The 57031-nt window shown below is 36.2% G+C and carries 57 protein-coding genes and 1 other annotated feature (1 of these 58 running past the window's edge); of the genes, 42 read left to right on the top strand and 15 right to left on the bottom strand.

What is annotated here, in order from left to right; genetic code table 11:
* The 5 genes from JZO69_RS13030 to JZO69_RS13010 all read left to right on the top strand — a co-directional run.
* Window positions 1-678, top strand: a 678-nt coding sequence (locus tag JZO69_RS13030) for a bacterial Ig-like domain-containing protein (RefSeq protein ID WP_207113300.1), incomplete at its 5' end; no start/stop codon positions are given.
* A gap of 1 nt (window position 679) precedes the next feature.
* Window positions 680-1033, top strand: a complete 354-nt coding sequence (locus JZO69_RS13025) for an EF2685/EF0750 family sortase-dependent surface protein (protein ID WP_207113299.1) — start codon at window positions 680-682, stop codon at window positions 1031-1033.
* Window positions 1005-1442 (top strand): hypothetical protein, encoded by a 438-nt coding sequence (locus JZO69_RS13020; protein ID WP_207113298.1) that lies wholly within the window; start codon window positions 1005-1007, stop codon window positions 1440-1442. Before JZO69_RS13025 ends, JZO69_RS13020 begins: the two co-directional genes overlap by 29 nt.
* Window positions 1443-1482: 40 nt before the next feature.
* Window positions 1483-2331: a WxLIP family cell surface protein gene (locus JZO69_RS13015; RefSeq protein WP_347401596.1), complete on the top strand. Its 849-nt coding sequence runs from the start codon at window positions 1483-1485 to the stop codon at window positions 2329-2331.
* 43 nt (window positions 2332-2374) lie between these two features.
* Window positions 2375-4030, top strand: coding sequence for a lectin-like domain-containing protein (locus JZO69_RS13010; protein WP_207113296.1), 1656 nt, complete (start codon window positions 2375-2377; stop codon window positions 4028-4030).
* 597 nt (window positions 4031-4627) lie between these two features.
* On the opposite strand, the gene JZO69_RS16675 is transcribed toward JZO69_RS13010, so the two are convergent.
* Window positions 4628-5095 carry a hypothetical protein gene (locus JZO69_RS16675; protein WP_242586819.1) on the bottom strand — a complete coding sequence of 156 codons (468 nt, stop codon included), beginning with the start codon at window positions 5093-5095 and terminating at the stop codon, window positions 4628-4630.
* A 257-nt stretch (window positions 5096-5352) separates the two neighbouring features.
* Between JZO69_RS16675 and JZO69_RS13000 the strand changes: the two genes are divergently transcribed.
* From JZO69_RS13000 to dhaS, 5 genes are all read left to right on the top strand, one after another.
* Window positions 5353-5952, top strand: a complete 600-nt coding sequence (locus JZO69_RS13000) for a site-specific integrase (RefSeq protein ID WP_207113295.1) — start codon at window positions 5353-5355, stop codon at window positions 5950-5952.
* Between the two features lie 163 nt (window positions 5953-6115).
* Window positions 6116-6718: a protein adenylyltransferase Fic gene (gene fic / locus JZO69_RS12995; RefSeq protein ID WP_207113294.1), complete on the top strand. Its 603-nt coding sequence runs from the start codon at window positions 6116-6118 to the stop codon at window positions 6716-6718.
* A 511-nt stretch (window positions 6719-7229) separates the two neighbouring features.
* The gene (locus JZO69_RS12990) at window positions 7230-8096 is read left to right on the top strand and encodes an ABC transporter ATP-binding protein (RefSeq protein WP_207113293.1); all 867 of its coding nucleotides are present in this window, start codon (window positions 7230-7232) and stop codon (window positions 8094-8096) included.
* An 11-nt stretch (window positions 8097-8107) separates the two neighbouring features.
* On the top strand, window positions 8108-8869 hold the full coding sequence (locus JZO69_RS12985) for a hypothetical protein (RefSeq protein ID WP_207113292.1): 762 nt from the start codon (window positions 8108-8110) through the stop codon (window positions 8867-8869).
* Window positions 8870-9003: 134 nt separating this feature from the next.
* Window positions 9004-9546 carry a dihydroxyacetone kinase transcriptional activator DhaS gene (gene dhaS / locus JZO69_RS12980; RefSeq protein ID WP_207113291.1) on the top strand — a complete coding sequence of 181 codons (543 nt, stop codon included), beginning with the start codon at window positions 9004-9006 and terminating at the stop codon, window positions 9544-9546.
* A gap of 66 nt (window positions 9547-9612) precedes the next feature.
* Here the strand turns inward: dhaS and JZO69_RS12975 are convergent, their stop codons facing one another.
* Window positions 9613-10605: a dihydroxyacetone kinase subunit DhaK gene (locus tag JZO69_RS12975; protein ID WP_207113290.1), complete on the bottom strand. Its 993-nt coding sequence runs from the start codon at window positions 10603-10605 to the stop codon at window positions 9613-9615.
* A 211-nt stretch (window positions 10606-10816) separates the two neighbouring features.
* On the opposite strand from JZO69_RS12975, the gene dhaK reads away from it, so the two are divergent.
* The 8 genes from dhaK (at window position 10817) to JZO69_RS12935 (ending at window position 18789) form a co-directional block, all read left to right on the top strand.
* Window positions 10817-11800 carry a dihydroxyacetone kinase subunit DhaK gene (dhaK, locus tag JZO69_RS12970; protein ID WP_207113289.1) on the top strand — a complete coding sequence of 328 codons (984 nt, stop codon included), beginning with the start codon at window positions 10817-10819 and terminating at the stop codon, window positions 11798-11800.
* Between the two features lie 35 nt (window positions 11801-11835).
* Window positions 11836-12423, top strand: a complete 588-nt coding sequence (gene dhaL / locus JZO69_RS12965) for a dihydroxyacetone kinase subunit DhaL (RefSeq protein WP_207113288.1) — start codon at window positions 11836-11838, stop codon at window positions 12421-12423.
* Window positions 12416-12784 (top strand): dihydroxyacetone kinase phosphoryl donor subunit DhaM, encoded by a 369-nt coding sequence (gene dhaM / locus JZO69_RS12960; RefSeq protein WP_207113287.1) that lies wholly within the window; start codon window positions 12416-12418, stop codon window positions 12782-12784. Before dhaL ends, dhaM begins: the two co-directional genes overlap by 8 nt.
* Before the next feature lie 18 nt (window positions 12785-12802).
* Window positions 12803-13933, top strand: a complete 1131-nt coding sequence (locus tag JZO69_RS12955) for a glycerol dehydrogenase (protein ID WP_207113286.1) — start codon at window positions 12803-12805, stop codon at window positions 13931-13933.
* Between the two features lie 335 nt (window positions 13934-14268).
* Complete coding sequence (gene mprF, locus JZO69_RS12950) at window positions 14269-16860, top strand: bifunctional lysylphosphatidylglycerol flippase/synthetase MprF (protein WP_207113285.1); 2592 nt, start codon at window positions 14269-14271, stop codon at window positions 16858-16860.
* Window positions 16861-16976: 116 nt separating this feature from the next.
* On the top strand, window positions 16977-17309 hold the full coding sequence (locus tag JZO69_RS12945) for a hypothetical protein (RefSeq protein ID WP_207113284.1): 333 nt from the start codon (window positions 16977-16979) through the stop codon (window positions 17307-17309).
* 142 nt (window positions 17310-17451) lie between these two features.
* Window positions 17452-18375, top strand: coding sequence for a ribonucleoside hydrolase RihC (gene rihC, locus JZO69_RS12940; protein ID WP_207113283.1), 924 nt, complete (start codon window positions 17452-17454; stop codon window positions 18373-18375).
* A gap of 27 nt (window positions 18376-18402) precedes the next feature.
* On the top strand, window positions 18403-18789 hold the full coding sequence (locus tag JZO69_RS12935; RefSeq protein ID WP_207113282.1) for a hypothetical protein: 387 nt from the start codon (window positions 18403-18405) through the stop codon (window positions 18787-18789).
* Between the two features lie 178 nt (window positions 18790-18967).
* On the opposite strand, the gene JZO69_RS12930 is transcribed toward JZO69_RS12935, so the two are convergent.
* From JZO69_RS12930 to JZO69_RS12910, 5 genes are all read right to left on the bottom strand, one after another.
* The gene (locus JZO69_RS12930) at window positions 18968-20056 is read right to left on the bottom strand and encodes a hypothetical protein (RefSeq protein ID WP_207113281.1); all 1089 of its coding nucleotides are present in this window, start codon (window positions 20054-20056) and stop codon (window positions 18968-18970) included.
* Entirely contained in the window at window positions 20049-20567 is a 519-nt protein-coding gene (locus tag JZO69_RS12925) for an RNA polymerase sigma factor (protein ID WP_207113280.1), read from the bottom strand. Before JZO69_RS12925 ends, JZO69_RS12930 begins: the two co-directional genes overlap by 8 nt.
* A 280-nt stretch (window positions 20568-20847) precedes the next feature.
* Entirely contained in the window at window positions 20848-21870 is a 1023-nt protein-coding gene (locus tag JZO69_RS12920; protein ID WP_207113279.1) for an amidase domain-containing protein, read from the bottom strand.
* A 61-nt stretch (window positions 21871-21931) separates the two neighbouring features.
* Window positions 21932-22357 carry a hypothetical protein gene (locus JZO69_RS12915; RefSeq protein WP_207113278.1) on the bottom strand — a complete coding sequence of 142 codons (426 nt, stop codon included), beginning with the start codon at window positions 22355-22357 and terminating at the stop codon, window positions 21932-21934.
* Between the two features lie 920 nt (window positions 22358-23277).
* Entirely contained in the window at window positions 23278-25914 is a 2637-nt protein-coding gene (locus tag JZO69_RS12910; protein ID WP_207113277.1) for a YfhO family protein, read from the bottom strand.
* 201 nt (window positions 25915-26115) lie between these two features.
* Here JZO69_RS12910 and JZO69_RS12905 point away from each other — a divergent pair, with 201 nt between their 5' ends.
* A complete protein-coding gene (locus JZO69_RS12905; protein ID WP_207113276.1) occupies window positions 26116-27126 on the top strand; it encodes a linear amide C-N hydrolase in 1011 nt (336 codons plus the stop codon).
* Window positions 27127-27176: 50 nt separating this feature from the next.
* Here the strand turns inward: JZO69_RS12905 and hisJ are convergent, their stop codons facing one another.
* Complete coding sequence (hisJ, locus tag JZO69_RS12900) at window positions 27177-28004, bottom strand: histidinol-phosphatase HisJ (protein ID WP_207113275.1); 828 nt, start codon at window positions 28002-28004, stop codon at window positions 27177-27179.
* Window positions 28005-28338: 334 nt separating this feature from the next.
* Between hisJ and JZO69_RS16765 the strand changes: the two genes are divergently transcribed.
* The gene (locus JZO69_RS16765) at window positions 28339-28461 is read left to right on the top strand and encodes a hypothetical protein (RefSeq protein WP_277989632.1); all 123 of its coding nucleotides are present in this window, start codon (window positions 28339-28341) and stop codon (window positions 28459-28461) included.
* 191 nt (window positions 28462-28652) lie between these two features.
* Here JZO69_RS16765 and JZO69_RS12890 read toward each other — a convergent pair whose 3' ends face one another.
* From JZO69_RS12890 to JZO69_RS12865, 6 genes are all read right to left on the bottom strand, one after another.
* Window positions 28653-29900 carry a glutamate-5-semialdehyde dehydrogenase gene (locus tag JZO69_RS12890; protein WP_207113274.1) on the bottom strand — a complete coding sequence of 416 codons (1248 nt, stop codon included), beginning with the start codon at window positions 29898-29900 and terminating at the stop codon, window positions 28653-28655.
* 22 nt (window positions 29901-29922) lie between these two features.
* Window positions 29923-30717, bottom strand: coding sequence for a glutamate 5-kinase (proB, locus tag JZO69_RS12885; RefSeq protein WP_207113273.1), 795 nt, complete (start codon window positions 30715-30717; stop codon window positions 29923-29925).
* 142 nt (window positions 30718-30859) lie between these two features.
* Window positions 30860-32104 carry a DUF1015 domain-containing protein gene (locus tag JZO69_RS12880; protein ID WP_207113272.1) on the bottom strand — a complete coding sequence of 415 codons (1245 nt, stop codon included), beginning with the start codon at window positions 32102-32104 and terminating at the stop codon, window positions 30860-30862.
* The gene (locus JZO69_RS12875; protein WP_207113271.1) at window positions 32104-33291 is read right to left on the bottom strand and encodes a phosphoglycerate dehydrogenase; all 1188 of its coding nucleotides are present in this window, start codon (window positions 33289-33291) and stop codon (window positions 32104-32106) included. The genes JZO69_RS12880 and JZO69_RS12875 overlap by 1 nt, the downstream gene beginning before the upstream one ends.
* Window positions 33292-34383: a 3-phosphoserine/phosphohydroxythreonine transaminase gene (serC, locus tag JZO69_RS12870; protein ID WP_207113270.1), complete on the bottom strand. Its 1092-nt coding sequence runs from the start codon at window positions 34381-34383 to the stop codon at window positions 33292-33294.
* 254 nt (window positions 34384-34637) lie between these two features.
* A complete protein-coding gene (locus JZO69_RS12865; protein WP_207113269.1) occupies window positions 34638-35333 on the bottom strand; it encodes an SIS domain-containing protein in 696 nt (231 codons plus the stop codon).
* A gap of 42 nt (window positions 35334-35375) precedes the next feature.
* On the opposite strand from JZO69_RS12865, the gene JZO69_RS12860 reads away from it, so the two are divergent.
* The 16 genes from JZO69_RS12860 to JZO69_RS12785 all read left to right on the top strand — a co-directional run bounded on the left by JZO69_RS12860 (window position 35376) and on the right by JZO69_RS12785 (window position 50001).
* Window positions 35376-35993, top strand: coding sequence for an AAA family ATPase (locus JZO69_RS12860; protein WP_207113268.1), 618 nt, complete (start codon window positions 35376-35378; stop codon window positions 35991-35993).
* Between the two features lie 13 nt (window positions 35994-36006).
* A complete protein-coding gene (locus JZO69_RS12855; RefSeq protein ID WP_207113267.1) occupies window positions 36007-37323 on the top strand; it encodes a PTS sugar transporter subunit IIC in 1317 nt (438 codons plus the stop codon).
* 151 nt (window positions 37324-37474) lie between these two features.
* On the top strand, window positions 37475-38842 hold the full coding sequence (locus tag JZO69_RS12850; protein WP_207113266.1) for a hypothetical protein: 1368 nt from the start codon (window positions 37475-37477) through the stop codon (window positions 38840-38842).
* 111 nt (window positions 38843-38953) lie between these two features.
* On the top strand, window positions 38954-39433 hold the full coding sequence (locus JZO69_RS12845) for a dCTP deaminase/dUTPase family protein (RefSeq protein ID WP_207113265.1): 480 nt from the start codon (window positions 38954-38956) through the stop codon (window positions 39431-39433).
* A 103-nt stretch (window positions 39434-39536) separates the two neighbouring features.
* Entirely contained in the window at window positions 39537-40907 is a 1371-nt protein-coding gene (radA, locus tag JZO69_RS12840) for a DNA repair protein RadA (protein ID WP_025870418.1), read from the top strand.
* 100 nt (window positions 40908-41007) lie between these two features.
* Entirely contained in the window at window positions 41008-42150 is a 1143-nt protein-coding gene (locus tag JZO69_RS12835; protein WP_207113264.1) for a PIN/TRAM domain-containing protein, read from the top strand.
* Window positions 42110-42862 carry a 2-C-methyl-D-erythritol 4-phosphate cytidylyltransferase gene (gene ispD / locus JZO69_RS12830; RefSeq protein WP_347401595.1) on the top strand — a complete coding sequence of 251 codons (753 nt, stop codon included), beginning with the start codon at window positions 42110-42112 and terminating at the stop codon, window positions 42860-42862. Before JZO69_RS12835 ends, ispD begins: the two co-directional genes overlap by 41 nt.
* A 10-nt stretch (window positions 42863-42872) precedes the next feature.
* Window positions 42873-43346, top strand: coding sequence for a 2-C-methyl-D-erythritol 2,4-cyclodiphosphate synthase (gene ispF / locus JZO69_RS12825; RefSeq protein ID WP_207113263.1), 474 nt, complete (start codon window positions 42873-42875; stop codon window positions 43344-43346).
* Between the two features lie 15 nt (window positions 43347-43361).
* Window positions 43362-44819, top strand: a complete 1458-nt coding sequence (gene gltX, locus JZO69_RS12820) for a glutamate--tRNA ligase (protein ID WP_207113262.1) — start codon at window positions 43362-43364, stop codon at window positions 44817-44819.
* Window positions 44820-44821: 2 nt separating this feature from the next.
* Window positions 44822-45022: a binding site (T-box leader), on the top strand.
* A 148-nt stretch (window positions 45023-45170) separates the two neighbouring features.
* Window positions 45171-45719 (top strand): serine O-acetyltransferase EpsC, encoded by a 549-nt coding sequence (gene epsC, locus JZO69_RS12815; protein WP_207113261.1) that lies wholly within the window; start codon window positions 45171-45173, stop codon window positions 45717-45719.
* Window positions 45703-47115 carry a cysteine--tRNA ligase gene (gene cysS, locus JZO69_RS12810; RefSeq protein ID WP_207113260.1) on the top strand — a complete coding sequence of 471 codons (1413 nt, stop codon included), beginning with the start codon at window positions 45703-45705 and terminating at the stop codon, window positions 47113-47115. The genes epsC and cysS overlap by 17 nt, the downstream gene beginning before the upstream one ends.
* Window positions 47112-47510, top strand: coding sequence for a Mini-ribonuclease 3 (locus tag JZO69_RS12805; RefSeq protein ID WP_207113259.1), 399 nt, complete (start codon window positions 47112-47114; stop codon window positions 47508-47510). The genes cysS and JZO69_RS12805 overlap by 4 nt, the downstream gene beginning before the upstream one ends.
* Window positions 47491-48354, top strand: a complete 864-nt coding sequence (rlmB, locus tag JZO69_RS12800; RefSeq protein ID WP_430733259.1) for a 23S rRNA (guanosine(2251)-2'-O)-methyltransferase RlmB — start codon at window positions 47491-47493, stop codon at window positions 48352-48354. Before JZO69_RS12805 ends, rlmB begins: the two co-directional genes overlap by 20 nt.
* Window positions 48355-48435: 81 nt before the next feature.
* The gene (locus JZO69_RS12795) at window positions 48436-48966 is read left to right on the top strand and encodes an NYN domain-containing protein (protein WP_207113257.1); all 531 of its coding nucleotides are present in this window, start codon (window positions 48436-48438) and stop codon (window positions 48964-48966) included.
* A gap of 95 nt (window positions 48967-49061) precedes the next feature.
* Window positions 49062-49622: a sigma-70 family RNA polymerase sigma factor gene (locus JZO69_RS12790; RefSeq protein WP_207113256.1), complete on the top strand. Its 561-nt coding sequence runs from the start codon at window positions 49062-49064 to the stop codon at window positions 49620-49622.
* A gap of 133 nt (window positions 49623-49755) precedes the next feature.
* A complete protein-coding gene (locus JZO69_RS12785) occupies window positions 49756-50001 on the top strand; it encodes a Veg family protein (RefSeq protein WP_069663217.1) in 246 nt (81 codons plus the stop codon).
* A 67-nt stretch (window positions 50002-50068) separates the two neighbouring features.
* Here the strand turns inward: JZO69_RS12785 and JZO69_RS12780 are convergent, their stop codons facing one another.
* Window positions 50069-51589, bottom strand: coding sequence for a lytic polysaccharide monooxygenase (locus JZO69_RS12780; protein ID WP_207113255.1), 1521 nt, complete (start codon window positions 51587-51589; stop codon window positions 50069-50071).
* A gap of 397 nt (window positions 51590-51986) precedes the next feature.
* On the opposite strand from JZO69_RS12780, the gene ispE reads away from it, so the two are divergent.
* The 6 genes from ispE to JZO69_RS12750 form a co-directional block, all read left to right on the top strand.
* Window positions 51987-52838, top strand: a complete 852-nt coding sequence (gene ispE / locus JZO69_RS12775; protein ID WP_207113254.1) for a 4-(cytidine 5'-diphospho)-2-C-methyl-D-erythritol kinase — start codon at window positions 51987-51989, stop codon at window positions 52836-52838.
* A gap of 251 nt (window positions 52839-53089) precedes the next feature.
* Window positions 53090-54064, top strand: coding sequence for a metal ABC transporter substrate-binding protein (locus JZO69_RS12770; protein ID WP_207113253.1), 975 nt, complete (start codon window positions 53090-53092; stop codon window positions 54062-54064).
* A 76-nt stretch (window positions 54065-54140) separates the two neighbouring features.
* Window positions 54141-54821, top strand: coding sequence for a metal ABC transporter ATP-binding protein (locus JZO69_RS12765; RefSeq protein ID WP_207113252.1), 681 nt, complete (start codon window positions 54141-54143; stop codon window positions 54819-54821).
* Window positions 54794-55630 carry a metal ABC transporter permease gene (locus JZO69_RS12760; protein ID WP_010761979.1) on the top strand — a complete coding sequence of 279 codons (837 nt, stop codon included), beginning with the start codon at window positions 54794-54796 and terminating at the stop codon, window positions 55628-55630. Before JZO69_RS12765 ends, JZO69_RS12760 begins: the two co-directional genes overlap by 28 nt.
* 266 nt (window positions 55631-55896) lie before the next feature.
* Complete coding sequence (gene purR / locus JZO69_RS12755) at window positions 55897-56724, top strand: pur operon repressor (protein WP_010770370.1); 828 nt, start codon at window positions 55897-55899, stop codon at window positions 56722-56724.
* A 196-nt stretch (window positions 56725-56920) separates the two neighbouring features.
* Window positions 56921-57031: the 5' end (the start) of an ArgE/DapE family deacylase gene (locus JZO69_RS12750; protein ID WP_207113251.1), read on the top strand. 1035 nt of this gene lie beyond the right edge of the window; the window shows 111 of its 1146 coding nt (coding positions 1-111); the start codon lies at window positions 56921-56923; its stop codon lies off the right edge, out of view.

Here is a 57031-nt window from a genome sequence, read left to right as displayed (position 1 = left end):
TCTGAGTTTACAGTAACGGTAAAAGAAGACAAAACCAATATTAAAACAAAAGATAGTACACTATACGTCGGAGAAAAATGGAATCCAGAAGATAACTTTGTCAGTGCAACGGATGAAGATGGAAAGGAAATACCGTGGGAAGACTCACGTATTACAAAAAATGGAGGAAGTATTGATACGAGCAAGTCTGGAGTTCACAAGATCAAGTACACGAATAAAGGAAAAGTGAAGGATGTAGATTCTGAGTTTACAGTAACGGTAAAAGATAAATTAACTTTGACTGTATCAGAAAAATTAAATTTTAATGAAGTGAAGAAATCAAATAAAGAACAGGTAGTGAGACGTGAAGAAGTAGATAAGCTAAAAGTTACGGTTAATGATGGGAGCAGAAAGGGAGGTTGGCGATTAACTGCGCAAATTAATAGTTCGAAAGACAAGTTGTCACCATATGTAATTTTTAGAGATAAAAATGAAAATGATTATCATTTAGATGGATCGGTTACAAATATCTATGTACAACCGAGACAAGAACATCCCTTAGAGTCAAGCAAAATAGATATTGCTGAGAAATGGAAAAAAGATACAGGAATTTTATTGAAAATCCCTTCGAAAAATCCATTAGCAATTAATTGCACCTACAAAACGACAATTACTTGGAATCTTGTGGAGGGACCGTAGTATGAAAAAAAGTTTTATAAATTTATTTTTAGTACTAGGTATCACGGTATCCTTATGTAGTTCTTATCTATATGTCTTTGCAGATGAAATAGAGACTAATGTGACGGTTAGAATTTTACGTGATGACACTACACAATCAGAAATCTCGAAAGAACAGAATAGTAACAAAGAGTCAGAGAAACAAAAAATATCAGAAGAGACAGTACAGTCAAGGTTTAACAAAAAATTTCCAAAAACAAACGAGTTAATTACCCCACTAATTTCAATAATAGGAATACTACTTATTTTATTGTGTTTAAGTGGAATATATATAAATAAAAAAAGAAATGGAGAGAATAATAATAAAAAAAATTAGTTTAACAGTAGCAGGTATTGCAGTAGTCGGGATTTTAGGATTAGGGCAATCGGCATATGCTGATGAAACAAGTGCATCAGTAAACGTTAACTCAGGCGGAATTAAGATTTCTCAAGCTACAGATATTACTTTTAACGATGTAACTATATCAAAAGAAGCAGCAACAGTGACTGAAAAAGAGAAATCAAGTATTTCAATTGAAGATTTACGTGGAGAGAGTAGCAAAGGTTGGAGATTGACTGCTAAATTAAAAGATGAAAATTTTAAAGGAATGGCGTTAAACATTTCTCCTGAGGTTATATCAAATACTGCCGTTGAAAAAGCTGGAATAACAGCTAACTTAAATTCACATGAACAACCTATTGCATACGTTGCAGATACTGACATCAAATACACCAATTTTACCTGAGAATCAGAATACAAATATACCTAGTTATTTCGATTTAAATGTGAAACCAGATCAAAAGCAAAATCTCATGATTAATATTAAGAATAATTCTGAAGAGAACGTCAAATATAATATCTACGTAAACACGGCTGTTACTAATCAAAATGGCATTATAGATTATTCTATATCAGATTTTGAGAAAGATAAATCGATGAAAGTGTCCTTGAAAGATTGTATAGTCATAGAAGAACCACAAGTAGAAATTCCTGCTAACAGCGAAAAAATAGTTTCTTTAGCATTAAGTGTCCCAGAAATACCTTTTGAAGGAATAGTTTTAGGCGGAATAACAGTTGAACCGACAGCTAGTGAAGGTAAAGAAGGGGTAAACAATGTGTTTACCCGTACTTTAGCTGTTCAGCTCTCAGAGTCACGTGAGACAATCATTCCTAAATTAGAAAGCGGAGCCGTAAAGATTTCACAAGAAAATTTAAGAAATAATATCAAATTTGAATTAAGAAATACTTCGCCGACAATTATTTCAAAAATCAAAGCAAAAATATCAATAATAAATCAAAGAGATAAAAAAACTGTTATTGAGCAAACGAAAGAACCGTTAAGTTTTGCTCCGAATTCGATATTTTTCCTTATGACTGAGTGGAATGAACAATTCAAGCCTGGAAAATATACGTACACTATAAATTTAAGTGATGAAGAAAAAAATAAATGGAAGTTTACAAAGAACTTTGAAATTAAAGAAGAAGTAGTAAAAAAATTAAATAAAACTTCCGTGGATCAGCAAAATAGTTCCAGTAATGACCCTTTTCTGTCTATAACAATTCTTATTCTAATAGGAACATTGTTATGGCTAGTATTAAAAATTGTAAAAAAGAATAGTCTTAAAAAAAATTGAGATCATTCTTTGATGAGTAAAATAGTAATGAGGAGATGTTATAATGAAACGTAATTTATTAGGAAAGCTCTTTTTAGTAGGTGCTATGATTTTATCTTCTGGGATTTTCCCAGTAATGGCAAGAGCTAACAACTCAGAAGATTCAAATGATATAGACAACTTATTTAGATTTAATGGAACTGCTGTACAATTAAATTCTAATACGGCCCGGTTAACTGCTGATAAAACGACACAGGCAGGAGCTTTAACTGGAAAAGCGGGCCTAAATATGAAAAATGATTTTTCTTTGGATATGGATGTTAATTTAGGATCAAATGAATTCGGGGCTGACGGAATTGGAATTGCATTTCATCAGGATACTATAGGTGCGATAGGTGCGTATGGTGGAGGTCTAGGAATAAGAGGATTGAAACAGGGAATTGGATTTGAGTTAGATACATTTTGGGAAGCACCAGATGATCAAGATCCATCATTTGGACATGACCAAATGAAGGGAGCTCATGCAGGTTTCGTTTCTACTGATTCTTCTAAGGAGGTTTTAACTGCGTTATCACCAATGCAATATATTGCTCGACCAAACGGAACTTTCAAAAATATAAACATCAAATGGCAGGCAAACAAAAATCTATTAACAGCAGATTATGACGGCAAACACTTTGAGTTAAAAAATCCAGATATAAATAAAAGTGTAAAATATACCTTTACTATTGCAGCAGCAACAGGTCGAAGCCACAATGCCCATACTGTACGAATTAATAAGTTTGATGCATCCTTTACAAAACCAAAATTGACAGCCAATGATATATCCGTTCTTAAAAATTCGTTGTTTGATCCTTTTGATCCAAAAATAGGTCTAAAAGCTACAGATGAAAAAGATGGAGATATTACTAATAAGATTCGTGTGACAAAAAATGATGTGAATACAGCAAAAGCAGGTTTGTATCATGTTACCTATGAAGTAACAAATAGTCAAGGCGAGACAGATTCTAAAATTATTTCAGTTACAGTTAACGAGCCAACTTCAAAACCAAAATTGACAGCCAATGATATATCCGTTCTTAAAGATTCGTTGTTTGATCCTTTTGATCCAAAAATAGGTCTAAAAGCTACAGATGAAAAAGATGGAGATATTACTAATAAGATTCGTGTAATAAAAAATGATGTGAATACAGCAAGAAAAGGTTTGTATCATGTTACCTATGAAGTAACAAATAGTCAAGGCGCGACAAATTCTAAAATTATTTCAGTTACAGTTAACGAGCCAACATGGCCAGAAGGTGCTCCTAACGGTTGGAAAAATTTTGCTGGTAAGAATCTAAAATTATTAAAAGATCCAAAAAATTCATTATTTGGAGATTATGTGTTCTATTCCAAACAACAAGCAGCCATTTACAAACAATTTAAAGGGTTAGATTCGTTTAAACCAGGAAAGTATCGTGTTAGCGTATATGCGAAAGGCGTATCAGATAGTATACCAACTTTACCATTGAAAGTTAGCTTAAAGAAAAAGCCCTCTTCAGGTGAAAGTAGAACGCTACTATTAGCTAATCCATTAAGTTCTGGTGAAAAAGTTGAAAAAGGTTATTACAAAGCATCAGCTGACGTTATTATTTCTGCTGATGAAGTAAGTCCTTTGATAACAGTAGAAAATTATCAAGGTGGGTATATCGCGGGAATATTTATTGAACCCATAAAATAGAAATCTTTGGTCTGATTCCTAGAGGAATTTTCCTCTAGGTTTTTTTATTTTCTTAAAAAAAACGGATCAAAAATAGAATGTACTTACTTTTAAAATACCTTAATCAACGCTGCCTGATAGACATCTACTTTATTAGAGGATAAAATATAAGGGGCACTTCTCCAGACTTTTGCAGCTTCTCTGTTCCCTATCTCGATTATGCCATAGTCTTCAGAAACCTTTGAATTGATTTCTTCTATTATATTAAAAGGAATCGCAATCCATAAATAATTCATATACTGTTGGTATTATCTACTATTGAAAGACCGATGAATATCTTCTTCAGATAAAATCACTTCAATAGAATGTAGGTTTAATTGATGAGGCTGGCTAGTATAGTTTTCAATAACTAAAAAGTCTATAGTATGTGATCGATCAGTAATTGAAGAGTAAAACGAAAAATTAGGCAACAGGTTATAAACTTTCTTCTGAGCGTGAACCGTTAAATTATTTATACCAGCGTCAAAGAAGTTATTTAACCAAGAGCTATAGGTCAATGAGATCGCAATATCTGATACAGATATTGCGATCTCTTTTTCTCCTTTAGAGCAGCCAACTTCAGAGTGGCTGTTTTTTGATTATGCTGCCTGGTTCATTCTGCCGGATTGTTTTTACTGATTTCCAAGCACTCAGTAAATCAGATCGTTTTAGCTCTCGATGCAATACTTTATCCATTAAATCGTCTTTAATGTCTTTGTTACCCTGACTGATCTTTTCGACCAATTCAAAGTTATCTGGACTGACTTCGACGTCTTCGATTCTTGGGACAGATAGTCCTTTCTTTTTTGCTCTCGTTTGATAATCGAAATAAATCTCGCCAGCTTTTTTTCGTTTCCATATTAAGGACTCGGTTACGCCAGACTCGTAAGCCAAGTGTCTGATCCAGCGAGTAAAAGATAAATGTTCTGGTTTCCATAAAGCATCCAATTCGACTTCTCGGATTAATTCAAATAATCGTACCCAGGAGCGTTTATCTTTAATGAGTATTTTTTCAATTTCTTCTTCAATCATTTTGATGTTCTTCATAAAAAACTCCTTTCTCAATAGTTACTATAACGTGTTATAGTAACTATTACAAATAAATATAATTCAGTTAAAATAGATGATTTTTATGAATAAGACACAACTATGTTGTGTCTTATTCGTGAAAATGGGCTAAAGATAGATGGCTCTAAGGGTTATCCATTATATGAGTAGCCCTTTAGATTTATAGATTGTTTGAATAAGACTAAATCTATAGTATAATAAGATTAAGTCATATTACTTAAATGAGGGATATTTACATGAAAATTGTCCAACCAATCAGAGAAAAAAAGCAAATTGATGCAATGAAAGCCATTTTGTCTTCTGGAAAAATGGGACCAAGAAATATGTTACTATTTTCGATTGGAATAAATACCGCTTATCGCATTTCAGATTTACGTCGATTAAAATTATCAGACGTGTTAATTATTTCTCGTGGTCGGGTGATCGCGAAAGAACGATTAGAAATGAAAGAGCAAAAGACCGGAAAACACAATTCCATTATTATTTCGAATAAATTGAGAAAACAGATTTTAGAGTATGCGAATGACTCCTTTCCAATCTACGTAGCAAATCATGAATTTGATCATTTTTTATTCCCAAGCCGAAAAGGAAAGGATCAGCCATTAAGCCGGCAAGCTCTTTGGGATGTATTGAGTAAAGCGGCCAAAAGTATGGGAATGAAGAATATTGGCAGCCACTCGATGAGAAAAACGTTTGGGTATTTTCTTTATAAGAACGGTACACACATTGAGATCATACAAGAACTGTTAAATCATTCGTCGCAGCGTGAGACATTACGTTATATTGGAATCACACAAGAGGATAAAGATACTGCAGTCATGAGCTTAGATTTATGACGCGAGTTTATTTACTATATAATAGAAGAAACACGTCATTTTTTTAACAAATAAGAGAGGATAACCCTTTTTTGGTGGGATACAAGAGTCATTCATTTGAAAGAGTAACTGTGATTTGTTTGTTACTATTCTGATATTAAAAGAGAAGAGCAGGAGGGAAAAAATGTTAACGAATAAATTAGATATTACAAATCAAGTTGAATTAGCAAGAGTAGAAGAAAAGATCAGTAAATTGAATGCAAAGAAATTATATGATAGTGGGGACATTGATAAGCTAGAAATAGGAACATTCAAAGGGCTTGCAGATATTCATCGATACCTTTTTTCAGATATTTATGATTTCGCAGGCGAAATTAGAACAGTAAATATTGCAAAAGGAAACTTTAGATTTGCGCCGGTGATGTATTTGAACGTTTCTTTAGATCACATTGATCAAATGCCACAATCTACTATTGATGAAATTGTAGCAAAATATGTTGAGATGAACATTGCACACCCGTTTCGTGAGGGAAATGGTCGTAGTACAAGAATATGGCTAGATCTCATTCTTAAACAAGAACTTAACAAAGTAATCGATTGGAACTTGATTAACAAAGAAGATTATCTTTCTGCAATGGAGCGTAGCCCGGTTAATGATTTGGAAATATCCCATTTAATTAAGCAAGCACTAACCTCTTTAATAAATGATCGTGAAACATACATGAAAGGTATTGATGTTAGCTATTACTATGAAGGATACACTGAATATAATACGGAAGACTTGTAGTCAACAAAAAGGTCAAAATAACACCAAAACTTATAGCTAAATCTATATGCCGTAAATCTACGTTATTGGTAGAGCGATTCTAAGGTCGTTTCAACTTTTGAACTGAGGTATTATCTTGAGTGAGCGCTCTGAGGATTCTCAAAAACGTCGTTTTTGGTATAAAAACTTGTGCCTTTATATTTAATGTTAAATGAATGTAGGAGTATTGTCAATTTCAAAAAGGATCATTTTTAGTAAATAAAACATAACTCTCGATTATCTGCTAATCTACTATCTATCGTTCCCTTTCTAGAATCTATGCTCAAATTAATGTACCAATAAACGACAATAAAACGTTAAATCCTCTTGTAGATACAAAAAGTTACCCACAGAACAATACCAGAAAAACTGTTAATTTCTAATCTATCCCCATATATAATAAAAAACATGATAAACTATTATTGTTAGTCTTTTTATGCTTAGGGTGATAAATCAAAAGAAAAAGACAGCAAAAAAATTAAAGGAGTTTACTATGGAAATTAAAGTAAGGGATCTAGTTATGCGCTATGGTCGTGCAGAAGTTTTGAACATTCGTTCATTGGACTTTGAAAAAGGCACGTCATATGGATTAGTTGGTCACAATGGTGCTGGTAAAACAACGTTATTTAAATGTATGACAAATATCATTGCCAATTACCAAGGAGAAATTTTGATTGATGATACTTCTGTGAAACTGCACAATGAAGTGTTATTAAATGTGGGCATTGTTTTAGATGGTATGTCTGTCTATTCGAATCGTACAGGTTGGTTCAATATCCAGTATTTTTCTGGATTACGTGGTAATTTTGACGAAGAAAAAGCGAAAGAATTGGCAAGAGAGTTAGATTTATTTACTGTGTTGGACCAAAAAGTAAAAAGTTATTCTTATGGGATGCAGAAAAAATTGATTTTATTGATTGCGTTGATGCATACACCGGAAGTTTTAATTTTAGATGAGCCGTTTCGTGGGTTAGATATTGATACCGTAAAATGGTTTAAGAAGTATTTAAAGCAGTTGACAGAAAAAGGATTAACATTAGTGATTTCCAGCCATGTCCAAAATGATTTAGAGGCATTATGTGATATCGTGTATGTGATCGACCGCGGCCGAATTTCAGAAACGATCGATATCAATGCTGAAAAAGAAAAACAAATTCGCCGGATTGATACGACCAATAATACTCGTCTAATAGAAATTTTAGATGAAGCCAATTATTATTATCAAACAGATGATGAAGGCGGCGTCAAATTGGATATCTCCGATGAACGTTGGGCACTTATAAAACAACGTTTAACAGAGGAAACAATTGAAATTTCAGAGTTATCTAAAGTGAAAATTTTAGATGAGAAATTGAATTAGGAGGGGCGAAAATGACTGGAAAACTGATTTTTAAAATGGAGTTATTTAAATTTTTACGAGATAAAAGCTTTTTGATCACCGCTGGAGTGATTGGTGTTTTGAATATTGTTGTAACATTGCTTTCATTAAATTTAACATCAATGTTTTCGGATTCGTACTATGAATCAACTGCTACAGCATCAATGATAGGGACAATCGTAATTGTTGGCGTGATCGTCTTTATTGGGAATATTATATTTGCTTACGTTTATCCATTCCACATGATTTCTATGGATTATAAGAATAATGTTATGGCTATGATGGTTGCTTCTGGTGTGAATCGACGAAAATTATTTTTTGCCAAGATTGGTGCGATTTTTATTTGTACGATTGCATTGATGCTAATGATCGCATTGATTCCTACGATTTTATTCTTGATAAAATTAGTACAATTAGATGCTTGGGACGGTTTTGCGGAGGGGTTTAATTCAGTATTTTATTATACAGATTTAAGCTTTGTGAAATTTATTTTTTCAGGATTACTTAGTTATTTAAATATGTTGATGGTGATTGCAACGGCTTGTATCATCATGAAAGGCAAAAACCTATCGTTTTTATTGTTTATGGGATTTAATATTCTTAGCAGTCTAGTCACTGGACTGTTGCAAACTTTGGCGTATTCATTTAATTTTAGTGAAACTGGAAGTTATATTTTCCAATTATTCTTGACCGTTCTTTCAATTATTGTCTTTGGCTACATCTCTTTAAGAACACTAGAAAAGCAAAATTTATAAAAGCAATTTAAAGATAAAGTTGGGCGCGATATTTCCAGCTTTATCTTTTTTTATTTGATGATAGGATCATTGATTCTCTAAATGCCGATTAACTGGTACAATAAAAGTAACTAAGAAATTAAAGGTGCAGACAAATGACAGGATCATTGATTACGAAAAAGAAAATTGCGAAGGTCTTTAAAAAACTGGTTGCAGAGATTGGTTTTGAAAAAGTGACGATCGCAAAAATCATGCAGGAAAGTAAGATGCGTCGCCAAACATTTTATGATTATTTTCAGGATAAATATGAACTGGCTGATTGGATTTTTCAACAAGAGGCAATTGAAAAGATTGAAGACAATCTAGCTTATGAAGGTTGGCAGGTTATTGTAGAAAACTTGTTTGTCTATTTTGAGGAAAATCAGATTTTTTACCGAAAGATTCTTCTTTTTGAGGGGCAAAATTCGTTTCAAGAGTATTATACTCAGCATCTAAAATTATTGATCAGTCAAGTTCTTGTGGTTAAACAAAAACCAGATACTATTGAAGAATCTGATCGTTTATTTTTAGAAGAATTTTATGCGAATGCATTTGTTTCTTTAACGACAAAATGGATCATTGAAGGATGTAAGGTCGATTCGTATCAATTTGCAGAGCAAATGAAAATAGCCTTTTTAATGGCTTTTGAAGAAAAATAATGAGCAATATGTGTAGGTGAGGGTTACACGATTGCTCATTATTTTTTGCTATTTCATATTATTTTTTCATTTCCACCCAAAGGCATCGGTCGGGGCATTTAGATACTCCAACCACTTTTCTTCTTTGATTGTTAACAAAGTTAGTGAAAGTCCATTAGTATTATAAGCAGTTAGAAAATTCCCCATTCGTTTGTAAACCACTTCGATATCTTCAATATCTAACAATTGTTGGACATCATTCATAAAAATACCAAGTTCAAGTAGGGGAAGCCCACCTAAACCGTTTACTAAGACAGCAGCTTGCTTCAAGGTTTTACGGTCGTATTGCTGTTTTAATTTATTGACAAGTTCTATCGCGATTCGCTCAGAAGACTGCATTGTTTCGATGCGGTAGCCAGGCTCTCCATGAATGCCAATTCCAAAGTACATTTCATCTTCTGCTAATTCATATTGCTGAGGAATGATGCCGATAGGAGAAGCGGGAGAAAAAGCAACACCTAACGTTTTAATTAAAGGAATCACTTGTTCACCCAATGCTTGGAGTTCATCCAACGATTTTCCTTCTGAAGCAGCGGCGCCAAGTATCTTATGAACAAAAACTGTACCAGCCACTCCGCGACGTCTTTTTTTGAATGTGCCGCTTTCGATAGAGCAATCATCGTCTACAATCACATGAGCAACGGACAAACCTTTTGCTATGGCCAAACGTTCTGCTTCGAGAAAGCTTGCTAAGTCCTTTTCAAAGTTCTTGATAATCAATAAGGTGCCGCATCCGTTGTATGTTTGTTCGATGGCTTGAAGAATTTCAGCACTGGCCGGCGGTTCAAAAATAGCGCCCATTATGGCACAATCCAACATATTTTCACCAATATAACCGACATGCGCTGGTTCATGACCGCAACCACCACCACTGATTAGAACTACTTTATTATCAGTAATTGATTTTTTTGTGACGATACCCGTTTTTGTTTGCCAGTTTAGTTTATCGTTATATGTATACGCAAGTCCGGCCAGCAATTGTTGGCGAATCTGTCTATTAGAATTGATCAATTGTTTCATTGAGCCTCTGCTCCTTTTCAGTAATATCTGTTTCTATTATACGCTGTCTTCTTGGTGAAAACTATAGTTTGATAAAAGAACGAAATGAAAGCGGACACATAAACTACTTTGTCCGTTGCAACTTTTTTTATAAACGAGTATTGTAAACGTATACAAAAGGAAAAAGCTTATCGAGCTCGTCCAACTTCGGCAGAAAACAGGAGGGAATATCATGAAAAAAATTATCAATCAAGCACAAAATGTCGTTCCAGAAATGGTTCAAGGATTTGTTCGTGCTCATCATGAAAAAATCCAGCAAGTACCAGAAACGTTTGTATTAAAACAAAAAGAAATTGGTAAACAAGTTGCTTTGATCAGCGGTGGTGGTAGCGGACACGAACCTGCTCATGCTGGTTTTGTTGGATCAGGGATGCTGCAAGCTGCTGTTTGCGGACAAGTTTTTACATCCCCAACCCCAGATCAAATTTTTGAAGGAATCAAAGCGGTTGATCAGGGACAAGGTGTTGTGATGGTCGTGAAAAATTATTCTGGTGACATCATGAATTTTGATATGGCGAAAGATCTAGCAGAGATGGAAGATATCAAAGTTGGGACAGTTGTTGTAGATGATGACATTGCGGTTGAAGATAGTACGTATACTCAAGGAAAACGCGGTGTGGCTGGTACGATTTTGGTTCATAAGATTCTTGGAGCTGCTGCACGTAAAGGAGCAACGGTGGAAGAATTAGTTGCTTTAGGTGAAAAAGTTGTTGAGAATTTAAAAACGATTGGCGTAGCTTTAACGGGTGCGACCGTTCCGGAAGTAGGCAAACCAGGTTTTGTTTTAGGGGATGATGAGATTGAATTTGGTGTAGGTATTCACGGAGAGCCTGGCTATAAACGAGAAAAAATCAAACCGTCTAAAGAGATGGCTGAAGAATTGATTTCTAAACTAAAAGCGGCATTTCAATGGAGCGAAGGTGACAAGTTTGCTATTTTAGTCAACGGGTTAGGTGGCACACCTTTGATGGAACAATATATTTTTTATGATGATGCAATGCGTTTGTTGGATGCAGAAGGTGTAGAAGTTTCATTTTCAAAAGTAGGTAATTATATGACATCTTTGGAAATGGCGGGGATTTCTGTAACATTGCTGAAAGTGGAAGAAGATTGGATAGAAGCGCTGAATGAAGTGGTTGATACAGTGGCTTGGTAAGGGCTGATATAGTTTGAAAAACGGAGGGGACTTTAATGTTTACTGTAGATAATTTAAAGAAAACACTAGACTTATTCAAAGAAAAAATCGACAAAAACAAAGACTATTTGAGTGAATTGGATACGCCGATCGGTGATGGCGATCATGGGAATAACATGGCTCGAGGAATGGAAGCTGTGAGTGAAAGTTTGCAGAGTAAAGATCCTGAAACGGTACAAGATATTTTCAAATTGACTGCAATGGCTTTGATCAGTAAAGTAGGCGGCGCTTCGGGTCCGCTTTATGGAACAGCGATGATGGAGATGGCTAAAGCTTCGGCTACAACTTCAGAGGTGTTACCGATTTTAGAAGCTGGTTTGGCGGGAATCGAAAAACGTGGAAATAGTCAGCCAGGTGAAAAAACAATGTTGGATGAATGGGCTCCGGCAATTGATGCAATTAGAAATGGCAAATTAACAGAAGCTTCACTCGAATCTGCTGTAGAAGCAACCAAAGATATCGCTGCAACGAAAGGGCGTGCCTCTTATGTAGGTGAACGTTCGATCGGTCATATTGATCCTGGTGCGATGTCTAGCATGTATTTCTTTCAATCATTAATGGAAGCAGGTGTATTCGATGAGTAATGGTGTAGTGATTGTGTCACATGTCAAAGAAATCGGCGAAGGGGTCGATCGTCTAATCAAAGAAGTGGCAAAAGATGTACCAATAACTGTTGCAGCAGGTCTGGAACAAGGAGAAGTCGGAACGTCATTTGAAAAAATCATGGATGCTTTTGAGAAAAATCCAGCACAGACTTTGCTAGCATTTTATGATTTGGGCAGTGCGAAAATGAATTTGGAAATGGCGATGGATATGACGGAAAAAGAAGTGTTACTGTTTGATACGGCTTTAGTAGAAAGCGCTTATACGGCAGCAGCTTTACTGCAAGTAGATACACCGATTGAAACCATAAAGGAGCAATTAGCCCCTTTAAAAATAAAATAAGAATAGGAGTTTGTAAACATGAGAAAAGCATTTATCAGTCCAACGAAATACGTTCAAGGTGAAGATGAGTTATTGAATTTAGGTTATTTTGTCACAACATTTGGGAAAAAAGCATTATTGATTGCACACGCAGATGATGTGAATCGAGTAAAAGACAAACTAGATAAAACTGCTGCAACTTTTGATATTTCTTTTGTAGAAAGTAATTTCCATGGAGAAGCATCACGAGTGGAAGTAGCTCGTCTGCAAAAAGTAGCCAAAGAAAATAATTGTGATTGTGTGATTGGTCTTGGCGGCGGTAAAGCAATCGATACAGCAAAATGTGTAGCCGAAGGTCATAACCTGATCATTGTACCAACGATCGTTGCGACAGATGCCCCAACGAGCCATTCAGCAGTTTTGTATACAGAAGACGGTCAATTTGATGATTATGCTTATTTCGTTCAAAGTCCAAGCGTGGTTTTAATTGATACAGTGGTTATTGCCAATGCGCCAACACGTTTCTTAGTTTCTGGGATGGGTGATGCGTTATCAACTTATTTTGAAGCAAGAGCGACGCATAATTCTTATTCTAACGTCAATGCTGGCCTGCCTTGTGGCGTGCGTGAAGGAGTCTGTCCACCAGCGAAAGGCACAAACACCGCGTTAGCATTAGCTAAATTATGTTATGAAACGATTTTAGAAGATGGGTTAAAAGCCAAAGAAGCCTCAGATAATAATGTAGTAACACCAGCATTGGAAAATATCATTGAAGCCAATATCTTACTTTCCGGTTTAGGTTTTGAAAGTGCGGGGCTTGCTGCGATTCATGCGATCCACGACGGCTTGACTGTTTTACATGATGCACATGGAGCAACACATGGTGAAAAAGTTGCTTTTAGTACGATTTGTCAGTTAGTTTTAGAAAATGCACCAAAAGCGGAGTTGTATGAAGTGTTAGATTTTGCTTTATCGATTGGGTTACCCGTTTGTTTAGCAGATTTAGGGGTGAAAGAAATTTCGGATGCAGAGCTTACAGAAGTCGCTGAGAAATCTTGTATTCCAGAAGAATCAATTCACTCAATGCCGTTTCCGATTACGATAGATCAAGTGAAAGCAGCAATTATTGTAGCTGATAAAATTGGTCAGGAATATAAAAATAAGAAATAATGCTATAAACACGTGACTGGGACAAAATTTATTCGAGTTTTATTAACATTATCCAAAATTCGAATAAATGGGTTAGGAAAGTCAGGAGTTTCAGCAATTTACTAAAAACCCCGCAATGCGTTTTATGCATTGTGGGGTTTTTAGTCCAATTGCTTGATTCCAAATGATTGTTTCATAACCTCATTTTGTTGTTAAAAAATCAAATACAAGAGCCAAACTGGAAAAAAAACACGTTATACGCTAACATATAAAAGAAAACGTATTGAGAAATTAGCGTATAAAATTGAGTATTTGACTATTTTCTTTATCTGTAGCAATAGAAAGGCGGTGAGCAGATGAAAGGTAAAATAAACCAGCTATTCCAATGGATGAAAGCACATAGTTTATTATTAAAATTGATTTTTCTTGGCTCTGTTTTGATCTTTGTAGCCAACCAAGTGACACATATTGTTCAAGGCATGACTTGGCAAGATGTATTTCATACGATGGGACAACAAAGTCGTTTTCGGATCATCGGAATGATTTTAGCAGGCTTAATCGGTGTTTTGCCGATGCTGTTATATGATCTAGTGGTGGTGAAGGTACTTGAAGAGCAAGGAAAGCCAAAAATGAATCGCTGGGAATGGTTTGTTTCTGCTTGGGTCACGAATACGATCAATAATCTTGCAGGTTTTGGCGGTGTAGTTGGAGCAACGCTGCGAGCTAATTTTTATGGGAAAGATGCACCGCGTAAAAAAGTTGTGGCAACTGTTTCTAAAGTAGCCTTGTTTATGATTTCTGGATTATCTATTCTAGCTTTTATAGCCTTTATCGATGTTTTTTTTATTCGTCCAGATAGCTCATTTAGAGAGTATTGGGTTTGGCTGCTTGCAGGAAGTTTGATTGCGCCAGCGTTGTTGTTATTTACTCAAATCAAAAAATATACACTGTTTAAAGATTTTTTCCCGAAAGGTATTTTTCTTTTGTTTGGCGCATCTTTAGGGCAGTGGCTGGGCGCAATGTTTGTTTTTTTAAGCGTAGGTGCTTTGATGAAAGTGGATGTTTCACTCATTTCGGTTTATCCAATGTTTGTGATTGCCACATTGATCGGGATGCTGACGATGGTGCCAGGTGGCATGGGAACCTTTGATGTGTTGATGATTTTAGGTTTGTCTCAGTTAGGCGTAGGCCAATCAACCGCAGTTGTCTGGCTGATTTATTATCGGTTGTTTTACTACGTATTGCCTTTTATTACGGGAATTATTTTATTTATTCATCAAACTGGAATCAAGATCAATCGATTTCTTGATAATTTGCCACGAATTTTTTCACAAAAAGCAGCACATTTTATTTTAGTGGCAGCTCTTTATTTTGCTGGGATCATGATGGTGTTACTATCAACGATCACGAATCTATCCAATGTGAGTCGCTTGTTTAAATTTTTATTGCCATTCTCTTTTGATTTCTTAGACCAAACATTCAATATGCTGATTGGATTTTTACTGTTGGGATTAGCTAGAGGCATCTCGATGAAAGTGAAAAAAGCGTATTGGCCAACGATTTGCTTATTGATTTTTGGCATTATCAATATGATTTCTAGAACATCATCGTGGCAGTTGATTCTTGTTTATTTAGTGATTCTTTCAGCTGTTTTTCTAGCGAGAAAAGAGTTTTATCGGGAAAAATTTGTTTATTCTTGGGGTGCTTTAGCAGTCGATGGGGTTTTATTTAGTTTCTTATTTATCATTTATGCTGTCGCAGGCTATTACAGTTCTCATCCAGATAAAACGGGCCCGCTGCCTCATATGTTTTTACTGTTTCCATCGGATGATGTTTGGTTTTCTGGTTTGATTGGATTAGGGATTTCAATGATTAGTCTGATCACGCTGTATCAATATTTGGCTGATACAGATAAGCGTTTAGGGGAAACGTTTCAGGAAGAACGTTTAACGACGTTGATCAACAAATATGGTGGAACGGAAGGCAGTCATCTGCTTTACTTAAAAAATTATGCTTATTTTTATTATCAGGAAAATAGCGAGGATAAAGTGCTATTCGCTTATCAAATCAAAGCGAATAAATGTTTTATTTTAGGAGACCCGATTGGAAATAAGCAAAAGTGGGTTCAAGCGACTTTGGCATTTATGGATGCGGCAGATTTGCTTGGGTATCAAGCCGCATTTTATCGAATAAGTGAAAGTTATACAATGATTTTGCATGATCTTGGGTTTAACTTTATGAAAGTTGGCGAAGCAGGGATCGTTGATTTTTCTAGTATGGATTCGACTCCAATTTCGTTGGCAACAAATAGTATGGAATTACAGCACTTAACCAATCTAGGTTATCGATTTACGATGTACCATGAACCTGTTTCTCAAGAGGTGTTTCAAGCGCTGGCAAGAGTGTCAGAAAACTGGCTAGGCACTCAGCGAGAACGGAATTTTGTGAGCGGCGGGTTTGATCAAGACTATTTACAGTTGAGTGATATTGGTATTTTACGGAATCCAGACCATGAAGTAATTGGCTTTATTAGCGCAAAACCGATCGTTGAAAATGACGAAGTTTCCTATGATTTATTACGTTATTGTGAAACAGCGCCAGAGCATGTCACAGATTTCTTGTTAACACATTTTATTGCTGACTATCAAAAACGAGGATATTCTTGCGTGAATTTGGGGACGGCGCCGTTGTCCAATGTTGGTGAAACAAAATATGCATTTTTAAATGAGCGCTTGATCAATATTTTTTATAAATATGGCGATCAAATATATGGATTCAAAGATGCGAGAAAAGAAAAAGAGCAATATGTGACTAACTGGGAACCTAGATATTTTGCTTATTCCAAACAGAGTAATGTTCTTTTTGCATTTATCCAGTTAGCGTTATTGATCGAACGTGGTAAAGGAAAAGGTGTTTCTTTGGTTGAAGAAGTACTGATCGTAACATAGAAGAATAAGGTGAGGTGAAACCAGAAAAAGGGTTGATCCTCACCTTTTTAAGTCCTAAGTACCACTAGTAAAATTATCGTAATAGCGTATAATATTTGTAAAAGGAGGTTTTTGAGATGAAACTTAGACAAGTAACCGTGAGAACTAAAGCAGAACTGGCAGTGGAGTTAGATAAGCAGACAGATGAGATTATTATTGAAGGCGATTTCAGTCAAATCATCGCAGAAATCAAAAAGGGACAATTAAATGATACGGAAACGATGGGATTTGCAGTTGGTAGCGGTGGTATTGGTATTTTGGCAGAGTACGGAGCCAGTAAGTTAATGGATATTTTTGATCCGACTACTAAAGAAGACAAAAAAATCCGCAAGCAGATCGAGCGTTTATACACGATCAAGCGTTTGACATCTGAATCATTTTTACTACATTTAAAACAGTTAGATTATTAAAAAATAGAAGAAGGCGGGAGAGCAGTTACTTTTTCTGTTTCTCGCTTTTTTATATAAAAAAGGGGAGCTTTAGCTATCTAAAATCAGTGGAGGAGAACCGCTTTTTTTAGGCAATTAGAGTCTGAAGGAAGGATAAAGTAAATTGAAAAAAACAAGAAAGATCATTATCGATACAGATCCTGGAATCGATGATGCTGTTGCGATTGCTGCTGCGTTATTTGATGAAAGGTTGGACATCAAGTTGTTCACTACAGTCGCAGGCAATGTCAGTGTGGATAAAGTGACGAAAAACTTACTTAAGCTACTCGCTTTCTGGAAGAAAGATATTCCTGTGGCGATCGGTTCTGATCGTCCTTTACTTCGTGAAGCGATCAATGCGAGTGATATTCACGGAAGCACAGGTATGGATGGATATGAATTTCCAGAATCAAAGTATGAATTACTAACAAAAAACCATGCAGTGATCGACATGTACAAAGTACTGATGGAGTCTAAGGAAAAAACGACGATTGTTGGGATCGGACCGTTAACGAATATTGCTCTCTTACTTAGAATGTATCCAGAGTGTGTGGAAAAAGTCGAAGAACTGATCATTATGGGTGGCTCTTTAGCCAGAGGTAATTATGGTGTCTTATCAGAGTTTAATATCGCTGCTGATCCAGAAGCCGCAAAAATCGTTTTCGAAAGCAAAATACCTTTAACGATGGTTGGGTTAGATGTTGGAGAAAAAGCACTGATTTTACCTAAAGAACGTGAGCAAATCCAGAAGATGAACAAAACAGGTGATATGATCGATCATTTGTTTAGTCACTATCGCGGTGGAAGTTTAGATACGGGCTTGAAGATGTATGATGGCTGTGCAATTGGGTATTTGTTGGCGCCTGAGATGTTTGAGGTAAAAGAGTCTTATGTTGGGATTGAAACGCAAGGAACGCTGACTGCTGGGGCGACATTGGTTGATTTAGATGGATATTTGGGCAAAGAGGCTAATTGTCGAGTTTGTGTGGATCTTGATGAAGAACAATTTAGGCAGTGGTTTTTAGAAGTGATTGGAAAATGTGGATGAACGCTACTGATGGGAAGGTAGGAAATTATGACTGAAAATAAGTTTAAAAATGCTACAAAGATAGATAATGCTAATTTAGTCAGAAATACGATGGCAGCGGATTCATCACAAAATGGCACTCCTGTTCCGTTTCAAAGTGGTTATTCTGAATATGAAGCTAAAAAACAAAGTCAAAGTAGCAGTGAAATCATTTTGTTTTACACTTTAGGTCTTCTTTTTTCTGTCTTAGCTTATTATTGGTTGATTAATTTTTCTGTTTTAAATGAAGAATGGCAAAATGAGGGAATTAAAGTAGCGATAGTCATATTTTCGATAGTGATAATCAGTTTTGTTTTATCTAAAATTCTGATTATATTTGGTATAAATGTAAAAAGAAGATTTTTAAATAGGTATAGTCATAAAAAGAGAATGTAACAAAAGTCGTTTAGGTTCGAGCAATTGGACTAAAAACCGTCCAATGCGTTTTATGCATTGGGCGGTTTTTAGGAAATTGCCGAAGAACCTGACTTTTTCACATTGTTTATTTGGATGTTACTTTCTGTTTTTTTAGAAATGTATTTGTAGACCCTGTGCATAGAGCATAAACGGTAGTTTATTCATTTTGAATATCAAAATATCCAATTTCTTCAATTGGTTTACCTTCAAAGTCAATTTCGTTTAGTTGAATCGTATAAACAGATGTTTTATCTAGTGCGCTTAGACTGAAAGAAGTCGTCACTTCACCAGTTTCAGTGTTATGCATTTCCGTAAAAATCTGATCATCAGTTTTAACACTATCTTTATAAAGTGTCACTGCTGGATAACTTTCTAATTGAAGAGGTGCAGTAAATTTAACAGTTGTTTGTAATGGATCATTACTCACTTTTATATCAGAGATATTACTCACATTGCTGATTTTGGTCTTCGCAGTTTGGGTCAATGGTTTGTAATCAATATCAAAACGCCAATCACCTTCATATTCCAAAGCGTTATCTACACCAAAAGGACTATTGGTTTTTGAAGCTTCCAGAAATGCTTGATCAAGTTCTTCCGCATCTTGCCAAACTAGTTTATAGATGTGAAGGGTTAATTTAGCATCCTCAGGAATTTTTTCCCGAGTAAATGTTGCTACGACGGAACCATAAAAAGTATCTCCTTCTATGCGAAAAGTAGATTGTGATGAAACACCGCCAAACATGTCTTCATCGCTATCATTAACAAACAGACCAAGCTCAATATGTTGAGCATTTGGCGCATTTTTAGTAAATATCCGATCAGGGGAACTTTGTTTTTTCAGTAACTCTTTTAGTTTTTCATCATCTAATTTAAATTGATAATCAAAAGCAAATTTTTTCTTTGTTGATACAAATTTTGTTAGTGTAATCTCACGCCCATTTTGTATACTAGTTAAATGAAGATCACTTGGTATATCGTTATTTTCTATCATAGCCACACCTGCATCTTGACTAATTCCTAAAGCATTTTTGATTGCTGTATTGCTTTGTGGGTTTATTATGACCATTAAGATTAATATTGCTACTATTGCAAGAGTAAATACAATTTGTTTCTTATATTTGATTTTCTTTTTATCTTGTTTGATTTTGTTGTGTAAGATATCTTCTCGATTCTGAACCAATGTTTTCATTACATCATTTGGAATTTCCTTTTCTTGTTTAATCATATCAATCTTCTTTTTACCCATTTTCTTCTCCCTCCAATAAAATTTTTAACTTCACTCTACCTCGTGCAAGTCTTGTTTTAACTGTGTTTTTAGATAGATTCAATTGTTCTGAAATTTCATTAATGCTAAATCCAGCATAATAGTGCAAAATGATTGGGAGCCTATATCTTTCTGGCAGTTTATTAAACTCTGATTCTAATTCAACCCTTTCGTAGTTGTTCTCTGTTGTGCTCATATAGCTTTCTTCAAATTCAAGCACTTCAACTCTCTTCTTTAAAATATCCTGAGCGATGTTGATCATTATTCTAAAAATCCAAGTATTGAATGCTGCTTCATTATGTATGTTGCTAATTTTTTGCCATGCGCGAATTTCAGTTTCTTGTAGACAATCAGCAACATCTTGATTATTTAAAAGCAATTTATAAGCAGAATTGTATAATACAACCTGATAGGCTTCACAAAGTTTTATAAACGCTTGAGCATCACCATTTTTTGCTTTTTTGACCAAACTTATTTGTAACCCCTTTTCCATAAATTTCTCCTTCCCGTTTATAGCTATTAGACTCTAATTTTGCCAAAAAGGTTTCATTGAAATTGATTTTTATTTGTTTTGTAGAAATTTACGATTAACAGTACAAAAAATCCATAAAAAGTGTTTGTCTAACGCTTTTTATGGAAATATATGAACTATTAATTAATGCTTATAAAAGCAATCAAAACTATAAAGTTATAATTAGTATGAGCTGAAATACTAATTATGTTTTTTCATTGCATATCATTATATAAATTTAGTTTGCATCATAAATACTTTTTTAAGTAAATCTGATTGATATAATTTGGTTATAATTGCTCCAGACATTAATGTTTTTCCAAGTATCATCATATCGTGCACCTGAATGCTGTGAAACACGTATATTACCATTCCCATCTTTTCTATTAACATAGGTAATATGGTTGATTTGGTATGTTCCTCTTGTGAAGTAAGCAAGAAAATCACCTGCTTTCGCATAACTATTTACTTGATTAGTTTGTCTATCACCAAAGGTTCTAGTTGGATAACCCTCTGCTGTCCAATACAATGCCCATGAATGTGCTAATCTCCAAGCAACAGTAGTATTAAAATTACCATCACAATACCATACTTGACCAGAGTCATTTCTTTTATTAACAGACATTAACCCGCTTCTTTCTAAAATTTGTGAAGCAAAATTTGTACAATCTCCATTGGTGTATTTAGGATATTGCATGCTATTATAACCCATAGCAAACTTCTTAGCATAGCTGTTCATTGCTGATAAATTTGGTTTTTTTCTGTTGAAAACAGCTGCTCTAGATCTATTTTTCTGAGAATTAATTTTATCTGCTTCTAAAAGTTGCATCATATTCTCTTGTTTAATACTTTCAAAAGTTCTTTGTAACAATTCGGTTCTATTATTTACAAATAAGTTATAGGACTCTGTATTTGTTGTTTGATCAGCTTGATAAGGGGCAATACGAGCCTGATAAACAGAAATATATTCATAAATCTCCTCTTTATTACTGAAGTCTAAAATAATTTCTTCCGAGATTATTTTATTTAAAATATCTAAGTATTCTAGATTAGTCGGGTCAACCACAATAGAATGAGAACTTAACTCATTAATAAGACTTTCTTCTGTCTCAGCAATTGTTTTCATCATGTAGCTATTGACATTTGACCTAGTTCCTTTTTTCTTTTGGATTTCTAATTGTTGGATAGTCTCGCTAATTGATTGGCCATCTTCAGCATTTGCTTCATTCCAATTATAAGACAACATTATACCTACTAGTAAAATAGTGAATAAGATTTTCTTCATTTTAAACTCCTCCTTTTTTCATTATATTATCATAAGGGAAAAGTTGTTTAAATATTAAATGTTACATACCTTTAAATATTACATACCATTTATCTGTATTTGATTTCTTCATAATCCACATATATCCCAATATTTTAGAATTTGGTGCAAAACTAGAATTCTTACCAGGATCATCTATTTTAAAATCTCCATACAATACAATATAATCTTTCAACTCATAGTCGTTAATGCTGTTTTCTTTCAAATAGTTTGTAATATCCTTAAGATATCTATTATAGTTAAAAGAAAGTTCTAACATTTCTCCACCTTTAAAGCCCTTAAAATCTTTTTTTACTGTATTAATTGCAGAATAAATTTCTTTTTTAGTAAATGATCCTGTATCCTCATCTATAGATATTTTAGCATTATCTGTAGTACCACTTTTTCCACAACTACATAAAAATACAATTAATATTACGAGCAGAAGCCATCTAATTACTTTCCTCATAGAATTCTCCTTAAATGTCCATTTTATCAATTGTAACAAAATATCAGAAATAATTAAATAGGTAGTTATTTCTGTTTATGGAGTAAGAAACGATAAAAAATTTTCTGTTATTTTATCTTATACATAAGGGAGCCATTTTTGATGTTATTTAATCAAGGAATGTAAGAATTCTTATTGCGAACAGACGTTTCTTTATGTATATTCAAATATGTAGGATAGAAATAATTAGCATGAAGATAAATAATAGAATTGGCACTTTCTGGTACGGCTACCAACCTGCTCCTTTCAATAATAAGTAGAAGTAGAGTTTCTTTGCCTTGCCTGTTGTAGACGATTGCAGTCACATCTGTAACCGTCTTTTTTTGTTTTCTATCCTATAAATTTTGAGAAAAAGAAAAACAGGCACTTAGGCACTTCGTCATTGGCACCAACCAAAAGATGAAGCCTTAAAGGGAAAGCCATAACTCTCCATCTAAGTTGCCTGATTACTAGAACTGTAGCACTAGCTTCTTTATTTCACCTGATTTTTGTAAGAATTTCTAGACAGTTTTTGAAATTTTTCCGAAATCGGTGAAAGAATCTTGTTACAGGCTTATAATCAGATCAACGGTAGAGGCGGTAATCTCTATCGTTTTTTCTTTTTCTCATTTACTTTCAATCAAAAAAATCACTAAAAAAGGAGAAGTTACTAATGAAAAATTCCGCTGTATGTATCAAAGCTGTTCTTTATCAAGAAGTCATCAATCTGAGAGAGACCTTTAAACGGTTGGCTTCTTAGCAAGAACCACTGACAACAGCTGAAAAGCAATTAAACAGTGTCAGCTGGAACCAAGTAATAGCAAATATCTCAGAAGAAAAGAAGTCTGTATAACAAAAAAATAAAGGAGCTTCATAACAAAGCTCCTTCACAAAATATCAAATTAACGTTTTCTACGTTTACGTTTATTAGGTTTTACTAATGTCAGTTTTGGTTTGTTCGTGAATCGTACATAAACAACAAACCCACCAATACAAACAATAAACAGAATCACACCAAGTACAAAACCTTCTGGCATATAGACAAATTCAATCGTATGTTCACCTTGTGTTACAGGAACGCTAACAAAGGCTTTTTTAAAGGCTTTGACGGGTACTTTTTTCCCATCTACATAGGCTTTCCAACCTTTGTCATAAGGGATTGTTGTCAAGAGAACTTGATCTTTGTCAGCGGTCACGGTACCAATTGCTTTACGTCCTTTAGCCGTTAAATCAGCACCTTTATCTTGAATTGCCTGAACGGAACGTTCAAAGGCTTTTGTATCTAAGCCGACCACTTTGGGCTCCATAAAGCTGACTGCAGTTGTTCCATAGAAACTCACCGTAAATGTAACGCTAGTCGGTTTATCATAATAGCCGATATTATAATATTGCCCGGTGATATTGATTTGTGATTTTTGACTAGTTCCATTCACAGATATTGTTGCAGACGAACTTTCTAATTGCCCAAAATCCGTTGGGAACAGGCTAAGATAAGCTTGTGTATTTGCAGGTACATCGACTGTCCAAGTAATATCTTTTGCGACATTGTTTTGTAGTTCCCGATAGGTCACTGAATTCGCATTTTGTTCGATTTTTACATTCTTTTTATCAATGATTGTTGGTTGATAAAATGTGAAGTAATTTTCTTTTTGTCCAGACAGCGCATTGAATAATTTAGTTTGGCTACTTAAATTATCATTAGCTGGTTGTTTGACTTTGTAGATATCTGTATCTGCTAAAAAGCCTAACGGTAAGGCATTGCTATTTTCATATAGTGAAAATTTGTTCGCTTTATCTGTTGGGAAAAAGCCAAATTTTAATGGATCACTCTCAGAAATATTGTATTTGATTCCGACTAGAGAATCCATCAATAGCGTATTGTTTGGATAACGAATGTTTAATCCTGTTCCTCTAGAGCGGAAGCCTAATTCATTCAAATAAGAAGAAGAATGACGATTTCGAATCGAAGAAAACAGGCTGACTCCGCTATAGCCGTAGTTGATACTGTCATTAGAAGAAACTGGATTTAAGTTCTCTAAACGGTAAAAGGTATCATTGTCTTTTTTAGTCTTATCAACGAGTTTTTTGATCGATGGGTAAGGCTCAGAGTAAAGACTGCGGGAAGCATAGTTCCAGTCGTTTAAAATGCCTTTTAACATCGTATTTGTATTGATGAACGCTTCAGTCGAAACAAGTAGCAACAGAAGGATGATCAAATAATGCATCGGAATTTTTTTCAATTGATAAAAAACGATCCCCGCTAGGTACAGCAGTAAAAATAAAATCGTGATAATAAACGCTGATATCGGAATATAGTCATAGCTTGTTGCGCCTTTTGTCCCTTCAGCTAAAGCAAAGACTGCAATCAACATAATCGTGGAACCCGCTAACAAACCTAAATCATCTAGTTTAAATTTCTCAAACCCGTAACCTGCCAACAGAACAACTAAGAAAGAAAATAAGAAGCTGTAGCGGAACAAGAACATATTTGGCGCGTGCATACCGTGCCAAAATAGATTTAACGGGGTGATATAAAAACTAGCGATCAAAATAAGAAATAGACTACCGAATAAGAACTTGTTTTTCCGCGGAATTTCTCTTGTGACAAAATAAAAGACACAGAAAATCAAGGGAAGTAGCCCAACATAGATAAACGGGATCGAGCCATATTTTGTTGTATCATAGACACCGACCATATTTTTCATCACGATATCCCAAAAAGCGGTCGCTTCGGTTTTAAACTGAGTTACTTCAGATAAAGTTTCACCATTTGCCCGTAAATCAAGGACAGCTGGCAACACCAAGATCATCGAAGCGCCACCTGCTAAAAGGGAGGTGATCCCATAAGGTAGGATTCGCTTTTTGTAAATCTTCCAGTTTGTCAACATTCGGGCGATAAAGTATAGGAAAGAGAAAACACCAATCATAAAGCCCATATAGAAATTGGAAATAAATAATAGCAAGTAACTGACAAATAACAGTGTCGGTTTTCGTTCATCCATCAAGCGATGAATTCCTAGAATAACCAGTGGGAGGTAAGTAAAGGCATCTAGCCACATAATAATTTCTGAGTGAGCTGTAGCAAACGACATCAAAGCATAAGGAACACTAAGCATAACATGGCCCCATTTTGGTATCTTGTAAGTATTTCTAGCAAAGACCCAAAAAGCCAATCCAGCTGAACCGATTTTCAATAAAGTGATCAAGTATAGCGCATCAGGGATGTTCTGATTTTTAAAGAAAATGACGAGCGGTGTAAATAGTCCACCCAGATAATAAGAAATCAGCGAGAGATAGTTTAGCCCGAGGGAGGCATTCCAAGTATAGAAAATGCTTTGCTTTCCATGGAGCACATTATTAAAACTAGCATGAAAGTTGGAAAATTGTGAAAAAGAATCACTCGCCATCACACTACGGCTGCTGCCAGGATAAATGCCTAAACTTAAATAAACAATGACCATCACAAAAAAAGGAATGAAAAAACTAGCGGTCATATAAGGCCAGTTTTCTTTGATAAATGCTTGTATTTTTTTCTTCATAATCAACCTCACAACGTAATAAATAGAATATATATAGTTTAGCATATCCACTGAAAAATTGATTGTCAGAAAGAAAAAATTAAAGAAAATCGAAAGGTTTCGATAGGGATAAATTGGGAAAACTCTTTAATTGGTTGTTTCTACAATAACATGTGTATAATAGATAATATAAAACAAGATTAAGGAAAGTAAGGGATCATCATGTGTACAGGTATTCATTTGACATCACTAGAAGGAAACAATTATTTAGGAAGAACGCAAGAATATAATATCGATTTTGATTATGTAGGTGTTCAAATTCCTGCGAAAATGGAAATCACAGAGAGTATTGAAAAGTGGCAGACTGTTTATTCCGTATTAGGTATAGGAGTAAAAGAAGGGAAAAATACAGCTGGTCAAAGTGTGATAGATGGTGTTAACCAATTTGAGCTTGTTGGGATTACACAATATTTTGCAGAATTTAATCGATACTCAACGGTACAAGAAATTAAGCAAGCTGGTAAGTTTCCACTAGTAGCTGAGCAGTTTGTTTTTTGGGTGCTTGCTAATTGTAAGGATACACAAGAAATTGAAGAAAAGATTTCTTGTGTAGCGATAGCAGATCTTTCCACAAATGGTAAAGCACCTGGCTTGCCGCAACATTTTATGTTCACCGATGCTACTGGTAGAACGATTGTTGTTGAACCTTCGCAAAAATTAGGCTTTGATGTTTACGAAAATCCAATTGGTGTGATGACTAACAGTCCTAAGTTTGACTGGCATATGACAAATTTGGAGAATTATACAGGGTTATCTGATGTAAATGCTAAAGATACGTCGTTTCAAGAAAAGAATGTTCTTTCAGCTGGAAAAGGTTCTGGATTACATGGTCTTCCTGGAGACTATACAGCAACATCACGCTTTGTTCGAGCATCGTATTTATTGAAATTTAGTGATCCTGTTGGGGATAAAGAGATTATCAACAAAGGTTTTCACATTTTATCCACATCTGATATTGTCAAAGGTGTAATCAAATTAAATGAACCAGAAGGTCAAGATCGGCAATATACACAATATACTTCGATTTATGATTTAAATCAGAGACAGATGTATGTGAAGATGTATGAGAATTTTACGATTCAAATTATTCGTTTTGATGAAGCTGCAGGAAATGCCGATCAAATCACGATGTATGAGCTAGTGAAAACGCCACAATATAAGGTTTTAAATTAAAAAAAGCCTAAGATTCGCGAGTAGAAATCTCTGCGAATCTTAGGCTTTTTCTAAATCCATTGCCTGATTTTCTCATATCCTTGCCCAACATCAGCTAATGAATGAGTATCCGATCCATAAACCAAAGGAATCCCCATTTTGTTAGCTTTTTCAGTTATCCACACCTGTGGATAACTCTGTTGATAACCTTGTTTATAAAATCCAGCTGTGTTCAAATCTAAGCTGTATTTTTCCTGTTGCACGCCAGTTAAAAGGGTGTGGACAAGTGCTTTGTTTTCATCAGAATAAGTTATCTTCTCATCAAAAGAACGTTCGAATTTTTGGCACAAAGAGATATGTCCTAAGCGAGTCGGTTTAAAAGGACCTAAATCGGCGTTTAAAGAGGCTAAAACCTTTTGATAGTAACTATTCTGAGCCTTTTCAAAGCTGCCTAAATAATCAACGACACCTGTTTTATATTCTTCATAAGAGTAGTCAATCCCACGCAATCCGCCTTCTCCTTCAAGAAAGTGCACAGATAACACGCCATCGTCTGTTTGGGACCCGTATTCAGATAAGAAATCACGCGTCCAACTTTCAAATTCCGAAAAATAATCCAATTCAAAGCCAATGTGGATAATTATGTCAGCAGCGTATTTTTTCCGCAAGGCACTCATTTTTTTAAAATAGTTATCCACATCATTCAAAGCCATTGATGCGGTTGTCCACACTTTGGGCTCTCCAGCGGCTATTTTTTCTATGCCTGTGGGTAACGGTGCATGCTCTGTGATGCTGTATTCTTTAAATCCAAGGCTGATTGCACGCTGAATCAGTAACTCTGTGTCCTCGACTTTTCCATGTGGACAAAATTCTGTATGGGTGTGGCCATCGCGTTTCATGAGAAAACCTCCTTTGAATTGTGTATAACTTTATATTTATAAATAGTTTATCAAAATGAATTCTAATTGTATATCTGGAGTGAATTTTATTGTTCATAAAATAAGTAGCAGAGTTAAAATAAGCACATGAAATGCCGCTTCTTTTTTGTATAATAAAAGAATGAGAAAACGTTGATTTATCAGGACTCTACAAAACATAGACTATATAATCTCTTTGTCTACAAAGACAAGGTAGTGTAATGAATCTTATTATTATAAATTATAATCAGAAAGGAGCTTGGATAGTGGAATTAAAGACACAGTTAAAAAAATAAAGATTTAGCAGAAAAATTGAATGTTTCAGATAAAACGATTTCTAAATGGAGGAAAAGAGTATCAAAATAGTGAGGAGTTACAAATTCCAGATCCCTATGAAGATATATGGGTTTTAGATGATCCTTTTGGTGAAGGAAGCTGAATTTTTCCGGAGGTCAAGCACCTGAAGGGAGAAATTATGCGTTAGTGCAGCACAAAGGACTCTATGTGCGCTGGATATCGTTTGTTTCTTGGGAGTCTATTCCAGGGATGTATAGAAATATAATGCATAAAGAATATGTAAAAATTCCTTAGAGGCATCTGACCCTAAGGAATTTTTTTATGTTTTATTAGTTATTTTCGATACTGTCCGTCGCCATAAACAATATATTTCGTAGAAGTAAGTTCCTCTAGGCCCATCGGACCGCGTGCATGAAGTTTTTGCGTACTGATTCCGATCTCAGCGCCAAAGCCAAAAACAAAACCATCCGTAAAACGTGTGGACGCATTAGCATAAACAGCCGCTGCATCAACTTGTTGTAAAAATTGTTGTGTAGCAAAGTAATTATCGCTAATGATACTTTCCGAATGTTTCGTATTGTAACGATTGATGTGCTGAATGGCTTCATCTAAGGAGTCCACGACTTTTACCGCTAAAATATAGTCATTAAATTCAGTTGCCCAATCTTCCTCGGTTGCTGGAATTGCTTGTTCAAAAATGGCTAATGCTCGTTCATCTGCACGCAATTCCACATTGTATTCGTTCAGCGCTTTTTCGATAACAGGTAGGAAATCTGCTGCAACTTCTTGATGGATCAATAATGTTTCTGCTGAATTACAAACAGAAGGACGTTGGCATTTGGCATTGACGATGATAGTTGTTGCCATCTCTAATTGTGCGTCTTTATCAATATATATGTGGCAATTGCCAGTTCCTGTTTCGATTACTGGAACGGTTGCAGTTGTTAACACTGTTTTAATCAAGTTAGCGCCGCCGCGAGGGATCAAAACATCTAGATAATCATTTAATTTCATCAATTGTTGAGCAGTTTCTCTAGAAGTATCATTCACGAATTGGATTGCAAAAGGAGATGCACCTTTTTGTTCTAATGCTTGTTGTAAAACAGTTACTAAGATTTGATTTGAATGAAAAGCTTCTTTGCCACCGCGTAAAATCACAGCGTTACCCGTTTTAAAACAAAGACTTGCCGCATCTGTCGTCACATTGGGACGTGATTCATAGATGATACCAATCACGCCTAGTGGCACACGTTGTTTGCCGATCATCAAACCATCTTCATTTTTCCACATCTTATCGACTTCACCGATTGGATCAGGTAAAGTTGCAACTTGGCGGATTCCGTCAGCCATTTCTTTAATACGTTCGTCTGTTAAACGTAAGCGATCCAGCATGGTGTCAGTAATGCCATTTTCGTTGGCTGCGGCTAAATCTTTTTGATTTTCAGTCAAGATTTTAGTTGTATTTTTTTCTAGTTCATCCGCCATGTGCAGTAACAAATCATTTTTTGTTTTTGTATCCATCAAACCTAGTTGATAGGCGGTTTCTTTAGCTTGTTTGCCAAGTTTTGTTAAATCGGTCATGAAGCGTTCCTCCTTTTTTGAATTAAATAAATAATGTCCCGATCATCTCACCGTCTAAAATATCAAAAATAATCTTTGGTTGCTGACCATTAGCTAAAACCATCGCACCATTATGTTCTAAAACCCGTTCTGCGGCTTTTAATTTACTGTACATTCCGCCCGTTCCAAAGCGACTGCCTTTACCTCCTGCTACTTGTAAAAGCTCGTCGTTGATTTCATTGATTTCAGAGAACAGGGTGGCGTCTTTATTGATATTCGGATTGTCAGAGAAAAAACCATCAATATCAGAAAGCATGATCAGCGCATCTGCTTGAATCAATTGGGCTACAATCGCCGATAGTTGGTCATTATCACCAAATTTTGTCAGATGGTCCAATTCGTCAATAGCCACGGTATCATTTTCATTAATGACAGGAATGATCCCCATTTGCAGGAGTTGTTCTATTGTGTTGGTTACATTTTTACGGCTCTCAGGGTATTCGATCACATCTCTGGTCAATAAAAGCTGAGCAATTTGCTGATTGTAAGTCAAAAAGCGTTGGTTATAAATATTCATCAATTCGGCTTGTCCGACTGCTGCAACTGCTTGTTGTTCTGGAATGGTTGGGGGTCGTTTGTCCATGTTTAATTTATTTAAACCTACACCAATCGCGCCAGATGAAACTAAGATGATCTCTTTGTCTTGGTTACGCAAATCGGATAAGGTAAATGCCAATTGATCGATGGCGCTTAAATTGATATTTCCATTGGGGTAAATCAAGGTACTTGTCCCAACTTTGATGACGATTCGTTTTGCTGCTTTTAATTGTTTTCGCATGGTTGACCTCACTTATTTCCTAACTTTTCCAGTTTATTTTAGATAAGGCTATTATCTAGTCTTTTCCGTTTATTTGCAAGAAAGCTTGGACAAAAATTTGGCTTTTGTCCAAGCTTAGATTTTATTCTTCTATTTTACAGTTTTATGCGTCTTTTGTCTCTAAATCATGAACAAATAATCCACTTAACAATTTAGGTTCAAACCAAGTTGATTTTGGCGGCATGATTTTGCCTGCGTCTGCAACATTTAATAAATCATCCATCGTTGTTGGATAAACAGCGAAAGCTACTGTCCACTTGCTGCTATCAACTAATTGTTCTAATTCCTGCATGCCTCTAATTCCGCCAACAAAATCGATCCGTTTATCTGTGCGAACATCTTGAATGTCAAAAATAGCTGCAAATACATGATTTTGCAGTAATGAAACATCTAAGCCATCAACTGGATCATCAGATAAGATCGTATCTTTCGCAGTCAGATGAAACCACTGACCGTCCAAATACATGCCGAAAGTTTTTGCTTGAGTTGGTTTTCCAGTGTCTGTTTTTATGACTGTGAAATTCTTTTCCAAACGTTCAAAGAAATCTGTTTCGATTGGTACATTCAAGACCCGATTATAATCTAAAATTTCCAGTTCTTCTTTTGGAAAAATCACGGATAAGAAGTAGTTGAATTCAGCTGTGTCAGCTGCATTAGGTCGAGCTGCTTTTTTCTTTTGTCCAACTTTTACCGCTGATTCTGTTCGGTGATGACCGTCTGCGATATATAAAGCGGGCACATCTTGAGCAAAAGTCGCAACTAGCTGTTTGATTACTTCTGGTTGATCAACAAGCCAAACACGGTGAGTAACTTCATGAAAACTAGTGAAATCGTAGACTGGTTCATGTGATTTTTTCCAATTATCCATCAACGTTTGAATCTGTTCATTTTTACGGTACGTTAGGAAAATCGGGCTAGTATTCGCATCACATGCTTCAATATGATGGATACGATCGACTTCTTTTTCTGGTCGGGTAAATTCATGTTTTTTGATTTTACCTGCTGTGTAATCAGTGATCGATGTACAAGTCACAAGACCTGTTTGAGCGCGTCCATTCATAGTTAGTTCATAAAGATATAACAGCGGTTGGTCATCTTGAATCAGCCATTGTTTTTGTAAGAAGCTTTGTAAATTATTCGCAGCTTTTTCGTACACTTGATCATCGTAAGGCGAAAGTGTCTCAGGTAAATCAATTTCAGCTTTATCAATATGCAGGTAGGAATGAGGATTATTTTCGCCTAGTTCACGTGCTTCTGCAGAATTTAAAACATCATAAGGCAATGTGGCGATCTTTTCGCTAAACTCAGCTGCTGGTCGAATGCTTTTAAAAGGATGAATCATAACCATTAATAACTCACCGCCTCTGTATTTTTAATTGTGCGTACTCGAATGATGTTTTCTGCCGCTTGAATTTTTTTAGCTGCGGCATTGATTTTGGCTTCGTCCGTTTCAGAAATATCAACGATCGTATAGGCGTAATCGTCACGACTGCGGTTGATCATTGTCTCGATATTGATATCCAAGTTTGCAATACCAGTTGAGATTTGGCCTAACATATTTGGAACGTTTCTGTGTACAATTGTGAAACGGAATGGTGAATTGAAGGCCATTTCAACTGTTGGAAAATTGACAGAGCGTTTGATATTGCCTGTTTCTAGGAATTTTTTTAGTGTACGAGCAGCCATTTTTGCACAATTGATTTCAGCTTCTTCTGTTGATGCACCTAAATGAGGGAGCACTAAGATTTTTTCGTTGTGCAATAAACGTTCATCGGCAAAATCTGTTACAAAATTACTGATTTCTCCTTGAGCCAGAGCGTCTATTACGGCTTGTGTTTCAACTAATTCACCACGAGCAAAGTTAAGCAAAACAGCATTCTCTTTCATTAATGCCAGTTGTTCTTTGCCAATCAAATGATGGGTATTTTCAGATAAAGGAACGTGAACAGTGACGAAATCGCAGGTTTTTAAGACTTCTTCCATACTTTGCGCTCGTTTGACCCGACGTGAGATACTCCAAGCCGTATCGACTGAGACAAAAGGATCAAAGCCTGTAACTTCCATACCTAAACGATAGGCATCATTGGCAACCATCGCACCGATCGCTCCAAGACCGATCACACCTAATTTTTTTCCTTCTAATTCTGTGCCGGCAAACTGTTTTTTCTGTGCTTCAGCTTGTTCTTCAGCGTCAGTGCCTGTTAATGTTTGAACCCAGTTAGAGCCTTTTAAGATTGGGCGAACAGATAGAAGTAGGCAAGCGATTACTAGCTCTTTTACAGCATTCGCATTGGCACCTGGTGTATTAAACACAACGATGCCGTCTTCCGTACATTGTTTAACAGGAACATTATTCGTACCAGCACCCGCACGAGCAACGGCTAAAACAGAAGCAGGAAAAGCATAGTCATGGAGTTTTTCACTGCGTAAAATGATGCCGGCTGGTGTTTCCGTTTTATTGATCGTAAAATTTTCTTCGTTAAAACGAGCTAAACCAACTGGTGCAATTGCATTGAATGTTTTAATATCATACATCTATTTTGTTCCTCCATTTTCTGCTTCGAATTTTTTCATCAAATCAACTAAAGCTGCAACACCAGCTTTTGGAAAGGCATTGTATAAACTTGCACGCATACCGCCTACAGAACGGTGACCTTTTAAATTTTCAAAACCTGCTGCTAGGGCTTCTTGGTTGAATTTTTTATCTAATTCATCATTTCCAGTAATAAAAGGAATATTGTTGATTGAACGGTCTTTTGGATTAACAGGTGAAGAAAATAGGTCAGATGAGTCGATCTCATCATATAAAATAGCTGCTTTTTCTTTATTTTGTTTTTCCATTTGACTAACGCCGCCTTGTTCTTTGATCCATTCAAAGACAAGTTTAGCCATGTAAATGCTGTAGGTCGGCGGTGTGTTGTACATTGAGCCGTTTTTCGCGTGGATATCATAATCCAGCATAGCGCTAAGAACATCTGCTTGACCGATTAGATCATCACGAACGATGACAACCGTCAATCCTGCAGGGCCAATGTTTTTTTGTGCTCCAGCATAAATCAAGCCAAAATCAGCGACATTATAATCGATCGATAGAATATTTGACGACATATCAGCTACAATCGGTACGTCACCTGTATCAGGTAAATCATAAATCGTTGTACCTTCTATCGTATTATTGGTCGTAATGTGGACATAGGCTGCATCTTGAGGAATATCTTCTTTATTGATTTCGGGAATATAGGTGAAATTCTTGTCTTCGCTTGAAGCAATCACTTCAACATCGATATTACCTAGTTTTTTCGCTTCACTAATTGCTTTTTTCGCCCAAGAACCAGTGTTGACATATAACGCTTTTTTATTCTGTGCTAAATTCAACGGAACCATCGTAAATTGCATACTAGCACCGCCTTGTAAAAAGAGCACTTTATAGTTATCAGGAATATTCATCAATTCTCTGAGTAAGGTTTCGGCATTTTCAATGATCGTTTCAAAAAGGGAGGAACGATGACTCAACTCCATCACGGACATGCCGCTGTTCTCGTAATTCACCAATTCGGATTGTGCTTTTTCCAATACACTTTTAGGTAAAACGGCGGGACCAGCTGAAAAATTGTAAACAGTTTTCATACATCTATCTCTCCTTCGATATGATCATTCATCTACTATTGTATAGTAAATGTGAAAACCATTATAACAGAAAGCTTAAATTAAAAAAAGATTAAAAGTAAATTTCGTAAAATTTTTCACAGAGATTTTCATTTTGAGTTAAACAAACATGTTTATAAATCGATAAACATGTTCACATTTGACTGAAAGCGCTTTTTCTCGGCGTTTTTTTCTACTATAATACGTCATGAAGAGACATCGGCCGAATCGTTCTTCTAGTGTAAATTTTGAAGTGTATAACTCATTAGTAATTCAAATTGAATTAGAACCGTACCAAAAAATAGTTGGGGATAAAAATCTTGATGGGAGCTTGGAGAGTAGGTATTTGTACTGATAGAAAGCGTAGAAAGTTTGCTAATAGCAGACTGATCACTGCCGACAAAGCAGATGCTTTCTAACTCATTCGTTTGAGCGATTTCTGCGAGTTCAAACATCCTACCAGTATTACCGGAATTACTGATGAAAATCAGTAATACATCATCCTTATGACTTTCTCTTAAAAATTCTAAGTGACTATTAGAAGTAGCTCTAAATCCGTAAAGATTCAGGTATTCAGAAAAGTAATTCGCTAAATTTTGTGAAAAACCAGAACCTAAAATCATGATGTTTTTACCCTGATATTTTTTCAAAAGTGTCAAAAAATGATCGCCATATGCTTTAATCACATCATGTTTTTCCAGACGTTCTTGGCTGAGATTGAATTCACTAATGTAAAAAACAAGTTCACTGTACCCTGTAAAATTCATTTTTTTCGCCATATTGATGATCGTTGCAGTTGAAACAAAGCTTTGTTTAGCAATTTCTCGGATACCCAAATTTTTTAATTCCAGACGATGGTCGGTCATATACCGTAAAATTTGGATTTCGGTTTTATTCAATTGGTATTTTTCAGCAAGACTATCAATGTTCACTTGAATCACCCTTAAAATCAATTTAGTTAGGAGTATTATAACATGACAGAACAAGAATATATCAATGATCCCTGGGCAAGAGTTAAAACTAGAAATAATTTAAATGGCGATGAGGTTGTTTCTGCTTTGCAAAAGTCTATTCGTCGTGGAAATGAACGTGCAGCGTGTGATTTTGCTTATGAAATGTATATCACGTCTCCGCAGTTTGAAGAAAAATTATGGCGCAGATTACTAGCAATTTCGGTAGAAGATATTGGGATGGGCAATGATCAAGCTGCGATAATGGTCAATAATTTAAATCAAATGCGTAAAGAGTTTCAATACAATGAATCTGATCGCGCGATGTTCTTTTTCCATGCGATCCGCTATTTATGCAATTCTGAAAAAGACCGTTCTTCCGATTTATTAAAAAATATCGTGATCAAAAGTTTTGCGATGGGACATGTGCCGGAAATTCCAGATATCGCTTTGGATAAGCATACAACGCGCGGTAAAGAGATGGGCCGTGACTCAAAACATTTCTTGAATGAAGCTAGTCTCGTTATTCCGCAAGCTGAAGTAACCAATAACTACAAAGAAGAATATGCAAAAATCATTGACCGTTATGACCCGAATGAAGTCGTTGAATCGGCTTTTGAATTTAATTCTTGGCAAGTTTAAGGAGGAGCTTCTGATGAATAACTCTGCAAGTGATAAAGGATCTGTTGTAAATCGATTAAATGATATTTTAAGCCCGTTTGCAAATAAAATTGGCAATCAGCGGCATCTTAAGGCGGTTTCTACTGGAATGATGTTTGGATTACCGTTTATTGTGATTGGTTCTTTTTTCTTGATATTTGCCAATCCGCCCATCAATATAGATCAGTATGATCCAGCTCATGCTGGGATGTTTATGAAATTTTTGGCTGCGTGGAAAGAATTTGCTGTTGCTAATTATGATGTGATTACGGCGCCTTATAATTTGACGATGGGGATCATTGGTTTGATCAGCGTTTTTGGAATCGCTTATTCACTATCAAATGAGTATAAACTAAATGCTGCTATGAATGGTATGGTCAGTATGGTGACGTACTTATTGGTTTGTACACCAGTTAAGGATGGTACGATTTCTCTAGCATATTTAGGGACAAATGGGCTGTTTGTAGCAATTATTTTAGGACTGCTAGTTGTTGAAGTCAGCCGTTTCTTTGAAGTGAAAAACATTAAGATTTCACTGCCGGATACGGTACCGCCGATGGTCGTGACGTTCATTAATACATTAATTCCTTTGTTGACGAATATTGTTTTATTTTATGGATTAAACTTGGTGTTTCTAGGTTTGATCGATCAATCGTTTCCTGATGCAGTTATGTCAGTGCTAACGCCGGCTGTGAATATTGCTGGGAGTTTAGGTGGCTTGTTATTGATCGTGACACTAGGAAATGTTCTCTGGTTGTTTGGTATCAATGGTTCGTCGATCATTTTTCCAATTGTCTTTACATTAGGTGTAGCTCAAACAGGACTGAATGCAGAACAAGCTGCCGCAGGTGAAGCAATGACACATTTGATGAACTTGCAGATGTTTCGGATTTCTGTTTTAGGCGGCGCTGGAAATACGTTAGGTTTAGTTATTTTGATGATGTTTAGTAAAGTACCGCAATACCGAACGATCGGTAAACTATCTTTTGTACCAGGAATTTGTTCTATCAATGAGCCAGTTATTTTTGGGTTACCAATTGTGTTTAATCCTATTTTAGGGATTCCGTTTTTGATCATGCCGGTTATTTCACTGTTTTTAACCTACTTTGCGCAAAAAATAGGGATGATTTCACTAGGATTTATTGTTGATCCGTCTTTCACACCGTTTTTTGCTCAAGCATATTTGGCGACGATGGACTGGCGTAATATTGTTTTCTACATTTTCTTAGTGGTTTTGAGTATTTTTGTTTATTATCCATTCTTTAAAGTTTTTGAGAAAAATCAAACGAAATTAGTGGATGAAGTGCTGTAGGAATTTAAAGAAAAAGTTATTTTTTAATAAAAAAGGACGTCTATTGCATAATTTATGTTATAGGCGTTTTTTAGTTGGGTGGAGGATTTTACTTTTCTTGTGAACGTGGTAGACTACCTACATAACAAACCGTTTTAAAGGAGATCAAGTAATGTCTAAATTAAAAGAATTAGCTCGCAATTGCTTGCAAGTGGCACCTTTTATTCTATCGAATACAATTATTTTTATCCCTTATTTTTTATTTCTGAGTTTAAGTGATGGTGCGACTTTAGAGAGAGTCTTACCGTTCGTTCTTTTTTATACATTCCGAATGACTGGGATATTCTTGTTAAAAAGCTTCAAATTGGCGTTAACGAGTTTTAATGTGCTGATTATTTCCATTCTGATTGGAGGCGCAGGCTGTTTGATTGGGATGCTAGGACAATTTTACTTTCCAGCGTATCTATTTTCGGCTGTTTTAATAGGACTTAGCGCATCGTGGCTGCCAGCAGCTAATACCACCGTTAATTATCATGAGAAACGACAAGGTTATTCCGCTTTGACGGGTAGAAAATATCTGTTTATCCTATTGCTATTAGGCGGCGTAATCGCCTCATTGATGCTGACGAAGGAGTTGCGAATCCCTTTGGTTTTAGGAGAATATACCTTGTTGTATATAGCGGCCTATCATACCGTTACTCATTATCCTGACTACGAAATTGATTTTAATGAAGTCGACAAACAGGTGATATCGATCAAAGAGTTCTTTTTATTTTTGTTTTTCTTTGTATTGTTGTTATTTATTCGTTCGGCTCGACTGTTGTTTGATCCACAGCTTTTGGATGTTGGAATTATTGGCTTTTCTGTGTTATTTGTGATCACTGCTTGGTATTTGAATCGCCAAAGGAAAATGTGGAAGCTTCCTTTGTGGTTGAATTTGCTAACGTTTGCTAATGGGATGTGTATGAATTTTCTACTGCTTTTTGGCACATTTTATGTTTCGCTACGTTTAGGAATAGATCGTCTTACTGCGAATTTGTATGTTCCGTATATTTTAGGGATCATTGGATCAGCAGTTGTTATTAAATTTTTATATCGACTGTTGCCTAAAGTAGATGTTAGAATCATCCATCTTGGAGGATTTATCTTCTCGTTATTCTTGTTATTGTTTCGTCCGCTTTTTCCAATCGGGATTTTTCTATTAAGCTGTTTTATTAGTGCTACTGGTAATTTCCTGAATCAAAAGTATTATCAAGAAGAAAATTTGCCGCAAGATACTCGAATCATTACCAAGTTTAGTACCCAAACAAAAGGCAGTGTGACGCATCAGTTGTTAATGATGAGTGTTCTATGGTTGTTAGCCAAACAAGCACAGTTACCAGTTAAAACCGTATTGCAAATTACGGCGCATCGAACCCATAATCCAGTAGCTCTTCAATTGGTGGAGCATGTCCATGTAATTAGTATTATTGGATTGATGTTATTTTTTTCTTTTATTTTTTACGAAGTAGTAAAAAATGAACAAAGTGAGTCTAAATGATGTCGAAACATTAAAAAAACAGAAGAGAATATTAAAGATACTGTAAAAGTAAGCTGGGAATCAGCGTAGTATGTTAAAATAGAAATAGTTTACAAGTAGAGGAGATTTTTGATGAAACAACGAGGATTTGAAATTATTATGGATTATAAAGACCAAGGTATCGCGATTCCTGAACGTGCCACAAAAGGCGCTGCGGGTTACGACTTTGAAGCAGCAGAAACAGTTGTTGTTCCAAGTATTTGGCAATTACAAGCACAAGGTGTAGCGCCAAAACCTGTTTTGGTAAAAACAGGGATTAAAGCTTACATGGCTGAAAATGAGTATTTAGAATTAGTGAGTCGTTCATCAAACCCATTGAAACGCTTTTTAATGTTAGCAAATGGCGTAGGTGTGATCGATCGTGATTATTATAATAACGAAGGCAATGAAGGACATATCATGTTTCAATTTTTGAATTTTGGATATGAAGATATGGTCATCGAAAAAGGCGAACGAATCGGACAAGGTATCTTTAAACCGTTTCTTTTAGCAGATATTGATGATGTGGAAACTGAACGCACAGGCGGTTTTGGTTCTTCAGGCAAAAACTAAGATAAATTCATTGAAAAACTGCGTATTTTACAGTGGGAAGTCTTAGTCTAAGAGACCTATACTATGGTAAAATAAAGAATACATCAAAATGAGGGGATAGCATATGGCAAAAAAAGCAAAAGTTCAATTTGAGTGTCAAACGTGCGGGTATATTTCCCCTAAATATTTAGGTCGTTGTCCAAACTGTGGACAGTGGAATACAATGACCGAAGAAATCATTCAAGATACAACGGATCGTCGTGCAAGAGTTAGTTTAACGGGTAAAAAGACGCAGCCTCAGCGCTTAGCTGAAGTGGTTCCTAAGAAAGAACCGAGAGTCAAAACTAAATTAGTGGAGCTAAACCGTGTGTTAGGCGGCGGTGTGGTTCCAGGATCTTTAGTTTTAATCGGTGGAGATCCCGGAATAGGTAAATCAACGTTGCTATTACAGGTGTCACAACAACTTGCAGAAATCGGCGGCAAAGTACTATATGTTTCAGGAGAAGAAAGTGCGGAACAAATCAAAATGCGTGCTGAGCGTTTAAGTTCGATCGATACGGAATTTTATTTGTACGCTGAAACGGATATGAATGAAATAAGCCGTGCAATCGAAAAATTGGAGCCAGATTATGTAATCATTGATTCCATTCAAACGATGACCCAACCAGACGTAACTAGTGTAGCTGGAAGTGTCAGTCAAGTACGAGAGACGACAGCTGAACTGTTAAAAATCGCTAAAACCAATGGGATTGCGATTTTCATTGTAGGCCACGTGACAAAAGAAGGTTCGATCGCTGGACCTCGTATGCTCGAGCATATGGTGGATACTGTTTTGTATTTTGAAGGAGATAAGCATCATACATTCAGAATATTGAGAGCAGTAAAAAATCGTTTTGGATCTACCAATGAGATCGGTATTTTTGAAATGCGGGAACATGGACTAGAGGAAGTGGCGAATCCATCTCAGGTATTTTTAGAAGAGCGGTTAGCAGATGCTACAGGTTCAGCAATCGTTGTAGCTATGGAAGGAACACGTCCGATTTTAGTTGAGGTACAAGCTTTGATTACACCGACGATGTTTGGTAATGCAAAACGGACAACGACTGGACTGGATTTTAATCGAGTATCTTTAATCATGGCCGTTTTAGAGAAGCGTGCTGGATTGCTATTGCAAAATCAAGATGCTTATTTGAAAGCAGCTGGTGGTGTGAAAATCAATGAACCAGCTATCGACTTGGCGGTAGCAGTAAGCATTGCTTCTAGTTATAAGGAAAATGGAACAAAACCAACAGAATGCTTTATCGGTGAAATTGGTTTGACTGGTGAAATTCGCCGTGTAAATAGTATTGAACAGCGAGTACGGGAAGCACAGAAATTGGGCTTTACCAAGATTTACTTGCCTAAGAATAATCTAGGCGGCTGGACACCACCAGAGGGAATCGAGATCGTCGGTGTTGCCACAATTGGTGAAACGTTAAGAAAAGTTTTCAAGTAGTGGAAGTTAGAGATCGATACAAGATGTTAGGATCGATCTCTTCTTTCGATTTTTAAATAAGTATATTTAAATAAGTATAATTATATTGGAGGATGAATCTATGCAAAAACGTGTCATTACACTTCTGATGATCGTTGTTGGCGTAAGTTTAGGTATCTCATTGTTACCGATGGCTTGGGACATGGCGAAACAGGCAGATAATACATGGCTGAACAATAACTTTACTAACAGTTTGATTGGTGCACTTATTTTCTTTATATTATCGTTAGGGTTAGCAAAGTATATTGTTTCAGGCGTTAAAAAAGTAGAAGCAGCACTAAATGAAATGAGTTTGACCTATCTTTTATTTGGGAGTGTCGGTGCAATTCTTGGATTGATCATTGGTGTGATCATTTCAATTCCGATGTATAACTTGAATATCCCGTTTGTAAATAGCGTGTTACCGATATTGGTCATGATTATTTTCGGTTATCTTGGTTTTCGTATGGGAACAACTCGAATTGATGAGTGGCGCAAAATTTTTACCCCTAAACAAAAAAAGACTCCCACTGAAAATGAAGGAGAGGTTTTGGAGCGTAAAGTAGAAGACCATTTCCATAAATATAAAATTTTAGATACGAGCGTGATCATTGATGGTAGAATCTATGACATTGCTAAAACTGGTTTTTTAGAAGGAGTTATTTTAATTCCTAATTTTGTCTTGTATGAACTGCAGTATATTGCTGATTCTGGTGATAGTTTAAAACGTGTTCGCGGACGCCGTGGGCTAGACATTTTAAACGCACTGCAAAAAGAAGACGGTATTTCTGTTGAAATGTATGATGGTGATTTTGAAGATATTTCTGAAGTGGATAGCAAATTGATCAAATTAGCTAAGCTACTAGATGGCGTTGTTGTAACCAATGATTATAATTTAAATAAAGTTTCTGAATTTCAAAATGTCCCTGTATTGAATATCAATGCCTTAGCGAATGCCGTAAAACCTGTTGTGATTCCAGGTGAGACGATGAACGTGATGGTTGTGAAGGCTGGTACCGAACGACAGCAAGGTGTTGCCTATTTGGATGATGGTACAATGGTTGTAGTTGAAGATGGACAGCATTATATGAATGAACATATTCAAGTGGTCGTTACTAGTGCTTTACAGACAGCAGCAGGACGGATGATTTTCGCAAAACCAGCTCACTCAGGACGCGGGATCGATGATAGTAAAGAAAACCATAAAGCTAATGAGAAAAGCTGAAAATAGAAACAAAGCACTGGACTATGAAGTTATCTTGTTAGCTGCCGGACAAGGGAAAAGAATGGGGGCCAGCCGCAATAAGATTTTACTGCATTTAATTGGTAAACCAGTCATTTCTTATTCATTAAATACATTTTTAAATGATCCAGCATGCCGACATATCATATTAGTTACACAAGAAGATGAACAGGATTTACTAGGAGCGATGGTCAAGAAAGAAGCTAAAAAGAAAAAATGTCCTATAACGATCGTTTCTGGAGGAACTGAGCGGCAATATAGTGTTTACAATGGATTGAACGCCTTATTGAATCAGGAAAATATCGTGATGGTACATGATGGTGCTAGACCTTTTGTTACGTTGTCACAATTAAAATTGTTGCATCGTAAAGTACAAGAAACCCGAGCAGCTATTCTAGGTGTTCCAGTCAAAGACACAATCAAACGAGTGATTGATGGAATCGTGCAAGAAACGGTTCCACGTGAAACATTATGGCAGATCCAAACGCCTCAAGCCTTTTACGGCGAGGATTTACTGGCAGTTCATGAATGTGCACAACAAGATAAATATTTAGGAACAGATGATGCTTCACTCATCGAAAAATATAGTAATCTACCTGTCTCAATGGTGTTAGGAAGTTATGAAAATATCAAATTAACAACTCCAGAAGATATGCTGATCGGTGAAGCAATCGTGAAACGAAAAAGAAGCTAGGTGAAAAAATATGATAAGAATTGGGCAAGGATTCGATGTTCATCAATTAGTAGAAGGACGTAAATTGATCATCGGTGGTGTGGAACTTCCGTTTGAAAAAGGTCTGTTAGGTCACTCAGATGCAGATGTGTTGCTACATGCAATCACGGATGCAATTTTAGGCGCTGCAGGTCTTGGAGACATTGGTCATTTGTTTCCTGATACAGATCCCGAGTTTAAAGATGCAGACTCAATTAAATTATTGCATGTTGCAAATCAAAAAGTTTTGTCTGGTGGCTTTACTATTGGCAATATTGATTGTACAATTTTAGCAGAACAACCAAAAATGAAACCTTATTTAGAACAAATGAAAGAAAACATCGCTAAAGCTTGTCAAATTGAGACAAGTCAAATCAATTTAAAAGCAACAACGATGGAAAAAATGGGCTTCATTGGTCAAGAAAAAGGTATGGGAGCGATTGCGGTCGCTTTACTTGATAAATAGAAAGAGGAATGCACAATGACAAAAGTACGTGTACGTTACGCACCAAGTCCAACTGGACACCTGCACATCGGAAATGCAAGAACAGCTTTATTCAATTATTTATTTGCCCGCCACAATGATGGTGAATTTATTATCCGTATTGAAGATACAGATCAAAAAAGAAACATCGAAGACGGTGAAAAAAGCCAATTAGAAAACTTAGCATGGTTAGGGATGGATTGGGATGAATCTCCTGAAAAGCCAGGTGAATATGGTCCATACCGTCAATCAGAACGTAGTGAAATTTACCAACCATTGATCGATCAACTGTTGGTAAGCAATCGTGCGTATAAATGTTATTGTACAGAAGAAGAATTAGAAGCTGAAAGAGAAGCACAACGTTCTCGCAGCGAAATGCCTCATTACTCTGGCAAATGTGCGAATTTGACACCTTCTGAACAAGCAGAAAAAGAAGCTCAAGGTCTTGAGCCTGTAGTTCGTTTCCGTGTTCCGAGAAATACCTCTTACACATTTGAAGACATGGTTAAAGGCGAAATTGTTTTTGAATCAGATAATATTGGCGGCGACTTCGTTATTCAAAAACGTGATGGCATGCCAACATATAACTTTGCAGTAGCGGTAGATGACCATATGATGAAAATCACTCACGTATTACGTGGTGACGATCACATTGCCAATACACCAAAACAATTAATGATTTATGAAGCATTTGGCTGGAAAGCACCTGAATTTGGCCACATGACATTGATCATCAATTCTGAAACAGGTAAAAAATTAAGTAAACGTGACGAATCGATTTTACAATTTATCGAACAATACCGTGAACTTGGTTATTTACCAGAAGCAATGTTCAACTTTACAGCTTTGCTAGGCTGGTCGCCGGTTGGGGAAGAAGAAATCTTCTCACAAGAAGAATTGATCAAAATCTTTGATCCAGAACGTTTAAGCAAATCACCAGCAGCTTTTGATGGGAAAAAGCTTGAATGGGTCAATAACCAATACATGAAACAATTAGACTTAGATGTCTTAACAGATATGTGTTTGCCTTATTTAGTGGCAGAAGGTAAAATTGAAGCTCAACCAAGCGGCGAAAAGCTAGAATGGCTGAAAAAAGTAGTCAGCTTATACCAACCGCAAATGAGTTATGCAGCTGAAATCGTCAACGTATCTGAATTGTTCTTCAATGAACATCCAGTTTTAGATGAGGCAGCGAAAGAAGTCTTAGCTGGAGAAACTGTACCTACTGTTTTAGCAGCTTTCAAAGCACAATTAGAAGCAATGGACGTTGTTGATGTGCCAAGTATCAAAGCTGGTATCAAAGCAGTTCAAAAAGAAACAGGCGTAAAAGGTAAAAACCTATTTATGCCGATCCGTGTAGCTGTGTCAGGACAAATGCATGGACCAGAATTAGGCGATACGATCGAATTATTAGGTAAAGAAAAAGCCTTGGATCATCTAAATAAAGTTTTATAATAAAAAATATGTAGATAAGAAGAAGTAAAAAAGCGTTTGTCTTTAGAGAGACTGTGGGTGGTGAAAACAGTTGTCAGCACTTTTTGAAATGCATCTTTGAATAGTTTCAGCGATATGTAGCTGAAAACGGCCAACAACCGTTATCTGTTTTGAGGCAGGGAGACCTGTAAAAAAAAGTGGAACCACGCAAAAGCGTCTTTTAAACGGATTTATTTCGTTTAAAAGGCGTTTATTTTTTATTATGAGGATGGGACAGAAGAGATTACTTCGGTTTCCACCGTTTATTCGTAGTCAGTGTTGGAGGAGCTTATTACGCTTTTATGTTTAAATTCAAATGAAAGGAGCAAAAAGATGAGTTGGTTAAAAAGAGCTGTTAAGGCAGTCAAAAACAATGATCCAGCAGCGCGTTCAACGTTGGAAGCATTGCTTACATATCCGGGTTTGCATGCGCTGTTTTGGCATCGTTTTTCTCATTTTTTATATAGACACCGCTTGTTTTTATTAGCGAAGATTCACGCTCAATTTTGGCGTTTCTTAACAGGGATCGAGATTCATCCAGGAGCGAAGATTGCGCCCGGTGTTTTTATTGACCATGGGATGGGAATTGTGATCGGTCAGACAGCAGAAATCGAAGAGGATGTTGTGTTGTTTCATGGTGTGACCTTAGGTGGAACTGGAAAAGATACAGGAAAACGGCATCCAACAGTAAAAAAAGGTGCCATGATCCATGCACATGCACAAATTCTTGGACCAGTCACGATTGGTGAACGTGCCAAAATCGGTGCATCAGCTGTAGTTTTAGCAGATATTCCTGATGATGCAACCGCTGTAGGAATACCAGCAAAAGTTGTAAGAATCAAAGGAAAGAAGATGGAGGAAGCTTATGATTCAAATTTATAATACATTAACGAGAGAAAAAGAAGTGTTCAAACCAATAGAAGCAGGAAAAGTCCGGATGTATGTCTGCGGACCAACTGTTTATAATTATATCCATATCGGCAATGCTCGCAGCTCAATTGCCTTTGATACGATCAGACGTTATTTTGAATATCGGGGCTATGAAGTAAATTATGTATCAAATTTTACAGATGTAGATGACAAAATTATCCGAGCAGCTAGAGAATTAGGAATTACAGCACCAGAAGTCGCAGACCGTTTTATCCATGCGTTTGAAGAAGATACAAATGCTTTAAATGTAAAACCAGCATCGTTGAATCCTCGTGTAATGGACCATATGCCTGATATTTTGACATTTATTGAGACTTTGATCGACAAAGGTTATGCTTATGAGTCGCAAGGAGATGTTTATTATCGAACACGGAAGTTCGAAGGTTACGGTAAACTTAGTCACCAATCGATCGATGAGTTGGAAGTAGGCGCAAGTCAGCGTACTGGAGTAGAAAAAGAACTCAAAGAAGATCCATTGGATTTTGCCTTATGGAAAGGGGCAAAAGAAGGTGAAATCTCATGGGATTCTCCATGGGGAGCAGGTCGTCCAGGCTGGCACATCGAGTGTTCTGTCATGGCAACAAAGCATTTAGGTGATACAATTGACATTCATGGTGGGGGGCAAGATTTAGAATTTCCGCATCATGAGAATGAAATTGCGCAAAGTGAAGCGAAAACGGGACAAACATTCGCCAATTACTGGATGCATAATGGTTATGTAACAATCGGTGAAGACGACGAAAAAATGAGTAAATCTTTAGGCAATTTTGTGACTGTTCATGAATTAGCAAAACAGATTGATCCTCAAATCTTACGTTTTTTCATGGCAACGACACAATATCGCCGCCCAATTCGTTATAGCGAGACAACGATGAAAGAAGCCGGAGTCAATTTACAAAAATTAAAAAATGCTTTTGAGAATACATCCTTTAGAAAAGCGGATGCGTTAGCAGAACTTGAAGAAGATGCTCAAAAATTACAAGAATTAGTAGAGTTAGAAACACGTTTTACAACAGAGATGGATGATGATTTTAATGCTGCTAACGGAATTACTATCGTTTACGAATTAGCTAAGTGGTTGAACCAATACAGCGAGCAAGAAAACGTATCAGCAACAGTCGTTGAAAAAGCCTTAGAACAATTTACGCAATGGCTGAGTATTTTTGGTATTTTCTTCTTATCAGAAGAGCTGCTGGATGATGATATCGATCAATTGATCAAAGAACGTAACCAAGCTCGTGCTAATCGTGATTTTGCCCGCAGTGATGAGATTCGTGACTTGTTAAAAGATAAAGGAATAACCTTGGAAGACACAGCCCAAGGAACTAGATGGAGAAGAAGTGAATGAGAGATTACACGCAATTAAATGGTTTAGCTTTGGCTTATGTGGGAGATGCGATTTATGAGATTTATATCCGTGACTACCTAGTCGAGCAAGGGCAAACGAAGCCAAACACATTACACCGTATGGCAACGCATTATGTTTCAGCGAAGGCTCAAGCTTTTTTGATTCAAGAAATGCTGGAAGAAAAATTACTAACAGAGAATGAAGAACTAATGTACAAACGCGGCCGTAATGCGAAAAGTCATACATCTGCTAAAAATGCTGATATTACAACCTATCGAATTGCAACAGGTTTTGAATCATTGATGGGGTATTTACATTTGACAAAACAAAGCGAACGTTTGGAAGAATTGATTGATTGGTGTATAAAAAAAGTAGGTGAAAAAAATGAGAAATGATAAGAAACGTCCTTTTAAAGGAAATAAGCCGAAAAAAAATCAGCCGTTTAAAAAAGAACCGGTAAGAAAAGAACCAGTAAGAAAAGAGCGTGAAATGTCACAAGAAGAGCTCGAAGATAACTTTGTTTTTGGCAATCATGCAACGATAGAGGCGCTTCAGCAAGGCCGAGGAAATAAATTATTTCTTCAAGAAGACAGTAAAAGTGAGAAAGTTGAACACCTAAAGCTACTTGCAAAAGAAAACGCGGTTCCAGTTAAATGGGTGCCAAAACAAAAATTAGATGCAATGACAAATCACGGTGTTCATCAAGGGATCGTATTAGCGATTACAGCGTATGAATACTTGACGTTAGATGAATTACTCGATCGTACGAAAGAGAAGACAGAGACACCATTTTTCTTGATTTTAGATAGTATAGAAGATCCTCATAACTTTGGCTCTATATTGAGAACTGCGGATGCAACGGGTGTAGATGGGATCATCATTCCCAAACATCGTGCAGTTGGTATCACACCAGTTGTGACAAAAGCATCAACAGGTGCAGTTGAGTATATCCCAGTTGCTCGTGTAACCAATTTAGCACAAAGTATTGCTACGCTTAAAGAAAATAGTTTCTGGATTTTTGGAACGGATATGAAAGGAACGGATTATCGTCAATGGAATACCCAAGGGTCGATTGCGTTGATTATCGGCAATGAAGGCCGTGGTATGAGCCAAGGATTGCATAAAGAAGTGGATGAGTTATTGACGATTCCAATGACAGGTCACGTTCAAAGTTTAAATGCAGGTGTGGCAGCTGGTTTGCTGATGTATGAAGCTTACCGAGGACGAAATCCACTTTAAAACCTCAGAATAAAAGGCGAGACAGAAGTTATATTTTCTTATTTTTATCCCAACCTCATTATAAAGAAGGTGACAGAGCAAATGAAAAAGCAATTACTGATTGTTGATGGTTATAACATGATCGGTTCTTGGCCGGAGCTGGTTCAGTTAAAAAACCAAAATAAACTTGAAGATGCTAGAGAAGCTTTATTGCAGCGTTTATCCAATTATGCAAAATATGAAGATTTAGAAGTAATTGTTGTTTTCGATGCTCAACTAGTTCCTGGAATCCAGCAAACGTATAAAAAATATCATTTAACGGTCGTCTTTACCAAAGAAGATGAGACTGCTGATAGCTATATTGAACGGGTTGCTGGTGAAAAAAATGATCGATTGACTCAAGTCACTGTAGCAACGAGTGATCTAGCGGAACAATGGCTAGTTTTTTCCAAAGGAGCTTTAAGAGCATCGGCCAACGAATTGTATAAAAATGTTAAAAAATCTGAGCGTACCATTGCGATTCATGCAACTGATATCCATTTTCAGGATTTTCGACGAAATTCTCCATGGAATTTAGAGCAATTGTCAAAATTGTCCAACAAATTGGACGAATTATCGAAAAAGAAAGATTAAACGTCCGTTCGCTTATACTTTTTTTAAAGAAAATGTTACTCTCTTGTCAAGCATTTAGCGTCTTAGTGGAGTGCTTGAAAGGAGAAGGTTGGGATATGAATAAGTATGAGGACATTTTAAAGGGAGATGCGTTGGTATTTGATCGTTTCTATCGGCAATATTATCCGATAGTCTACAAGTTTCAAAAAAAGTATTATTTGAAAGATTTTGATCAAGAAGATTGGTTGCAAGAAGGCCGCATTATTTTTCATCGATCATTGGAAAAATACGAGGAAGCACACAATGTTTCCATTGGAAAATTCTTCAAATCAAACTTTGAAAATCATATTCGCAGTTTAGTCAGAAAACAATGTGCTGTCAAACGAACGATTGATGTACAATCGATCTCGTTAGATCAAAAAGTAGAGAAACAGGGAGAATCTTTTTTTGATTATATCGGGATGGAAGAATCTGATGTGTTGGAGCAGATGATTATTCGGGAAAAGCTGGAACAACTACCGATCATGTTATCGCCTTTTGAACGGATAACGTTTCAGGAATACATGAATGGCAAAGAGTTGGAGCAGATAGCTAAAGACACCGCTAATAATGAAATTACTGTCAGAAGCGCGTACGATCGAGCCAAAAAGAAACTAAAAGCGATTATTTATGATTAAATGAGAAAGCACAAGTTTTTCACATCAAATAATTATCCTTTTATAAATTATAATTAGTTGCAATTCATTTTCTGCTATGGTAAACTTGTTATTTTTATTAATATGTGGTACAATGGAAGTTGAGGTGAATGCAATGCCAACAACTTTAGCTTCCATTAAAAAAGATCTAGAATGTCGTATCGGCAGCAAAATCACATTAGTTGCTCAGACCGGCAGAAAGCGTCAAACCGAACGTAAAGGTATTTTGACAGAAACATATCCATCTGTCTTTGTTGTAGATTTAGATCCAGATGAAAACTCATTTGAACGAGTTTCTTATAGTTATTCAGATGTGCTGACACGCACAGTAGAGATTGAATTCGTCAGTGAAGCAGTCTAAAGAATTTAAAAAGATTAGCTAGAGCGTTTGCGCTTTAGCTAATCTTTTTTCTATTTATAGAATCTCGTTACACTAACTTCCAAATATAAGAAGTTGATGGTTTAGCTCCTTTGACCCACCATTTAGCTTGGTATGTTTTCCCTTGGAACGTGACACGCTCGCCTGAGTTGTATGCTTTTTTAGCACTCCATTCTAAAACAGAATTTGAGAGTGATTTCCACACATCTGATTCTTCAGGTTTTTCATTTTGAGTCCACCATTTAGCTTGATATTTTAATCCATTATAGAAGACTTCATCTCCAGAATTATAGACTTTTGATTTATCCGAAGTTGTTTCACCAGAAGAAACGATTTCTTTTTTAGTTGTTACTGTAAATGGTGCGCTAAATTCAGAAGCATTTCCACCTAAACTGAAAGCTTTGACAGTATAAGTATATGTTGTGCCTGCTGTAAGTCCTGCATCTTTGAAGTTTGTATTAGTAATTGTGGTGATTTTTTTGCCATCACGGTAAACTTCATAATTTTTAATACCTAAAAAGTGTTCAGATTTTGTCCACATTAAGTCAACGGAAGTTTCTGTTGTAGCCATGCTGTGAAGGCCTGTAGCTGCGGTCGGATTTTGGGTATCTTTTTGTTCAGCAGTTTTAGTTAGAACATTTACTGCATTTGATTTTTCAGAAATTTGTCCATTTTGACCAACAGCCTCTACTTGATAGTTGTAGGTCGTATTTTCTTTTAAGTTGCCGTCAGTGATTGTATTTACTGATGTTGTAGCGATTTTTTGGTTATTTCTATAGATATTATATTCTTGGACATTGTCACCGGCAGTCCATGTTAATTTTGCAGAAGTTGTTGTTATGTCTGTTGCTGTTACATTTGTTGGTGTGTTAGGTGCTTTTTCAGGTTTTGGAGGGATTGTTTCAGCTCCGCCTTTGATATTCACATCAACTGCTTGATAGAAAGCTGCACCTGTATTGCTGACATCCCACACACCTAAAAGAACATGGTAACCTGTGTGGTCTGCTGGAATATCTACAGTGTGTGTTAAACTAGTATTCGCTTGAGCTCCAGTAAAAGGTACATTTTTGATCAACTGAAGGTCACTACGTTTGATTGGACTATTTGGGTTCCATCCGTTTTTTGTGATGTAGTAAGTCCAACGGCTTGTTGCGTGAGTGGCAGTGTAATGCCAAGTAATATCCAATTTCCCTGGATTTATGTCATTCATTTTCCAATAATTGTCTTTTTGAACACTGATTTGGCTGCCTAACGCATCGTTTGCAGAAACAATCTTGCCATCAGCTGGGCCATTTCCTGAAGCGCCTGTTTCCCATGGAGCTAAATTGATTCCATAACCTATAGAAAATCCTTTTCCAGTTTCTAAACTTTGAGGCTCATTGATAACTGCACCATATTTTTGTTGAGCTGCTTGATAACCAATCGTGTTTTTTTCAAGTGCGCCATAATAAGCTCGTGATGGTGGGTTTGAGATATAACCGTGAGCAGATGCATCTTGAGAGGTTAGAACACCTAATCCACCTAGAATAATTGATACAGCCAGAGTGATACTTAAAACATTCTTCTTCATAATCTTTCCTCCATTGATCAATATAGTTTGTTGATAAATCTAGAACAACTAGAGTATAGCGCTATTTTTTTTCCCAATTAGTTCAATTATGTCCTTATTTTTCTGTGTTATATGTAGAAAATTTGTTTTTTATGATGGAAAATTTAATAACAATAGTTTTTTTAATTGCTAGAATTAAGTATAAAGTTCATTTTTATTCAAAAAATTTACCTGAAATGAACAGAAAAACAATACGAATAAAAGTGTCTTGATTAAGGTAAGCTTGCTTCTATTTTAACTTAACAGGGGTATAAAAATCATATCAATTTTTATAGAATTATATACATCTTCAATAACATATGTTAGAATTTAAAAGATTGTGAAGTTGGTTAGGTAATGGATTAGATAGGTGAAAATAATGGAAATCATAGAAAAAGCACCCGCAAAAATAAACTTGGGGTTGGATGCTCTCTATAAACGAAAAGATGGTTATCATGAGCTAGAGATGATCATGGCAAGTGTAGATTTAGCAGATCGGCTGACCTTTACGTCGTTGCCGGAAAATAAAATAGTAATTGAAACAGATAGCTCTTTTTTACCAGTAGATAGAAGGAATCACGTGTATCAAGCAGCAGAATTGCTGAAAAATACCTTCCATCTTACTCAAGGAGTCAAGATTAATATAGAAAAAAGAATTCCTGTAGCAGCTGGATTAGCTGGAGGAAGTAGTGATTGTGCTGCTGCTTTGCGGGGACTGAATCGGTTATGGAATCTAGGCTTATCTTTAGAAGAGCTGGCCGAGTTAGGCAGTAAGATTGGTTCCGATGTTCCTTATTGTATTCACGGAGGGACAGCTTTTGTCACAGGACGTGGGGAAAAGATTGAGTTTTTACCATCGATGCCTCAGTGCTGGGTCGTTTTAGTGAAGCCTAAAATGAGTGTTTCTACCAGTTCGATTTTTGGTAGTTTGTCATTCAATAACATTCAGCATCCGGATATCGCTGGAGTAAGATATGCAGTTGAAACAGATGATTATCAGCTAATGACTGAAAAAATTGGTAATGCTTTAGAAGCTGTTACGATCAAACGCCATCCAGTAATTCAGCAAATCAAAGATCGCATGATAAAATACGGTGCAGATGCCGCATTAATGAGTGGCAGTGGTCCAACTGTTTTTGCGCTATGTGAGAAGAAGACAAGAGCACAACGGATTTATAATGGCTTAAAAGGTTTTTGTGATGAAGTCTATATTGTGCGGACGTTGAAATAATTAGTAGATAGATGAGACAGAAGAGGTTGGTTCGGATTTCTGTATTTACTCGTACTTAAGGTGTTGAACAAAAGTGATTTTTTCTTTTGTTTAACACTCTTTTTTTATTATAAATAAGGAACAATAAAAATACTTTTTTCTTTTTTTCTGTTTTCTCTTGACGTTCTCTTTTCCTTCTGGTAAATTAGTTCTTGCTACCAAATCGTAAATGTTACGATTTGAATAAGACAAATCGAAATGAGGACAAAAAGATGAGAAAAAATAGCTGGAAATATATTGTCGGATTGCTACTAACAGCCGTGATTTTTACACTGACGGCGTGCGGTCAAACAAAAGAACAAGAAAAAGCTGGAAAAAGTGATACAATAAACGTTGTGACTACATTTTATCCAATGTATGATTTTGCTAAAAATGTGGTGGGTGACGCTGGAGATGTTCAGTTATTGATCCCAGCAGGAACAGAGCCTCATGATTATGAGCCAAGTGCCAAAGATATTGCGAAAATAACAGATGCAGACGTGTTTGTATATAACAGCCATGAGTTAGAGACTTGGGTCAAAGATGTTTTAGAAAATGTCGATGAGAAAAAAGTCGCTGTGGTTGAAGCGGCGGGGTCGATCGATTTAATGGAAGGTGCTGCCCACGAGCATAATCATGGCGAAGAAGAGGCAGATCACGATGGACATGACCATGACCACGATCACGAATTAGACCCACATGTTTGGTTAGATCCAGTTTTGGCGCAAAAAGAAGTCGAAGCAATTCGTGATGCATTAGTGAAAAAATATCCAGATAAAAAAGAAACATTTGAAAAAAATGCAGCTGCGTACCTAGAAAAATTATCAGACTTAGATAAAGAATACAAAGAAGCATTTACAGATGCTAAAAATAAAACATTTGTAACACAACATGCAGCATTTGGCTATTTAGCTAAACAATACGGTTTAACGCAAGAATCAATTGCTGGAATTTCTCCAGATCAAGAACCTTCACCAAGCCGTTTGGCTGAGTTGAAAAAATATATCAAAGAACATAATGTCTCAGTGATCTATTTTGAAACATCTGCTTCGTCAAAAGTTGCTGAAACGTTGGCACGTGAAACAAATGTAGAATTAGCGGTGCTTAATCCGTTAGAAAGTATTACCCAAAAAGAACAAGACCAAGGCGAAGATTATATTTCAGTGATGAAAGCCAATCTTGAAGCGTTGAAGAAAAGTATTAAGTAAAGAGAATCGGGACGAAAGACATTCAGTTTTTTCTCCCGATTTAAGCAGTTTATAAGGTTTAAGAAGGAGTAGAGTCATGCATTATCTAGAAGTCAAAGACCTCACATTTTATTATGATGATGAGCCAGTCTTAGAAGATGTTTCATATTATGTCGATCCCGGTGAATTTGTGATTTTGACAGGTGAAAATGGCGCAGCGAAATCGACATTGATTAAAAGTACTCTTGGGTTATTAAAACCAACCAAAGGTAATATTACGATTGCTAAAGAAAATACTGAAGGTGAAAAACTTAGTATTGGCTATATTCCTCAGCAAGTTGCCTCATTTAATGCGGGATTTCCCAGCACTGTGATCGAGTTGGTTCGTTCAGGACGTTTTCCCCGTAATCGTTGGTTTAAACCTTTAACGAAAAGAGACCATCAACATGTTGAAAAAGCATTAAAAGCAGTTGGTATGTGGGATATGCGGCATAAACGGATCGGAGAACTTTCTGGTGGACAAAAACAACGCATCAGTTTGGCTCGTATTTTTGCGACAGACCCTGATTTATTTATTTTAGATGAACCAACAACAGGGATGGATGAAACGTCTAGAAATGAATTTTACCGCCTTTTACAGCATAATGCTCATGATCATGGCAAAGCGATTTTGATGATCACTCATGATCATGAAGATATCAAATCGTACGCGGATCGACAAATTCGTTTAGTTCGGAAGGAGGATTCACAATGGAGATGCTTTCATATGAGTTCATGAGAAAAGCCTTTTTGGCTGCAACCTTTATCTCGGTAATCGCACCGATGTTAGGTGTGTTTCTTGTGATCAGAAGACAATCTTTAATGGCGGATACTCTTTCACATGTATCATTAGCCGGTGTTGCTCTAGGATTCTTCTTAAATTGGAATCCCGATATCATGACGCTCGTTGTCGTGATTATTGCCGCAATTATTTTAGAATATCTACGGATGATTTACAGTACGTACTCAGAAATTTCGATTGCGATTTTGATGTCTGGTGGACTTGCTTTAGCTCTGGTGCTGATGAATCTCAGTGGAGGGAATTCAGCGGCTAGTATTCAGTCCTATCTGTTTGGTTCGATTGTGACGATCACATGGCAGCAGGTCGTTATTTTGGCTGTATTATTTGTAGTATTAGTGATTTTGTTTGTCCTATTCAAACGTCCAATGTATGTGTTGACCTTTGATGAAGATACAGCGCATGTGGACGGATTACCGATTCACTGGATGTCGATGTTATTCAACGTAATCACAGGTGTGGCAATTGCGGTGATGATCCCGATTGCTGGAGCATTATTGATTTCGGCGATTATGGTTTTACCAGCTGCGATTGGAATGCGGATCGGCAAAGGGTTTAACACAGTTATTATTATTAGTGTTATCATGGGATTGATTGGCATGCTAACAGGATTGACGGGGTCTTATTATTTAGAAACACCGCCAAGTGCCAGCATCACCTTGATTTTTATCGCTTTGTTCATTCTTGTCAGTATCGTCCGTAAAGTGGTAGTAACGATGCAACGAAATAAGAAGATGAGTCAAAGATAACTCAGTTTAAATTAAAAGAATATAAGGGAAAAACGAAAGTTTTTTCGCTTATATTCTTTTTTGTTTCTTGAATTGCGAACAATTTTTCGTTTTTTTCAAAAAATGCTCGATTTTTTTTGCAAAACACCCTATAATAGGGAACGATAGATTGTAAGGGAGTATCATTTATTTTACCTACTGAAAAATAATGAATAACGAACCTATAAAAAATAAGGGATAATAATTATTCTAGTGGATAATAAACCTTAAAGGAAAGAGGAGAAGAAGTGACAGATTCTAAAATTCGGAGAAGCGAACGATTGATTGATATGACACAGTACTTGTTGGATCATCCACATACATTGGTTTCTTTGACCCATTTTGCACAGCGTTATAAATCAGCTAAATCATCGATCAGTGAGGATTTGGCGATCATTAAAAAGACATTCAAACAAAGAGGTACAGGAATCCTTGAAACAATTCCAGGAGCGGCCGGCGGTGTTCGGTTTATCCCAGAAATTCCCTATGAGGAATCAAAAGAATTAGTGATGGCTTTGTGTGAACGTTTATCAGAACAAGATCGTCTGTTGCCAGGAGGATATGTCTATCTTTCTGATTTATTAGGACAGCCGGAATTATTGCGCCAAGTGGGAAGAATCATTGCTTCTAAATATTTAGGTGAACAAATCGATGCAGTTATGACTGTGGCGACAAAAGGTGTACCAATCGCACAAGCTGTTTCATATTACTTGAATGTTCCGTTTGTGATCGTTCGTCGTGATTCAAAAATCACTGAAGGTTCAACTGTCAGTGTGAATTACGTTTCGGGTTCATCTGAGCGTATCGAAAAAATGGAATTATCAAAACGTAGCTTGAAGCGTGGTTCAAGAGTTTTAGTTGTGGATGACTTCATGAAAGGCGGCGGAACCGTTAACGGAATGAAGAGCCTGATCGAAGAATTTGAGGCAGAGCTTGTTGGAATCACAGTGTTTGCAGAGTCTAAGTTTAAAGGACAACGTGCAATCGAAGATTATACGTCATTACTTTATGTAGAAGATGTAGATACAAGAACGAAAACGATTAATGTAGTTCCTGGGAATTATTTTGATGAATAAAATCTGATATAGTGAGGCAAAGCTGATACTTAGTTTTGTCTCACTATTTTTAATTCAAGCGACTTTTAAAATAACCATTTTTAGTTAACGAAATTTAAAATTAGGTGTATAGTTAGTCTGTAAGCAATTTTATCCAGTTTTTTCCACACATAAGTTATTAAAATCTGGATGAATTAAATGAAAGAAGGCCAACATCATGGAAAACCAAGAAAAAGTACAAATTTTAAAAGACATTGTCGCAATCAAATCAGTCAACGGCAACGAAAAAGAAGTTGCTGAGTATTTAAGCAAACTATTCAAGAAACAC

This window comes from Candidatus Enterococcus ikei (assembly GCF_017316105.1).
GTDB classification, from domain to species: domain Bacteria; phylum Bacillota; class Bacilli; order Lactobacillales; family Enterococcaceae; genus Enterococcus_L; species Enterococcus_L ikei.
Note: the sequence above shows the minus strand (reverse complement) of the source record. Positions and strands in the feature narration are given on the sequence as shown.

What these genes read in the sequence shown, in the direction of transcription:
- JZO69_RS12860 (WP_207113268.1), top strand. Translation starts at nt 35,376, where the DNA reads ATGACAGAACAAGAATATATCAATGATCCCTGGGCAAGAGTTAAAACT.
- JZO69_RS12920 (WP_207113279.1), bottom strand. Translation starts at nt 21,870, where the DNA reads ATGAAGAAAATCTTATTCACTATTTTACTAGTAGGTATAATGTTGTCT.
- cysS (WP_207113260.1), top strand. Translation starts at nt 45,703, where the DNA reads ATGATTCAAATTTATAATACATTAACGAGAGAAAAAGAAGTGTTCAAA.
- JZO69_RS12790 (WP_207113256.1), top strand. Translation starts at nt 49,062, where the DNA reads ATGAATAAGTATGAGGACATTTTAAAGGGAGATGCGTTGGTATTTGAT.
- JZO69_RS13000 (WP_207113295.1), top strand. Translation starts at nt 5,353, where the DNA reads ATGAAAATTGTCCAACCAATCAGAGAAAAAAAGCAAATTGATGCAATG.
- JZO69_RS13010 (WP_207113296.1), top strand. Translation starts at nt 2,375, where the DNA reads ATGAAACGTAATTTATTAGGAAAGCTCTTTTTAGTAGGTGCTATGATT.
- serC (WP_207113270.1), bottom strand. Translation starts at nt 34,383, where the DNA reads ATGAAAACTGTTTACAATTTTTCAGCTGGTCCCGCCGTTTTACCTAAA.
- JZO69_RS12945 (WP_207113284.1), top strand. Translation starts at nt 16,977, where the DNA reads ATGAAACTTAGACAAGTAACCGTGAGAACTAAAGCAGAACTGGCAGTG.
- ispE (WP_207113254.1), top strand. Translation starts at nt 51,987, where the DNA reads ATGGAAATCATAGAAAAAGCACCCGCAAAAATAAACTTGGGGTTGGAT.
- JZO69_RS12880 (WP_207113272.1), bottom strand. Translation starts at nt 32,104, where the DNA reads ATGGTTATGATTCATCCTTTTAAAAGCATTCGACCAGCAGCTGAGTTT.
- dhaL (WP_207113288.1), top strand. Translation starts at nt 11,836, where the DNA reads ATGTTTACTGTAGATAATTTAAAGAAAACACTAGACTTATTCAAAGAA.
- JZO69_RS12935 (WP_207113282.1), top strand. Translation starts at nt 18,403, where the DNA reads ATGACTGAAAATAAGTTTAAAAATGCTACAAAGATAGATAATGCTAAT.
- JZO69_RS12835 (WP_207113264.1), top strand. Translation starts at nt 41,008, where the DNA reads ATGCAAAAACGTGTCATTACACTTCTGATGATCGTTGTTGGCGTAAGT.
- JZO69_RS12770 (WP_207113253.1), top strand. Translation starts at nt 53,090, where the DNA reads ATGAGAAAAAATAGCTGGAAATATATTGTCGGATTGCTACTAACAGCC.
- JZO69_RS12890 (WP_207113274.1), bottom strand. Translation starts at nt 29,900, where the DNA reads ATGACCGATTTAACAAAACTTGGCAAACAAGCTAAAGAAACCGCCTAT.
- JZO69_RS12765 (WP_207113252.1), top strand. Translation starts at nt 54,141, where the DNA reads ATGCATTATCTAGAAGTCAAAGACCTCACATTTTATTATGATGATGAG.
- JZO69_RS12850 (WP_207113266.1), top strand. Translation starts at nt 37,475, where the DNA reads ATGTCTAAATTAAAAGAATTAGCTCGCAATTGCTTGCAAGTGGCACCT.
- JZO69_RS16675 (WP_242586819.1), bottom strand. Translation starts at nt 5,095, where the DNA reads ATGAAGAACATCAAAATGATTGAAGAAGAAATTGAAAAAATACTCATT.
- dhaK (WP_207113289.1), top strand. Translation starts at nt 10,817, where the DNA reads ATGAAAAAAATTATCAATCAAGCACAAAATGTCGTTCCAGAAATGGTT.
- dhaS (WP_207113291.1), top strand. Translation starts at nt 9,004, where the DNA reads ATGACAGGATCATTGATTACGAAAAAGAAAATTGCGAAGGTCTTTAAA.
- ispF (WP_207113263.1), top strand. Translation starts at nt 42,873, where the DNA reads ATGATAAGAATTGGGCAAGGATTCGATGTTCATCAATTAGTAGAAGGA.
- hisJ (WP_207113275.1), bottom strand. Translation starts at nt 28,004, where the DNA reads ATGAAACGCGATGGCCACACCCATACAGAATTTTGTCCACATGGAAAA.
- JZO69_RS16765 (WP_277989632.1), top strand. Translation starts at nt 28,339, where the DNA reads ATGTTTCAGATAAAACGATTTCTAAATGGAGGAAAAGAGTATCAAAAT.
- JZO69_RS12925 (WP_207113280.1), bottom strand. Translation starts at nt 20,567, where the DNA reads ATGGAAAAGGGGTTACAAATAAGTTTGGTCAAAAAAGCAAAAAATGGT.
- epsC (WP_207113261.1), top strand. Translation starts at nt 45,171, where the DNA reads ATGAGTTGGTTAAAAAGAGCTGTTAAGGCAGTCAAAAACAATGATCCA.
- ispD (WP_347401595.1), top strand. Translation starts at nt 42,110, where the DNA reads ATGATAGTAAAGAAAACCATAAAGCTAATGAGAAAAGCTGAAAATAGA.
- JZO69_RS12930 (WP_207113281.1), bottom strand. Translation starts at nt 20,056, where the DNA reads ATGGGTAAAAAGAAGATTGATATGATTAAACAAGAAAAGGAAATTCCA.
- fic (WP_207113294.1), top strand. Translation starts at nt 6,116, where the DNA reads ATGTTAACGAATAAATTAGATATTACAAATCAAGTTGAATTAGCAAGA.
- dhaM (WP_207113287.1), top strand. Translation starts at nt 12,416, where the DNA reads ATGAGTAATGGTGTAGTGATTGTGTCACATGTCAAAGAAATCGGCGAA.
- JZO69_RS12760 (WP_010761979.1), top strand. Translation starts at nt 54,794, where the DNA reads ATGGAGATGCTTTCATATGAGTTCATGAGAAAAGCCTTTTTGGCTGCA.
- JZO69_RS12785 (WP_069663217.1), top strand. Translation starts at nt 49,756, where the DNA reads ATGCCAACAACTTTAGCTTCCATTAAAAAAGATCTAGAATGTCGTATC.
- JZO69_RS12845 (WP_207113265.1), top strand. Translation starts at nt 38,954, where the DNA reads ATGAAACAACGAGGATTTGAAATTATTATGGATTATAAAGACCAAGGT.
- JZO69_RS12795 (WP_207113257.1), top strand. Translation starts at nt 48,436, where the DNA reads ATGAAAAAGCAATTACTGATTGTTGATGGTTATAACATGATCGGTTCT.
- JZO69_RS13020 (WP_207113298.1), top strand. Translation starts at nt 1,005, where the DNA reads ATGGAGAGAATAATAATAAAAAAAATTAGTTTAACAGTAGCAGGTATT.
- JZO69_RS12855 (WP_207113267.1), top strand. Translation starts at nt 36,007, where the DNA reads ATGAATAACTCTGCAAGTGATAAAGGATCTGTTGTAAATCGATTAAAT.
- gltX (WP_207113262.1), top strand. Translation starts at nt 43,362, where the DNA reads ATGACAAAAGTACGTGTACGTTACGCACCAAGTCCAACTGGACACCTG.
- mprF (WP_207113285.1), top strand. Translation starts at nt 14,269, where the DNA reads ATGAAAGGTAAAATAAACCAGCTATTCCAATGGATGAAAGCACATAGT.
- JZO69_RS12910 (WP_207113277.1), bottom strand. Translation starts at nt 25,914, where the DNA reads ATGAAGAAAAAAATACAAGCATTTATCAAAGAAAACTGGCCTTATATG.
- JZO69_RS12780 (WP_207113255.1), bottom strand. Translation starts at nt 51,589, where the DNA reads ATGAAGAAGAATGTTTTAAGTATCACTCTGGCTGTATCAATTATTCTA.
- radA (WP_025870418.1), top strand. Translation starts at nt 39,537, where the DNA reads ATGGCAAAAAAAGCAAAAGTTCAATTTGAGTGTCAAACGTGCGGGTAT.
- JZO69_RS12805 (WP_207113259.1), top strand. Translation starts at nt 47,112, where the DNA reads ATGAGAGATTACACGCAATTAAATGGTTTAGCTTTGGCTTATGTGGGA.
- JZO69_RS12985 (WP_207113292.1), top strand. Translation starts at nt 8,108, where the DNA reads ATGACTGGAAAACTGATTTTTAAAATGGAGTTATTTAAATTTTTACGA.
- JZO69_RS13025 (WP_207113299.1), top strand. Translation starts at nt 680, where the DNA reads ATGAAAAAAAGTTTTATAAATTTATTTTTAGTACTAGGTATCACGGTA.
- JZO69_RS12915 (WP_207113278.1), bottom strand. Translation starts at nt 22,357, where the DNA reads ATGAGGAAAGTAATTAGATGGCTTCTGCTCGTAATATTAATTGTATTT.
- JZO69_RS12975 (WP_207113290.1), bottom strand. Translation starts at nt 10,605, where the DNA reads ATGAAACAATTGATCAATTCTAATAGACAGATTCGCCAACAATTGCTG.
- proB (WP_207113273.1), bottom strand. Translation starts at nt 30,717, where the DNA reads ATGCGAAAACAATTAAAAGCAGCAAAACGAATCGTCATCAAAGTTGGG.
- JZO69_RS12955 (WP_207113286.1), top strand. Translation starts at nt 12,803, where the DNA reads ATGAGAAAAGCATTTATCAGTCCAACGAAATACGTTCAAGGTGAAGAT.
- JZO69_RS12875 (WP_207113271.1), bottom strand. Translation starts at nt 33,291, where the DNA reads ATGTATGATATTAAAACATTCAATGCAATTGCACCAGTTGGTTTAGCT.
- JZO69_RS12990 (WP_207113293.1), top strand. Translation starts at nt 7,230, where the DNA reads ATGGAAATTAAAGTAAGGGATCTAGTTATGCGCTATGGTCGTGCAGAA.
- JZO69_RS12905 (WP_207113276.1), top strand. Translation starts at nt 26,116, where the DNA reads ATGTGTACAGGTATTCATTTGACATCACTAGAAGGAAACAATTATTTA.